Source organism: Lysinibacillus sp. NPDC059133, assembly GCF_042755925.1.
Classification (GTDB): Bacteria; Bacillota; Bacilli; order Bacillales_A; family Planococcaceae; genus Lysinibacillus.
Map to the genome: position 1 here is coordinate 1 of NZ_JBHZDH010000038.1, position 52,287 is coordinate 52,287.

General features: G+C 38.4%; 50 protein-coding genes and 3 tRNA genes. 7 read left to right on the forward strand and 46 right to left on the reverse strand.

What is annotated here, in order from left to right:
• Nucleotides 1-822: 822 nt before the first annotated feature.
• From ACFXN8_RS17920 to ACFXN8_RS17960, 9 genes are all read right to left on the reverse strand, one after another.
• Nucleotides 823-1,095, reverse strand: a complete 273-nt coding sequence (locus ACFXN8_RS17920; protein ID WP_376075956.1) for a hypothetical protein — start codon at nucleotides 1,093-1,095, stop codon at nucleotides 823-825.
• A gap of 337 nt (nucleotides 1,096-1,432) precedes the next feature.
• Nucleotides 1,433-2,935: a lysine--tRNA ligase gene (gene lysS, locus ACFXN8_RS17925; protein ID WP_376075958.1), complete on the reverse strand. Its 1,503-nt coding sequence runs from the start codon at nucleotides 2,933-2,935 to the stop codon at nucleotides 1,433-1,435.
• 528 nt (nucleotides 2,936-3,463) lie between these two features.
• Nucleotides 3,464-4,504: a tRNA dihydrouridine synthase DusB gene (gene dusB, locus ACFXN8_RS17930; protein WP_376075960.1), complete on the reverse strand. Its 1,041-nt coding sequence runs from the start codon at nucleotides 4,502-4,504 to the stop codon at nucleotides 3,464-3,466.
• 109 nt (nucleotides 4,505-4,613) lie between these two features.
• A complete protein-coding gene (folK, locus tag ACFXN8_RS17935; RefSeq protein ID WP_386846989.1) occupies nucleotides 4,614-5,135 on the reverse strand; it encodes a 2-amino-4-hydroxy-6-hydroxymethyldihydropteridine diphosphokinase in 522 nt (173 codons plus the stop codon).
• Complete coding sequence (folB, locus tag ACFXN8_RS17940; protein ID WP_079563711.1) at nucleotides 5,135-5,500, reverse strand: dihydroneopterin aldolase; 366 nt, start codon at nucleotides 5,498-5,500, stop codon at nucleotides 5,135-5,137. The genes folK and folB overlap by 1 nt, the downstream gene beginning before the upstream one ends.
• On the reverse strand, nucleotides 5,500-6,354 hold the full coding sequence (folP, locus tag ACFXN8_RS17945; protein WP_386846991.1) for a dihydropteroate synthase: 855 nt from the start codon (nucleotides 6,352-6,354) through the stop codon (nucleotides 5,500-5,502). The genes folB and folP overlap by 1 nt, the downstream gene beginning before the upstream one ends.
• 13 nt (nucleotides 6,355-6,367) lie before the next feature.
• Complete coding sequence (gene pabC, locus ACFXN8_RS17950) at nucleotides 6,368-7,207, reverse strand: aminodeoxychorismate lyase (RefSeq protein ID WP_386846993.1); 840 nt, start codon at nucleotides 7,205-7,207, stop codon at nucleotides 6,368-6,370.
• The gene (pabA, locus tag ACFXN8_RS17955) at nucleotides 7,208-7,789 is read right to left on the reverse strand and encodes an aminodeoxychorismate/anthranilate synthase component II (RefSeq protein WP_376075965.1); all 582 of its coding nucleotides are present in this window, start codon (nucleotides 7,787-7,789) and stop codon (nucleotides 7,208-7,210) included.
• On the reverse strand, nucleotides 7,786-9,195 hold the full coding sequence (locus tag ACFXN8_RS17960; protein ID WP_386846995.1) for an anthranilate synthase component I family protein: 1,410 nt from the start codon (nucleotides 9,193-9,195) through the stop codon (nucleotides 7,786-7,788). The genes pabA and ACFXN8_RS17960 overlap by 4 nt, the downstream gene beginning before the upstream one ends.
• A 196-nt stretch (nucleotides 9,196-9,391) precedes the next feature.
• Between ACFXN8_RS17960 and ACFXN8_RS17965 the strand changes: the two genes are divergently transcribed.
• On the forward strand, nucleotides 9,392-10,240 hold the full coding sequence (locus tag ACFXN8_RS17965; RefSeq protein ID WP_386846997.1) for a copper amine oxidase N-terminal domain-containing protein: 849 nt from the start codon (nucleotides 9,392-9,394) through the stop codon (nucleotides 10,238-10,240).
• Between the two features lie 155 nt (nucleotides 10,241-10,395).
• Here the strand turns inward: ACFXN8_RS17965 and cysK are convergent, their stop codons facing one another.
• From cysK to ACFXN8_RS18015, 10 genes are all read right to left on the reverse strand, one after another.
• Nucleotides 10,396-11,325, reverse strand: coding sequence for a cysteine synthase A (cysK, locus tag ACFXN8_RS17970; RefSeq protein ID WP_386846999.1), 930 nt, complete (start codon nucleotides 11,323-11,325; stop codon nucleotides 10,396-10,398).
• Between the two features lie 504 nt (nucleotides 11,326-11,829).
• Entirely contained in the window at nucleotides 11,830-12,801 is a 972-nt protein-coding gene (locus ACFXN8_RS17975) for a peptidyl-prolyl cis-trans isomerase (RefSeq protein WP_376075973.1), read from the reverse strand.
• Entirely contained in the window at nucleotides 12,785-13,666 is an 882-nt protein-coding gene (gene hslO / locus ACFXN8_RS17980) for an Hsp33 family molecular chaperone HslO (protein ID WP_376075974.1), read from the reverse strand. The genes ACFXN8_RS17975 and hslO overlap by 17 nt, the downstream gene beginning before the upstream one ends.
• Before the next feature lie 21 nt (nucleotides 13,667-13,687).
• Nucleotides 13,688-14,455 (reverse strand): type III pantothenate kinase, encoded by a 768-nt coding sequence (locus tag ACFXN8_RS17985; RefSeq protein ID WP_376075975.1) that lies wholly within the window; start codon nucleotides 14,453-14,455, stop codon nucleotides 13,688-13,690.
• Nucleotides 14,456-15,312: 857 nt separating this feature from the next.
• A complete protein-coding gene (locus ACFXN8_RS17990) occupies nucleotides 15,313-16,146 on the reverse strand; it encodes an aldo/keto reductase (RefSeq protein WP_386847002.1) in 834 nt (277 codons plus the stop codon).
• A gap of 129 nt (nucleotides 16,147-16,275) precedes the next feature.
• Nucleotides 16,276-18,300, reverse strand: a complete 2,025-nt coding sequence (gene ftsH, locus ACFXN8_RS17995; RefSeq protein WP_386847004.1) for an ATP-dependent zinc metalloprotease FtsH — start codon at nucleotides 18,298-18,300, stop codon at nucleotides 16,276-16,278.
• A 242-nt stretch (nucleotides 18,301-18,542) separates the two neighbouring features.
• Complete coding sequence (hpt, locus tag ACFXN8_RS18000; RefSeq protein ID WP_386847006.1) at nucleotides 18,543-19,085, reverse strand: hypoxanthine phosphoribosyltransferase; 543 nt, start codon at nucleotides 19,083-19,085, stop codon at nucleotides 18,543-18,545.
• Between the two features lie 64 nt (nucleotides 19,086-19,149).
• Nucleotides 19,150-20,556, reverse strand: coding sequence for a tRNA lysidine(34) synthetase TilS (gene tilS, locus ACFXN8_RS18005; RefSeq protein WP_386847008.1), 1,407 nt, complete (start codon nucleotides 20,554-20,556; stop codon nucleotides 19,150-19,152).
• A 28-nt stretch (nucleotides 20,557-20,584) separates the two neighbouring features.
• On the reverse strand, nucleotides 20,585-22,978 hold the full coding sequence (locus ACFXN8_RS18010; RefSeq protein WP_386847010.1) for a SpoIIE family protein phosphatase: 2,394 nt from the start codon (nucleotides 22,976-22,978) through the stop codon (nucleotides 20,585-20,587).
• 269 nt (nucleotides 22,979-23,247) lie between these two features.
• Nucleotides 23,248-23,370, reverse strand: coding sequence for a hypothetical protein (locus tag ACFXN8_RS18015; RefSeq protein WP_386847012.1), 123 nt, complete (start codon nucleotides 23,368-23,370; stop codon nucleotides 23,248-23,250).
• Between the two features lie 481 nt (nucleotides 23,371-23,851).
• Here ACFXN8_RS18015 and ACFXN8_RS18020 point away from each other — a divergent pair.
• From ACFXN8_RS18020 to ACFXN8_RS18030, 3 genes are all read left to right on the forward strand, one after another.
• Nucleotides 23,852-23,926 (forward strand) — tRNA-Gly (locus tag ACFXN8_RS18020).
• A 10-nt stretch (nucleotides 23,927-23,936) separates the two neighbouring features.
• Nucleotides 23,937-24,013, forward strand: a tRNA-Met gene (locus ACFXN8_RS18025).
• A 5-nt stretch (nucleotides 24,014-24,018) separates the two neighbouring features.
• Nucleotides 24,019-24,090: transfer RNA gene (locus ACFXN8_RS18030), tRNA-Glu, on the forward strand.
• A gap of 158 nt (nucleotides 24,091-24,248) precedes the next feature.
• Here ACFXN8_RS18030 and ACFXN8_RS18035 read toward each other — a convergent pair.
• Nucleotides 24,249-24,482, reverse strand: a complete 234-nt coding sequence (locus tag ACFXN8_RS18035) for a hypothetical protein (protein WP_386847014.1) — start codon at nucleotides 24,480-24,482, stop codon at nucleotides 24,249-24,251.
• Between the two features lie 182 nt (nucleotides 24,483-24,664).
• On the opposite strand from ACFXN8_RS18035, the gene ACFXN8_RS18040 reads away from it, so the two are divergent.
• Nucleotides 24,665-24,916: a hypothetical protein gene (locus ACFXN8_RS18040; RefSeq protein WP_386847016.1), complete on the forward strand. Its 252-nt coding sequence runs from the start codon at nucleotides 24,665-24,667 to the stop codon at nucleotides 24,914-24,916.
• 143 nt (nucleotides 24,917-25,059) lie between these two features.
• Here the strand turns inward: ACFXN8_RS18040 and ACFXN8_RS18045 are convergent, their stop codons facing one another.
• The 18 genes from ACFXN8_RS18045 to ispE all read right to left on the reverse strand — a co-directional run bounded on the left by ACFXN8_RS18045 (nucleotide 25,060) and on the right by ispE (nucleotide 43,663).
• Complete coding sequence (locus tag ACFXN8_RS18045; RefSeq protein ID WP_386847018.1) at nucleotides 25,060-25,515, reverse strand: S1 domain-containing RNA-binding protein; 456 nt, start codon at nucleotides 25,513-25,515, stop codon at nucleotides 25,060-25,062.
• 133 nt (nucleotides 25,516-25,648) lie between these two features.
• On the reverse strand, nucleotides 25,649-26,113 hold the full coding sequence (locus ACFXN8_RS18050; RefSeq protein ID WP_386847020.1) for an FtsB family cell division protein: 465 nt from the start codon (nucleotides 26,111-26,113) through the stop codon (nucleotides 25,649-25,651).
• A gap of 17 nt (nucleotides 26,114-26,130) precedes the next feature.
• Nucleotides 26,131-26,622: a spore cortex biosynthesis protein YabQ gene (gene yabQ / locus ACFXN8_RS18055; RefSeq protein ID WP_376075994.1), complete on the reverse strand. Its 492-nt coding sequence runs from the start codon at nucleotides 26,620-26,622 to the stop codon at nucleotides 26,131-26,133.
• A complete protein-coding gene (yabP, locus tag ACFXN8_RS18060; RefSeq protein WP_004229167.1) occupies nucleotides 26,619-26,918 on the reverse strand; it encodes a sporulation protein YabP in 300 nt (99 codons plus the stop codon). Before yabP ends, yabQ begins: the two co-directional genes overlap by 4 nt.
• Nucleotides 26,919-27,076: 158 nt before the next feature.
• A complete protein-coding gene (locus tag ACFXN8_RS18065; RefSeq protein WP_386847022.1) occupies nucleotides 27,077-27,367 on the reverse strand; it encodes an RNA-binding S4 domain-containing protein in 291 nt (96 codons plus the stop codon).
• Between the two features lie 4 nt (nucleotides 27,368-27,371).
• Nucleotides 27,372-28,832 (reverse strand): bifunctional methyltransferase/pyrophosphohydrolase YabN, encoded by a 1,461-nt coding sequence (yabN, locus tag ACFXN8_RS18070; protein WP_386847024.1) that lies wholly within the window; start codon nucleotides 28,830-28,832, stop codon nucleotides 27,372-27,374.
• Nucleotides 28,833-28,841: 9 nt separating this feature from the next.
• Nucleotides 28,842-30,464 carry a putative polysaccharide biosynthesis protein gene (locus ACFXN8_RS18075; RefSeq protein WP_386847026.1) on the reverse strand — a complete coding sequence of 541 codons (1,623 nt, stop codon included), beginning with the start codon at nucleotides 30,462-30,464 and terminating at the stop codon, nucleotides 28,842-28,844.
• Between the two features lie 147 nt (nucleotides 30,465-30,611).
• Complete coding sequence (spoVT, locus tag ACFXN8_RS18080) at nucleotides 30,612-31,148, reverse strand: stage V sporulation protein T (protein ID WP_197142735.1); 537 nt, start codon at nucleotides 31,146-31,148, stop codon at nucleotides 30,612-30,614.
• A gap of 968 nt (nucleotides 31,149-32,116) precedes the next feature.
• Entirely contained in the window at nucleotides 32,117-35,629 is a 3,513-nt protein-coding gene (gene mfd, locus ACFXN8_RS18085) for a transcription-repair coupling factor (protein ID WP_386847029.1), read from the reverse strand.
• 541 nt (nucleotides 35,630-36,170) lie between these two features.
• Nucleotides 36,171-36,398, reverse strand: coding sequence for an anti-sigma-F factor Fin (locus tag ACFXN8_RS18090; RefSeq protein ID WP_004229176.1), 228 nt, complete (start codon nucleotides 36,396-36,398; stop codon nucleotides 36,171-36,173).
• A gap of 223 nt (nucleotides 36,399-36,621) precedes the next feature.
• A complete protein-coding gene (pth, locus tag ACFXN8_RS18095) occupies nucleotides 36,622-37,182 on the reverse strand; it encodes an aminoacyl-tRNA hydrolase (RefSeq protein WP_376076002.1) in 561 nt (186 codons plus the stop codon).
• 268 nt (nucleotides 37,183-37,450) lie between these two features.
• A complete protein-coding gene (locus tag ACFXN8_RS18100; protein ID WP_376076004.1) occupies nucleotides 37,451-38,041 on the reverse strand; it encodes a 50S ribosomal protein L25/general stress protein Ctc in 591 nt (196 codons plus the stop codon).
• Between the two features lie 296 nt (nucleotides 38,042-38,337).
• Complete coding sequence (locus ACFXN8_RS18105; RefSeq protein WP_370047888.1) at nucleotides 38,338-39,297, reverse strand: ribose-phosphate diphosphokinase; 960 nt, start codon at nucleotides 39,295-39,297, stop codon at nucleotides 38,338-38,340.
• A 24-nt stretch (nucleotides 39,298-39,321) separates the two neighbouring features.
• A complete protein-coding gene (glmU, locus tag ACFXN8_RS18110) occupies nucleotides 39,322-40,692 on the reverse strand; it encodes a bifunctional UDP-N-acetylglucosamine diphosphorylase/glucosamine-1-phosphate N-acetyltransferase GlmU (RefSeq protein WP_376076007.1) in 1,371 nt (456 codons plus the stop codon).
• Between the two features lie 265 nt (nucleotides 40,693-40,957).
• Nucleotides 40,958-41,260, reverse strand: a complete 303-nt coding sequence (spoVG, locus tag ACFXN8_RS18115; RefSeq protein ID WP_386847033.1) for a septation regulator SpoVG — start codon at nucleotides 41,258-41,260, stop codon at nucleotides 40,958-40,960.
• A 275-nt stretch (nucleotides 41,261-41,535) separates the two neighbouring features.
• Nucleotides 41,536-41,910 (reverse strand): RidA family protein, encoded by a 375-nt coding sequence (locus tag ACFXN8_RS18120; protein ID WP_376076011.1) that lies wholly within the window; start codon nucleotides 41,908-41,910, stop codon nucleotides 41,536-41,538.
• Nucleotides 41,907-42,740, reverse strand: coding sequence for a pur operon repressor (purR, locus tag ACFXN8_RS18125; RefSeq protein ID WP_079563681.1), 834 nt, complete (start codon nucleotides 42,738-42,740; stop codon nucleotides 41,907-41,909). Before purR ends, ACFXN8_RS18120 begins: the two co-directional genes overlap by 4 nt.
• A 56-nt stretch (nucleotides 42,741-42,796) precedes the next feature.
• Nucleotides 42,797-43,663 (reverse strand): 4-(cytidine 5'-diphospho)-2-C-methyl-D-erythritol kinase, encoded by an 867-nt coding sequence (gene ispE / locus ACFXN8_RS18130; protein ID WP_376076014.1) that lies wholly within the window; start codon nucleotides 43,661-43,663, stop codon nucleotides 42,797-42,799.
• Nucleotides 43,664-44,029: 366 nt separating this feature from the next.
• On the opposite strand from ispE, the gene ACFXN8_RS18135 reads away from it, so the two are divergent.
• Nucleotides 44,030-44,206 (forward strand): hypothetical protein, encoded by a 177-nt coding sequence (locus ACFXN8_RS18135; protein ID WP_386847036.1) that lies wholly within the window; start codon nucleotides 44,030-44,032, stop codon nucleotides 44,204-44,206.
• A 62-nt stretch (nucleotides 44,207-44,268) separates the two neighbouring features.
• Here ACFXN8_RS18135 and ACFXN8_RS18140 read toward each other — a convergent pair whose 3' ends face one another.
• From ACFXN8_RS18140 to metG, 7 genes are all read right to left on the reverse strand, one after another.
• Nucleotides 44,269-44,451, reverse strand: a complete 183-nt coding sequence (locus ACFXN8_RS18140) for a small, acid-soluble spore protein, alpha/beta type (protein WP_323651183.1) — start codon at nucleotides 44,449-44,451, stop codon at nucleotides 44,269-44,271.
• A gap of 113 nt (nucleotides 44,452-44,564) precedes the next feature.
• On the reverse strand, nucleotides 44,565-44,825 hold the full coding sequence (veg, locus tag ACFXN8_RS18145) for a biofilm formation stimulator Veg (protein ID WP_376076016.1): 261 nt from the start codon (nucleotides 44,823-44,825) through the stop codon (nucleotides 44,565-44,567).
• A 157-nt stretch (nucleotides 44,826-44,982) separates the two neighbouring features.
• Nucleotides 44,983-45,864, reverse strand: a complete 882-nt coding sequence (gene rsmA / locus ACFXN8_RS18150) for a 16S rRNA (adenine(1518)-N(6)/adenine(1519)-N(6))-dimethyltransferase RsmA (protein WP_376076047.1) — start codon at nucleotides 45,862-45,864, stop codon at nucleotides 44,983-44,985.
• On the reverse strand, nucleotides 45,857-46,423 hold the full coding sequence (gene rnmV / locus ACFXN8_RS18155; RefSeq protein ID WP_386847039.1) for a ribonuclease M5: 567 nt from the start codon (nucleotides 46,421-46,423) through the stop codon (nucleotides 45,857-45,859). Before rnmV ends, rsmA begins: the two co-directional genes overlap by 8 nt.
• Before the next feature lie 292 nt (nucleotides 46,424-46,715).
• Nucleotides 46,716-47,945: a resuscitation-promoting factor gene (locus ACFXN8_RS18160; RefSeq protein WP_386847041.1), complete on the reverse strand. Its 1,230-nt coding sequence runs from the start codon at nucleotides 47,943-47,945 to the stop codon at nucleotides 46,716-46,718.
• 135 nt (nucleotides 47,946-48,080) lie between these two features.
• A complete protein-coding gene (locus tag ACFXN8_RS18165) occupies nucleotides 48,081-48,851 on the reverse strand; it encodes a TatD family hydrolase (RefSeq protein ID WP_386847043.1) in 771 nt (256 codons plus the stop codon).
• Nucleotides 48,852-49,103: 252 nt separating this feature from the next.
• On the reverse strand, nucleotides 49,104-51,095 hold the full coding sequence (gene metG / locus ACFXN8_RS18170; RefSeq protein WP_386847045.1) for a methionine--tRNA ligase: 1,992 nt from the start codon (nucleotides 51,093-51,095) through the stop codon (nucleotides 49,104-49,106).
• A gap of 508 nt (nucleotides 51,096-51,603) precedes the next feature.
• Between metG and ACFXN8_RS18175 the strand changes: the two genes are divergently transcribed.
• Nucleotides 51,604-51,882 (forward strand): transition state genes transcriptional regulator AbrB, encoded by a 279-nt coding sequence (locus ACFXN8_RS18175; protein WP_079563673.1) that lies wholly within the window; start codon nucleotides 51,604-51,606, stop codon nucleotides 51,880-51,882.
• A gap of 191 nt (nucleotides 51,883-52,073) precedes the next feature.
• Here the strand turns inward: ACFXN8_RS18175 and ACFXN8_RS18180 are convergent.
• Nucleotides 52,074-52,287 (reverse strand): hypothetical protein (locus ACFXN8_RS18180; protein ID WP_386847047.1); only part of this gene is annotated, 214 nt, incomplete at its 5' end.

Genomic DNA, 52,287 nt, shown 5'->3' on the forward strand with positions numbered 1-52,287 from the left:
TGATGTCCAAAATTTTGTTTCGTTCACCAACTCAAGGTTAGCTACTAAAAACTTTATTGATTACGTTTTGCTTGTTCAGTTTTCAAGGTTCATTTCGTCGCCGTTTTGTTTCGACAACTTTTATAGTATAACATTTTCTTGTTTTTGTTGTCAACTCTTTTTTTAGAAGTTTTTCATCTCTTCTTTAAAAGCAGCAACTCTTATATAATACTACTCTCGGTTTTCGATGTCAACATCTTTTTCGATGTTTTTTTCGAATCCGTTTTATTTCTTACGTCGTCTTAACGACAAGTAATAATTTATCACGATTCCAATGCAACCGCAAGTGTTTTTTTGCTATAAAAATATATTTTATATAAATACCGAATTAATAAGCTATTTTACGATTTTTCGAGTATTAAATAAATCTTATAATCTTCTAGCAATCACTTTATTTGTTTTACTATACATCTCTTTCTCATAATTCTCAACAAACTAAATAAAAAGATCCTTACCACTATCAAAATATAGTTCCTTTTAAAGGATACTTTCTCGAGCTCTCCTTGATAATGCATCAAAGACCCTACACATCAGAACGCTCCATCTCCCTCTCGTCTTTTACACATTGCCCTATCAAATACTCAATCACGAAAAAAGGAGCCAAAGTGCTTCTCCTACACCTCGACTCCTACTTATTCATGTTTATTACTTTTTTAACTTTATTGTTCCGCACATAATAACAAAAGAAAGAAGGATACAATAATATGTTCGCTTTTCAAATACGGAATTCAAAATTGAAAGTGTGTTTTTCAAACTAAAATATAAAGAATCTACTAATTCTAATTAATTATTTTGTTTGTCAACTACATCTAAGCACCAAGAGAAATTATCCCATGCCGAATACCAGCCACTGAAAATTTCGGAAGAATCATCCCAACGGACATCGAACTTCTTCTGACCATTTACATCCACTAAATATAAAGCAAGGGTCGGTTCCGACTTAGAAACCGCTAATTTCATACCGTTTTCTAGCTCTTCCTCAGTAAACAGAACATCTGAAACTGAGCGTACTTGCGCCTGTTCAAATACTAGTTTGTTAAAGATTTTATAATTCATTATAAGCCTCCAATAATACTTCTATAATGTCTATTTCTACTTTATCTGCAAATTACAGAACTCTAAAAGTATACCTTATATTTATTCATCATTTAAATACTCTACTTAATTCTTTCTAATTTAAACTTTTCAAACATTAACTAAATAGTCATCGCAGAAGATGCAAAACAGGAGTCTTAGTGCTTCTCCTACACCACGACTCCTGCTTTTTCACGATTACCTCTTAACAAAGCTGTTCTTTTCTAGTTCGATTACCACTTTTTATCCCGGGTAGTAGTCGTGCTATATCCTTTTATCAATTATGCCTCAGCAAAATTGCGTCTGGAAGTTAAAACAACTATTTAGTAGTATGACGCATTGTAGGGAATAATAATACGTCGCGAATTGATGGCGAATTTGTAAGAAGCATGATTAAACGGTCGATACCAATACCCAATCCACCTGTTGGAGGCATACCGTATTCTAACGCTTCAATGAAATCATTGTCCATTTCATGCGCTTCATCATTACCGGCTGCTTTTTCAACTAACTGAGCTTCAAAGCGCTCACGTTGGTCAATAGGATCATTTAGTTCTGTAAAGGCATTTGCATGCTCGCGTCGAACGATAAATAGTTCGAAACGGTCAGTGAAACGCTCGTCCTCTGGATTTTTCTTTGCTAGAGGTGAGATTTCTACTGGGTGACCATAAACAAATGTAGGCTGAACAAGAGTCTCCTCAATCTTTTGCTCGAAGAACTCGTTAATAATATGCCCTACCTCATGTGTTTCTTTAACCTCTACTCCATGTTCTTTAGCAAGCGCTTGAGCTTGTTCCTTAGTCATAGGTTGCCAGAAGTCTACACCTGTAGCCTCTTTTACTGCATCTACCATATGAATTCGTTTCCAGCCTACAGCAAGATTAATGTCATCTTCACCGTATTGAACTGTAGTAGTACCCAAAACTTCTTGCGCTACATGAGCAATAAGGTTTTCTGTTAGAGACATAATATCTTTGTAATCCGCATAAGCTTCATACAGCTCTATCATTGTGAATTCAGGGTTGTGGCGTGTTGAAATCCCCTCATTTCGGAAAACACGACCAATTTCATATACTTTTTCTAGTCCACCAACAATTAGACGTTTCAAATGCAGTTCGATTGCAATACGCATATATAATTCCATATCAAGTGCATTATGGTGTGTAATAAACGGACGAGCCGCTGCACCACCAGCAATTGTATGAAGCATTGGTGTTTCCACTTCTAAATATCCTGCATTATCTAAATGATTGCGAATAGCACGGATAATTTTAGAACGTGTAATGAATGTTGTTTTACTTTCCTCATTCGTCATTAAATCTAAATAACGTTGACGGTAACGTTGTTCAACATCTTGTAAGCCATGGAACTTTTCTGGCATAGGGCGTAACGCTTTTGATAAGAATGTAAATTCTTCAGCCTTTACTGAAAGCTCTCCCACTTGTGTTCGGAATACATTACCACGAATCCCTACGATATCACCTAGGTCAGCTTGTTTAAATAATTCATATGCTTCTTCGCCAACATGATCCTGACGAACGTAAATTTGAATTTGGCCACCTAAATCTTGAATATGTGCAAAGCCAGCTTTTCCTTTACCGCGTTTCGTCATAATACGACCCGCAATAATTACCTCTTGTAGGTTTTCCTCTAGCTGCTCTTTTGTTTGATCTGCAAATTGTTCACGCACTTCCGTTGATAAATGCGTACGTTCAAAACGGCTACCAAATGGATCTTGACCATTTTCTCGAATAGCCGTCATTTTTTGGCGTCTCACCAAAAGCTGATCATTTAATTCTTCTATGTTTGACACTTGATTCACTCCTTATTAAATTGTCCGCGTTGCGTTTACATCCATAATATTTCTATTGTACACAATTTCATTGCTGTAATCATCTGTTTCGTTTTAATTTCCATAGCAGAAAAAATGATTAATAATTCTAAAAATTGATATTGGCAGAAAAATAGACGTCTCAAAACAATGAGACGCCTTTTTAATGTAATCAATTATGCCTCGGCATAATTGCGTCCGGAATCGGCTTTGTGCTTAGGCCTGCAGATGTTTTTTTGTGCGAAAGCAAAGCGACAGCAACAGCACCGATGCAGGTCAGTTAGCCGTTATCGCATGGATGCGATGATTTTAGGCTAACATCCTTTATGAACTCCTTTCCGATTCCGTGATATCCGCCGGAGGCTTTGGGCCAACAAATGTTTATTGCGCGAAAGCGTAGTGCTAACGCAGCGTCAGCAGCACGATGTTGGTTACTCAGTCGTTGCCACAGGACGTGGCGCTCTTAGACTGAGTTCCTCTATTTCAGTGGATGTTTGTTTGGACACGCGCTGAAAGAAGTTAAATAAACAATTCTTTCGCTTCTGGTACTATTAATGTAGATTCAAGCTCTTCATAGTCTTGTACTATTCCATTTAACAGTGCACGAAGCTCTACCGCAGTTTCTGTTTGGTTAATCGCTTTACGCGCTTTACCATTACCGCGAATACCTTTTAAATACCATGAAGCATGTTTACGCATTTCACGTACTGCCACACTCTCTCCTTTTAATTGCATAAGGCGTTCAAAATGAAGCAAACACACATCAATTTTTTCACGTACACTTGGCTCTTCCTTTAGCTCACCCGTTTCAAGGTATTGAACTGTACGATAAATCATCCATGGATTACCTAAAGCAGCGCGTCCAATCATTACTGCATCTACCCCAGTAGTATCAAGCATACGTTTTGCATCTTGAGGAGTTTCTACATCACCATTACCAAGCACAGGAATTTTCACATTTTCCTTTACTTGACGAATGATATCCCAATTTGCTTTTCCTTCGTACATTTGTACACGTGTACGTCCATGAACAGCTATTGCCGAAGCACCAGCACGTTCAGCAGCTTGTGCATTTTCAACAGCAAAGATATGCTCGTCATCCCAACCAATACGCATTTTTACGCTGACAGGTTTTTTTACAGCATCTACAACAGCAGCTACCATTTCATATAATTTATTCGGGTCTAAAAGTAACCGAGCGCCTGCTTCACATTTAATAATTTTATTAACTGGGCAGCCCATATTAATATCGATAATATCGGCAGATGTATTTTCATCTACATACTTGGCCGCTTCCACTAATGTGGCCTTATCACCACCGAAAATTTGCAATGAAAGTGGATTTTCACGCTCATCGATATAAAGCATGCCTAGTGTTTTTTCGTTTTTCTGGACAATTCCTTTATCACTAATCATTTCTGCATATACTAGCCCTGCTCCAAACTCCTTAACAGTTAAACGGAAAGCAGAGTTACAAATTCCAGCCATTGGCGCTAATACGACACGGTTGTCCATAACTATATCGCCAATTTGAAACGGATTCTCAGTTGTCTGACTCAACGATGTTTTTCCCCCTTCTATAGGTTCTCACCTATTCCTATATATATATATATCTATCGTTAATGCTATGCAGCATATCCCAATAACCTTTAACTACTGGATTAGAAGCTTAATTGACGGACTGCAACATTTTCAGCTCTGCCGATGCTCGCCATAAAGTTACGCCTTCCTCTTCACAATCCATCTGTTGCATTATATCATGTACCCTTTGCAGTTGTTCTCCAACTGGCGCAGGGTTAATTTCTATCAGTGGTACTAGTACGAAAGCTCGCTCATACATTCTTGGATGTGGAACAATTAAGCTTTCCGTCTCAATATTTTCGTGATTGTAGAGCAAAATGTCAAGGTCAATGATTCGTGGGCCCCATCGAAATTCACGAACCCGCCCTAGTTCACTTTCAACCCATTGGCAAATTTTCAGCATTTCGGAAGATGAATAACTCGTTTTAATATGAACAGCAATATTTAAAAAGTCTGCTTGGTCCGTGTAGCCTACAGCTGCTGTTTCATAAACTGAAGAAATTTGTACAACTTCAATTTCATCTTTTCCCTCTAAAAGTTTCACAGCATGTTGTAGGTTTTCAAATCGATTTCCCATATTTGTACCGATCGATAAATACACATCATTCATTAGTAATCACCTCTCGTTACCTCTACTGACACCTCTTTATAATAACCATGTATCGGTGGGTCTGGTTTAATAAGCTCCACGCGAACACCCTTAACCTTTTCTGAGTATGTCTCTAAAATACTGTTTGCTATTTTTGAAACAAGTGCTTCAATAAGCTTGAACGGCTCGCCTTCTACGATATCACGGCATAACGCATAAACCTCTGCATAGTTCACCGTATAATCCAAGTCATCTGTCTCTCCAGCCTTTGTCATATCTACAGCAAGTGAAACATTGGCACGGAAGCGTTGACCGAGTGTTGTTTCCGCTGCTAAAACACCGTGATAGCCGTAAAACTGCATATCCTTTAAATGAATATAGTCCATTACGCTTCCTCCTTATAGATACGCTTACCAACTAAAATATCAGCCATATGTGTAGATCGCGCCATTTCCTTTACATCATGCACACGAATCATATGACAGCCCTTTTCAATACCGTAAACAACTGTTGCTCCTGTACCTTCTATACGCTCCTCAACAGGTAGCTTTAAGACATTACCAATCATTGATTTACGTGAAGTCGCTAGCAAAACAGGATAACCCATTGCTACCAAATCCTCTAAATGCTGCATCATTTCTATATTTTGAGCGGTAGTTTTCGCAAAACCTATGCCCGGATCTAAAATAATATGATGATCTGGTACACCTGCATTCCGAGCAATAGCAATACTCTTCTCTAAGTCGGCCTTTGCCGTCATCCAGAAATCAGTACCATAATTAGTATTGTCTCGATTATGCATTAAAATAATCGGTACATTTAAATCTGCAGCAACCTGAGCAATCTCAGGTTCAGCTTGCGCTCCCCAAATGTCATTAATAATATGAGCACCTGCTTCAATGGCTGCACGCGCTACGTTCGCTTTATACGTATCAACCGAAATAATTGCTGGTACTTCAGCTGCTAACGCCTGAATAACCGGTACAATTCGTGCAATTTCATCCTCATCAGAAATACGTTCATAACCTGGCCGCGTTGATTCTCCACCAACATCAATAATTTTCGCACCCTCAGCTACCATTTTTTTCGCTTGTGCAACAGCAGCTTCAACGTTATTAAACATTCCTCCATCTGAAAATGAATCCGGTGTGACATTTAAAATACCCATCACAAAAGTTTCTGCTGTATAGTCTAACGTGATACCGTTAATAGTTAATGTTGTTGTATATTTTTCTAGCATGTAAACTCTCCTTCTATTCTTGTTCCACTTCATTGACAAATGCTTCATGTAAACGCGAATAAACAGGCCCTTTATTGCCTAATAACTGCTTGCTCTCTAAGTTACGAATCGGAACAAGCTCTTGTATAGAGTTAGTAATAAAGCACTCTGAACTTTGCTCTATATCCTCTTTAGTAAAGAAACCTTCTTTTACCTTAATCCCTAGAGATTGTGCTCGCTCAACTACCCACGCTCGGATAATACCAGGTAAAATACCAGTCTCTAAGGAAGGCGTATATAGTATATCATTTTTCATCCAAAAGATATTTGACGTAACACCTTCAGCAACAAAGCCATCTTCCGTTAAAAAGAAGCCCTCTTGTTGCGCCAAAGATGGCATCTCAAAACGCCCAAGAACGTTATTGCCATAATGATGTGATTTTACTCGAAGCCCTTTTTCAGGAGTATTACGTGGTGTTACAAGCCACTGTGCGTTTTTTTCCATACCTCGAGGTGTATCATGTAATTCTTTGCGAAAAACAATAACATTCGGTTGTCTGTATTCAGTAGGCTGTAACCCGATACCATGCTCTCCAGCTGAAACATTTATACGGAAATAACCATCTTGTCCATTGGCCTGTTCATTTAATTGTTGAACAATCTTAAGTAAATCCTCTTCGGTATAGGACATATGAATACGATATTGAGAAAGCGCGTTTTGCAACCTTTCCATATGTGCTTCCCAGCAAAACACCTTTCCTTTATACGTTCGAAACGTTTCAAAAAAGCCTAACCCGTATAAGAATCCATGATCAAATGGTGATATGCGCAAATCCTGCGCCGCTATGTAGTCTCCATTCATCCAGCACAGCATTTACTTCGCTCCCTCAACATACAAATCTATAAACTGGCGTAGAAGCTTTTTACCTTGTTCTGTCATAATCGATTCAGGATGGTATTGCACTCCCTCTATTGGATAATCCTTATGACGAATGCCCATAATTTCGCCTTCTTCTGTCCATGCCGTCACTTCAAAACATGCAGGTAATGTTCCCTTCTCTACAATTAAAGAATGGTAACGAGTAGCTGCAAATGGATTTGGCATCCCTTTATGCAAACCTATTTCAGCATGTAGAACAGGTGATGTTTTACCATGCATCAAACGCTCAGCTCGTATGACATTCCCCCCGAATACTTGAGCAATGGCTTGATGACCAAGACAAACGCCTAAAATCGGAATATTTCCCGCGAAATACTTAATAATGTTCAGGCTTTCACCCGCTTCATTCGGACTACATGGCCCCGGAGAAATGACAATCATATCTGGTGCAAGCTGCTCAATATCTTTCACCGTCAATACATCGTTTCTTTTAACCACTAATTCATGACCAAATTCCCCAAAATACTGTACAAGGTTATACGTAAAAGAATCGTAGTTATCAATCATTAAAATCATTTTGCTCGCTCCTCCGCCATTGCCTTTGCCTGCCACATCGCCTTCGCTTTATTTAAAGATTCTTGGTATTCTCTTTCCGGAACAGAATCAATAACAATGCCTGCTCCTGCCTGAATATGTGCTACTCCATCTTTAACAAATGCTGTACGAATGACAATATTAAATTCCATATCACCTGTGTAGCCTAGCCAGCCAATCGAACCCGTGTATAATCCTCTTCTTACAGGTTCTAATTCTTCAATAATCTGCATCGTACGAATTTTCGGTGCACCTGTTATTGTCCCTCCTGGGAACATGGCACGAATAACGTCTGTATTGGTTTTCCCTTCAGCTATTTCTCCTCGTACATTGGAAACAATGTGCATCACGTGTGAATAGCGTTCAATCACCATGAACTCATCCACTTCAACCGTCCCATACGTAGATACTCTCCCTAAATCATTGCGTTCTAAATCAACAAGCATTACATGTTCAGCACGTTCCTTGTCGTTATCAATCAATTCCTGAGCTAACGCTAAATCCTCCGCCTCGGATTTTCCTCTTGGTCGTGTACCAGCAATCGGTCGGGTAGACAATTCATTGCCGTGACGCTTCACCAAAAGCTCAGGTGAACCAGAAACGACAGCAAAATCCGGTGCCTCTATATAAGCCATGTAAGGTGAAGGATTAAATGCACGTAACGCTTCATATACATCCATTGCAGTTGCGTTTAACTTTTTAGATTGACGTACTGACAAATTCACTTGAAATACATCACCTTGCGCTATATATGTTTGGATTTTACGTACTGCTTCCTCAAAGGCAGTCCCAGCGAATGATACTAATAATTCATTTTCATCATTTACTATTTCTACAGCGCTTGTCTTTTCAAATTTACGTGTAAGCAACCCTTCTTGCGCTGCCCCTTGCCACGTATTAGCCCATTCTTCCAAATCTACATGACAATCAGCTAGCTTCATAAGCGTAACTTTATTTGTTTTCACATCGTGTACTGCCCAACAATCAAATATATAAAAATAGATATCTGGTATATGTAAATCATCTACAGCAGTATTAGGTAACACTTCAATTTTACGAGCATAATCGTATGTAACAAACCCGATAGCTCCACCTTGAAAAACAGGAAGCTCCGCATTATTTGAAATGCGATAGTTCTCCACTAATTTCTCTAACAAGGCAAGAGGTTCACCGATTAAATTTTCAGTCTCACCATTTCTCCAATCTACAAGCAAACCATTTTCGACCGATTGTGCTGTAGCTAGCGGATTCCAAGCAGCTATTGTAAAATGTCCCCCGCGTCCACTTTCTAAAAATACATGCGCTTGTTCTGCTTCTGTTTGCTTCTTATAACTATAAAAAAACGAGTCTGCATCCATCGATATTGTTTTCGTTAGTATTGTCTTCAAGTTGCTATTCCCCTTTAAGTCATATGATGTGATTCCATCTTAACTTGAATATTGCTTTGAAGCGACTATTTTTCAATTGGCACTTAATTCAACTTCTTTATAAATTGTCTAAAGGAAAGGCTTTTGCTATACTAATCGAAAATAGAAATATTTACTAATTATGTATGTTTATTTTACAGAAAAGGAGCTGTTACAAATGAAAAAGGTTTTTTCAGGGATTTTCCTAGCAATGATCCTCATGCTGACTTCTCTACCTGCATATGCAGCACATAGTACTATTAAGATAGATGGTGTTGTCGTTACTACCGATGCGGCACCAGAAGTTAAGAATAATCGAACAATGGTGCCCTTGCGTGTTATCAGTGAAAATTTGGGGGCAACAGTAAATTGGACAGATTCTAAAGTAACACTAACTAATAACAAAATGCAGATCACGTTAAAACCGAATAGCAACACCGTCATAAAAAACGGTAAAACAGAGTTACTTGATGTCAAACCATATTTAAAGAACAATAGACTATTTGTTCCTATTCGATTTATTGCAGAGACTTTTGGTTGTCAGGTCAATTATCAAAATTCAACAGTAACAGTGGATACTGAGCCATTGGTTATGAACAATGTTAAAGTAAAAGCTGTTCAATATGAATACCACATGACAATGGGTGGGGTCATACAGCAGATCCAAGGGAACACCTATAATAAAGCCTTATATAAAGTGTTCGTTGAAAATAAAGGAAACCTAGTCGATGCTCCTGCTAACTATTCATGGCAGTATGATATAGACAATCCAGGTTCCTATTATAAACTTGGACAATATAAATTTATGAGTCATGAAAATAAAAGCATTCAACAGTTTGACCTTTATTCTTTAAATACAGCCTTCCCAGATGAAGAATTGAAAGGGTACCCGGAAATATTAATTCATGATGTCACTGCAGATAAATGGTATTTATTCACTGATAAAGCACTTGAATCTATTAATCAATTAATGAATACTGCCACTAACAATGGCTTCGTAAAAGTCTTAAGCAATACAGTTGTCTAGTGAAGTCTATTCTAATCATTTTTTGAACTGCCCGTAAATGTTAGTTATACCGCTAACATCCATGGGCAGTTTTTTTTATTATCAATTATGTCTCGGCACAATTGATAATAAAAAAAGACTCCTCGTTAAAGGAGCCCTTCATACATATAATTGGATTAGTCTTCAAATTGATATAAAGGTGTTGATAAATAACGTTCCCCATTTGAAGGAACAATCGCAAGAACATTTGAACCCTTACCTAAACGTTTCGCTGCTTCAATAGCAACATGGATAGCTGCGCCTGATGAAATACCACATAAGATGCCTTCTTCACGTGCTACCTTACGAGCTACCTCGAAAGCAATCTCATTTTCAACTGGGAATACAGTAGAGTAAACATCTGTATCCAATACTTCAGGTACGAAGCCAGCTCCGATACCTTGAATTTTATGAGGCCCTGGTTGACCACCAGAAAGTACTGGTGAATCTTTTGGTTCAACAGCAATAATTTCAATATCTGGGTATTTCTCTTTTAGCACAGCACCTGCACCCGTAATTGTACCTCCTGTACCAACACCAGCAACAAATGCATCTAATTTTAAGCCTTCAAATGCTTCTACAATTTCTGGACCAGTTGTTAAACGGTGAACAACAGCATTAGCTGGGTTCGTGAATTGTTGTGGTAAGAAGTAGCCATGCTCAGCAGACAATTCCTCCGCCTTAGAAATTGCACCTTTCATCCCTGCTGGTCCTGGAGTTAATACAAGCTCTGCACCATATGCACGTAATAAGTTACGACGCTCTAAGCTCATTGTTTCTGGCATTACTAAAATTGCTTTATAGCCTTTTGCTGCAGCAATCATTGCAAGACCAATACCTGTATTTCCAGAAGTAGGCTCAATAATTGTACCACCTGGCTTTAATGTACCATCTTTCTCAGCTGCTTCAATCATCGCTAAAGCTAAACGGTCTTTCACTGAGCTGCCCGGATTAAAGTATTCTAATTTTACATAAACAGTACCTTCGTTTTCACCTGTCACATGATTTAATTTAACAATTGGTGTTTTACCAACTAATTCAGCCACCGAGTTTGCTAATCTACTCATTTATCAATCCACTCCTAATCCCTACTAGTTTTATAGGTTTTACTTATTTTTGATTTTATCAATTTTTCCATTCGATTGTCAATAAATATTACTTATATTTTCAGAATATTTATTACAACCGATCCAATCTCAACTTGAAATGGCGTAATTACATCATAAAGCTTTCACCACCATTTGCGAATGAAGAGAAACAAAAATCTGCTCAATATCCTTGGGTGGCCGTTACTCTGTTGACGCTAAACGTCTGCAGGGGTTTCCCTGGCTCACTTTTCCCGCAGATATCTCGCAGATTCTTTAACTTCTTTCAGCAAATGTTTTATGTAGCGAAAGCGAAGCGTCAGCTACAGATGTTTTTGTACCGAAAGCGTAGCGACAGGTACAGATGTTTTTGTACCGAAAGTAAAACGGCAGCTACAGATGTTTTTTGTACCGAAAGCGTAGCGACAGGTACAGATGTTTTATGTAACGTAAGCGAAACGTTGATACTCATTTCAGAGCAATCTGTTATTTACCTTTTTTCGCTTCACCGTAATACCAAGTTGCATTAAATTCAGACCAAAATGCTTCTGGTGTAACAGATTGTGACAACTGTTCTAAGGCAAGCTCACGTTCAATATGTTCTTTCACATCGTCATATGTAAAGGATTGCCCTTCTAATATCTCTTGTACTTGTACAATTCCATAATGACCGTTAGCAAGCTTAAATGCTTTACTAACCTCACCTGCTTTTAAAGCTTTCACTGATTTTAAAATGGCAGCATCGACATTTTCTTGGTTTTCTGTAAGGAAACCGATATCTCCACCTAAGCTAGCCGACGCACTGTCTAAGGATATTTCACGTGCTAGCACCGAAAAATCAGAGGCATTTTTTATTTCACTTAATGCTTCCTCAGCAGCTTTTTTTGAGTCCACCTCTATAAAATTCGTACGATAGCTTGTTTTCGTATTGTATAGCGCTTGGTTTTCCTCATAATATTTCTCAATACTACCTTTTTTTATAACCACATCTTTCGTCAACACCTTATCCAAAATAAGCTGTGAGCGAATTTTTTGTCGTAGTTGCTCTGATGAAAGGTTTTGCATCGCAGTATCAAATTTATCTTGAGCAGAACGCATTAAGGCTAACTCTAAATCAATCTCCTTATCCGTCACTTGAATTTTAAATTTTTTAGCAGCCTTTTCCATCACAGATTCATTCACTAAATTTTGTAGCGTCTCTTTACCATAGCGTTCCTCCATGGCATTCATCCACTCTTGACGTGTAATATTATCCCCGTCAACGGCAGCGACTTGCTCGTCGCTACCAATTTCCTGGTCTTTATTAGGGATTAACCAAGTAATAAACCATAAAATATTTCCTAATAACAAGATTGCAATAACTGTTAAAGCCGGTTTTGTCTTAAGACGTCGTTGCAGTAAGGGCGTTTGGTTAGGTGTTCCAGCGGATAAAGGTCGTCGATTACGCGTTGAGCTCATCAATAAATCCTTCTAACTCTTCTTTTGAGAAACGGTATGTTTCTAAACAGAAGTGACATTGTGCTTCTGCTTCGCCATCCTCTTCAATCATTTCTCGAATTTCCTGTGTCCCTAACCCTAAAATCGCTGCACCAAATCGCTCTTTTGAACATTGACATTTAAATTCTACAGGCATGGAATCTAAAATTTGTAGATGACCTTCTCCTAATACAGCCTCTAAAATTTGCTCAGGTGTAAAACCTTTTTCAATCATTTTTGAAACCGGCTCTAAAGTAGCTAGATGCTGCTCGATTTCATTGATTGTCTCTTCATCACAGCCTGGCATTAATTGAAGGATAAAGCCACCAGCTGCAAGAATTGTATTATCAGGATTTACTAAAACCCCTAACCCAACTGATGAAGGTACCTGCTCTGATGTAGCAAAATAGTAAGTAAAGTCCTCAGCAATTTCACCTGATACAATTGGCGTTTGTCCAGAAAACATGTCTCTCAAGCCAAGATCTTTTACGATTGTTAATGCACCCTCTGTTCCAACACCCGCTCGAACATCAAGCTTACCGTGCTCGTTTAAATCGAAATGAACGTGAGGATTTGTCACAAAGCCACGTACTTCACCATGCGCGTTACTGTCAATTACCATTGGACCGATTGGACCGTTCCCCTCAATTTTAACAGTGATTTTTTCCTCACCTTTTAACATGGCACCCATCATCACCGCAGCAGTCATAGAACGACCAAGGGCCGCCGATACAACTGGCCATGTATTATGACGTCGTTGTGCTTCTCCTACTGTTGCTGTTGTACAAGCCGCAAAAACACGAACTTGCCCATTGAATCCTAAACCTCGTACTAAATAGTCCTTCATAAATGAAATGTCCCTCATTTCTTATTGATTGCGTTTATATAGCTTATATAAGCCTTTTAATGTTAAAAACGGGTCGACTACATCAATAGCTTGTGTCTCCCCAGCAATTAAATTTGCTAATCCTCCAGTAGCAATTACTAAAGGTTCTTCCTTACTTTGTGCTTTCATACGATTGACAATTCCCTCAACTTGCCCAACAAAGCCATAAAAAATTCCGGCCTGCATAGCAGATACGGTTGTCTTTCCAACAATATGTGCAGAGCGCAATATTTCAATACGCGGTAATCTAGCTGCCTGTGTATAAAGCGCCTCTGTTGAAATCGATATACCTGGAGCGATGGCACCGCCCATATAATCGCCCTTTTCGTTTAAGTAACAATATGTCGTGGCAGTACCAAAATCAACAATAATCAGTGGTGCTTTATAATCATCAAGAGCCGCAATAGCGTTCACTATACGGTCTGAGCCAACTTCACGAGGGTTTTCATATTTAATATTCAATCCTGTTTTCACACCTGGTCCTACGACGAGCGGTTTTTTTCGAAAATACTTTTGACACATCGCTTCTAACGAAAACATGATTGGTGGTACAACAGAGGATATAATAATGCCTTTAACCTGTTCAAATGAAAGGCCTGCATGATTAAAGAAAGCTAATACTTGCATCGCGTATTCATCTTCTGTTTTATGAAGGTCTGTCACCATACGCCAATGGAAGGCCAATTGATCGTTGTCATCATAGACACCCAATACGATATTCGAATTTCCTGCATCTAAAACTAAAATCATGGTTGATGCCTCCAATTTATTGCCCCTCATCGTAATTGTACCTGTCACTATGCAATTGATACAACTAAAACAATGCATATTCATGCACAAAAAGTAAAGATCAATTATGCCTCGGCATAATTGCGTCCGGAATCGGAAAGAAGTTAAAACACTTTAGAAAATGATACCACACTTTTATTCCTCTGAAATAGCATTCATGCTCACTGTAAAAAGGAGAAATCCTAGTTGTTAGGTAACTCTTTCAAATTAAATCTAATACTAAAAAGTGCAGTTGATTTCCGTTCCAGGCTACTCGCTTTCCCACGGGAGTCGAGTAGCCTTCCACTCCAATCAGCAATAGTATAGAACTTTTATAAAATTTATTCATTTGTTGTTGCTGTCGCACAGACGAAACCCTTTTGCTATAAAACTACATGTCTAAGGATACTTGCTATGGGAATCAGTTGATTTACTTTGTTAAAACGTATGTCATGTGATTTGGTTGATTGTAGTGGAGACTGGGCGACTCCTTGGGGATTAGCGTCACAGATGAGACCCTGGAGCGAGCAGATAGGGGAACGAAGGCTAAAACCATCACGTCCTGTGATAACGCCTTCGTGACCAACATCGGTGCTGCTGCCGCTTCGTTAGCACTACGCTTTCGCGCAGAAAACATCTGTTGGACCAAGCGGCTCATCGGACGCCCCCAGGAAGCTCTGCTCTGCGCGAAAGCGAAGCGTCAGCGGCAAATGTTTTATCTGTGCGAAAGCGAAGCGTCAGCAACAAAGCGCCCAGTCGGAACGGAAATCAACCCCTCGTTTTGCCGAAGAGCCATACTATGAAAAAGGGGCTACCCCATATTGGTAGCTCCTTTCATATTATTTAAAATTAAATTTTTCTGGGTCTGGTCCGCAACGTAATCCGTCGTTTAGTGCATCTAACTGAGCCATTTCTTCTTCTGTTAATGCAAAGTCAAAGACCGTTAGATTTTCCGTCATGCGTGCAGGAGTCATTGTTTTTGGAATAGTGACTACATCATGCTGCACATCATAACGTAACACGATTTGTGCAGGAGTTTTGCCATATTTAGAAGCTAGCTGCTGAATCAATGATTCTTCCAATAAAGAACCATTCATTAATGGTGACCACGCTTCTACCTGTACTCCTTTCTCCTTACAAAATGCACGTACTTCCTCTTGAATTAAGTGCGGATGAAATTCAATTTGATTAATAACAGGAACAACCGATGTTTCCTTTAATAAATTTTCTAAATGATGAACATGGAAATTACTAACACCAATTGAGCGTACACGTCCATCCTGATAGACTTTTTCAAGCGCTTTATAAACATCAACATAATTTGTATCTATACCTGGCCAGTGAACTAAATATAAATCTAAATAATCTAATCCTAATTTCTCTAAACTACTATCATAAGCTGCCAGTGTTTCTTCATAGGAAAGTCCATCGTTCCAAACCTTTGATGTTACGAATAGTTCTTCACGTGTTACTAAGCCCTCGTCAATCGCTGCACAAATTCCTCGTCCAACACTTTCTTCATTGCGATATACTTGGGCTGTATCAATGCTACGGTAACCTTTTGCAATAGCTGTTTTTACCGCCTCAGCCAGGTCATCCCCTTCAGGTACTCGAAAAACGCCATAGCCGATTAACGGCATTTCTAAACCATTATTCAATGTTACACTTCCCATGTTTCAACACTCCTATCTATTTTGGTCCTAACATATGAAAGAACCTATATAACGTTATCGTAATACCTAATGCCGAAAAAAGGCAAAGAAAAAGACTGCTTACTAAAATCGTAAACAGTCTTTCCCATATTAATCACGCTTTTCATCGATACCTTTTGGTGTATCATTCGACTCTCGGCCTTCTTTAGGTAAATCAGCTGTTGTTGGATCTGGCTCATTGCTAAGCAATTCTTTTTTAACAGCCTGTTCACCAACTACATCTACTATTGGCTGACCTTCAGCATTAGGAGCTTTTTCAACAACCGGTTCTACCTCTGGTTCCGGTAAGACACCGTGATCACGTAAATGCTCGATTTCTTGCGCATTCAATGTTTCTTTTTTCATTAATGTGTTAGCAATTAAATCAAGTAATCCACTTTTTTCAGTTAGGATTCGTTTAGTACGCTCATATTGTGAATCGATAATTTTTTGCATTTCCTTATCAATTTCATAAGCGATTGAATCAGAGTAGTTTTGATCTGAATTAAAGTCACGACCAAGGAATACATTCCCACCCTGACTTGAACCAAACTGCATTGCACCAAGATTTTCACTCATACCATATTCAGTGACCATGGCACGCGCAATACTCGTTACCTTTTGGAAGTCATTATGTGCCCCAGTAGATACTTCACCAAGTACGATCTCCTCTGCCACACGACCACCAAGAAGTCCAGCAATACGGTCTAGTAGTTCTTGTTTTGTTGTGAAGAAACGTTCTTCCTTCGGTAACATAATCGCGTAACCTCCAGCTTGGCCACGAGGGACGATTGTTACTTTGTGTACTGTATCTGCTTCATCTAACTCTAAACCAACAACTACGTGCCCAGCTTCATGGAAGGCTACAAGTTTCTTCTCTTTCGCTGAGTAAACGCGGCTAGCTTTTGCTGGACCAGCAATTACTCGGTCAGATGCCTCATCGATATCTGCCATATTGATTGTACGTTTGCTTTTACGAGCTGCTACAAGTGCAGCTTCATTTAACAAGTTCTCTAAGTCAGCGCCTGAGAAACCTGGTGTACGTTGTGCAACAGCTGCCAAATCCACTGTATCTGATAAAGGCTTGTTACGCGCATGTACTTTTAGAATTGCTTCACGACCTTTTACATCAGGATGTCCTACTGTAATTTGACGGTCAAATCGACCAGGGCGTAATAACGCTTTATCTAAAATATCTGGGCGGTTTGTTGCAGCGATAATAATAATACCTTCGTTTGCTCCGAAACCATCCATTTCAACTAACAATTGGTTTAATGTTTGTTCACGCTCGTCATGGCCACCACCAAGACCTGCGCCACGTTGACGACCTACTGCATCAATCTCATCGATAAAGATGATACAAGGTGCATTTTTCTTTGCATTTTCGAATAAGTCACGCACACGTGATGCACCGACACCGACAAACATTTCTACGAAGTCAGAACCTGAAATCGAGAAGAATGGTACGCCTGCCTCACCTGCTACTGCTCGTGCAAGTAATGTTTTACCTGTACCAGGAGGACCTACAAGTAAGATACCCTTTGGAATACGAGCACCTATTTCAGTAAATTTGCGGTGATCTTTTAAGAAATCAACAACCTCTATAAGCTCAGCTTTCTCTTCATCAGCACCCGCTACATCTGTAAAACGAACTTTTTTCTTCTGATCGTCATAAAGTTTAGCTTTACTTTTACCAAAGCTCATCACTTTATTACCACCACCTTGAGATTGACTCATTAGGAAGAAGAATAAGAAAATGATAATGATGAAAGGAATAATCCCTGTAAAGAACTGAATCCATCCACTTGTTTCTGGTGCTGTTAAATATTTAATATTACTATTCTTATCCTTAGCAGCCTCATCGATGCGTTCCATTAAAGATTGGTTATTGGTAGGGATGTTTGCAGTAAAGCTTTCCCCTTTTTCATACCCCTTCAATGTACCTTCAACGATGTATACTGATTTATCAGGTTGAATTGTAGCACTTGTTATTTCTTTCTTATCTAGAGCTTCTTGAAACTCAGGATAAGTTAACTCTTTCGTCGGTGCCTTTCCACCATTGAAAGTACCAAATATACCGATAATCACTAAGAAAATCAGTAAATAGAATATGGTATATCGAAATATTCGATTCATCTCCAGCCTCCTCATTACAAACAGAAAAATTATAAGTAAAATCTTAACATATCATGATTTCATCATACAACGAAAAGCCCTACATAAAAAAAGTTTCGTCCGATTTTTGTCGAAATCGAAAATATTTATGCAAGTATGTTTCAGCGTAGTTGTATCTAACAGTGTACCCAGATTTTTGAATTATGTTTCGCTGGATGCCCTTACTTTTCATAGCTGGTGTTCTTTCGTTAACTTCTTCCTTGTTAGAAAGAATAAACTTCTGGCTTTAAAATGCCGATGTATGGTAAATTACGGTATTTCTCTGCATAGTCTAAACCATACCCTACAACAAAACCGTCTGGTACTTCAAAACCAACATAATCAGCTGCTAAGTTTACTTTACGACCTGATGGTTTATCTAACAATGTAACGATTTTGATGGATTTTGCTTTACGGTATTTAAATAAGTCTACTAAATAGCTTAACGTTAAGCCACTATCAATGATATCCTCGATGATTACTACGTCACGCCCCTCGACGCTTGTATTTAAATCCTTTAGAATCTTTACTTCACCAGATGAAACTGTAGCATTGCCATAGCTAGAAACATCCATAAAATCTAGCTCAATGAAAGAATCGAAACGTTTCATTAAGTCTGTCATAAAAGGCATCGCTCCTTTTAAAACACCAACAGCTAACGGGAATGAATCTTTGTAATCCTCTGTCAATCGTGCTCCTAATTCAGCGATTCTTTCTTGCAATTGTTCTTCTGTAATCATAACTTTTTCGATGTCATTTTGTAACATATCGATTCCTCCTCATGTGTATAAAAAAATGTTCAACCATTTGCGGTGAAATTTTACAAAGACCTTAGTCTACGATGAGCACTGTATCATCGTTTGGTTGCGGAGAGGTTGAAAACAACGTTCCCATACGCGCACCAATTACCGCTACGACCTCTTCAGATTGAGAAATCAGTAACGGCCAGCTATTCCGCTCATTTAAAGGAATCTTTTCATCTATAAAAAGGCGAGATAAGCGTTTTGGCTGATCCATTCCTTTTAACAGCATTCTATCCCCGTCCTTACGCGCCCTAACATAGAGTGGAAGTTTGAGTTTGCTAGCGTTAAAATAAAAAAGTTGTGCAGTATCCGTCAGCATTTCAGACGATAAATCAGGCAACTCGACTACGCATAAACGTTCACCATTTGTCAGCGTTGTCCACTCATTAGCAGTTGAAATAATTATTTTCTCAGGAGAAGCTTGACCTTCTAATGGCCCTCTCTTCCGAATCGTAAATTTACCGTAACGGCGAACTGCTATAAAATTTTCTGGCAAGTGAACTTCAGCATACCCAGCTGTCGTATCAAAAAGCTTTGTAATTGAAATCAATAAAGCATAACTTTGTATCGTATTTGAATCTTTGTAAAGATAGTTTAATAGTATTAAAATGAGCCTCCTTTGTAAAGCAAGTGGTACCAATTGAAGAGCCTTAATTTCCATGCTATATGTATTTCCGTCTATTCTTTTTACTATTCTAGAAAATACATCCTCCGCTAATGTCATTAAATAGGCATCGTCTTCTTGCAATTGTTTTGTAAAGTGGGTTACTTGCTCTGTTACACGTGGATTTTCCGCCTCCAACAAAGGCACCACATGATGTCTAAAACGATTGCGTACATAAGTGTCCTTAGCATTGCTAGCGTCTTCCCGATAATCTAAACCTTGCTTAAGTAAATATTCCCTTATTTCGGACTTTGTAACCGTTAAAAACGGACGAATTAATGTTTTTCCTTCAAAAACACGCTGTGAACGTATACCTTGCATACCATTTATCGTTGCATTTTTTGTCAGGGCCATTAATACTGACTCCAGTTGGTCGTCCGCATGATGTGCAGTTACAAGCTTGCTAGCATTTGTGTTTTCCATGACCTCTTTGAAATATTGATACCGTTCTCTACGACAAATAAGCTGTGTATTCCCATTTTCTAAAGCCATAATCTCTGGTATAGGAATAGCCTTTGCATATAAGTATACACCATACTCATCACAATATTTTTGGACAAAAGCTCTGTCCTCAGCCGATGCTTCACCCCTTAGCATATGATCAACATGCACGGCTTCTACCGTAATTCCCCACCGCTCTTTTGTTTTGACAAAATAATGGAGCAAAGCCATTGAATCCACTCCACCCGAAACGGCGATGAGAAGATGGTCGTCTTGCTGTAATAATTGCTCTTTTTCGATAAATTTTTTGATCTTTAATTCAAGTGACAAACGCTTCTCCTCCCCTTTTCGTTCTCTATTATGATGAATTGCTCATAGAGTGTTGAACCGGTCTAAACACAGCCCATGTAGGCACAACATGTGTAACCTCTAACATTAATACAGTGCAATCGTCTTCAATGGCATAGTAAGATTGAAAAGATTGCATAATCGTCGTTAGTTTTTCCTGGATGTTTTTAGTAGTGCTTGCTACCTGCTGGGCATACGCTAAAAATGTCTCTTCCTGCTCGTCCCAATCATCAACACTTGAAAATAATCCATCAGAGTGCATCAAAATTACATCGCCCGCCTTAAGCTTTCTTTTTTCCGCCTCTACTGCTGAAATGGATAAAAAACCTACTGGCGCTGCATTACTTTCAACCTTCAGCACCTCTTTCCCACGTAAAATGTACGTAGACATTCCCCCAGCCTTCCACGACCATAAATCACCGTGTTGTAAATCGACAAGTGCAAAATCAAGCGTTGCATACATATCATCTTGTTGCTTTAAGGACATGACATAATGCAACGTATGCATCGCCGTCTCTGGATTCATATTGTAATTTAAACATTCTCGCATTAAATGTATTAACTTTCTACTCTCATGCTGTGCTTCTTTACTCTGACCCATACCATCTGACAATAAAATTGCAAATAGTCCTGGATGTAATTGAAATAATGCATGGGAATCACCGGAATATAACGTCGCATCTTTAGACATGCTATATATATCATACTCTACTTCAAAGCTAATAGCTGATCTAAAGCTTACCTGAATATGACGAAATGGTATATCACTTGCTACTACTTTTTCAATTTCAAATGGTTCTTCAAAAATGTCATATAAAATTGGCAATATCATCCGTTCAGCTAATGTTGTGTCTTCCTCCCAATTGACTCGTGCTGGTGCTAAAGCGCAGACAATTTTTCGCGCTCCCGGCTTATTACTTAGCACATCTAGTTGAAAACATTCAATATGTGCATCCTTTAATCGTTGGGTAATGTCCTTTTCCACACTAACGAATGAAATAGTCTCTTCTTTCATCTCCGCTATTAACTGATTTAGATGATTACTCATATCACGTAGCTGAAGCGCAATCATTTTCTTACCATGAAAATACTGTCCATTAATGCGTTCTCTGTACAGCTCTGTTTCCAATTCTTCGAAAATTTTCGTTGATTTTACGCATTTATAGCGTATTTGTTCTTCGACACGATGAAGAGAAGAATCCTTCCCAACGCCCTTCATATGAAACCAGTCTGTCATAAGCTTGTCCATTCCGTTATTTTGCGCTCCCCAACAGCGATCATAGCGGAAACAGCTTAAGCATGTATTCATCGGTGACACTTCCTTCGCCTCTTCTATTGGGGCTGTCATAAAGCGCTCAAACACAAGCTCCTTCATAAATTGTACAAAATGCTGAAAATGCTCTAATTTAAACGCAACATGCTCTGTTAACCAATTTTGACGGGCGAGTAAGACCTCTTCGCGCTGCGGAAACAGCTTGTCCCGAACCTTATCAGAATATTTTTTCGGGATGGTTAGAAAAACAATACTCCCAACAGCAATCGATGTAAAATGAACGCTATCTAACGGCAATGTTGCATCGTAAAATAAAAAAAACACACTTGGCAATATACTACCAATTGCTACACCAAATCTTCCAACGCGAGCACCCATCCCTGCACATAATCCCGTTAAGGTGGCTACAGACAGCATACCCGTAAATGAAAGTTTTGCAACACCAATAAGAGTTCCGAGCACGGCTCCGATAACCGTCGCTAATGGTACACTTCCTACTAACGCACCGAAGCAAATGAATAGTTGTAATAAAAAAATGGGCAGTGAAAAATAGCTAATGACAACTGCTTGCATCCCTGTAAGCATAGCAGCGAATACAACTAATCCAGAGCCTAGCTTCTCATAAGTCCAATGAGTCGTAAACCACTCATGAGAATTGACAAACAACACTTGTATAAACAGCGTCATAATAAGAGCTAAAGCCGCTTCACAACCTACATAAAATTGCACAAGCACCGGGGGTAAACCTTGATACATAACTCCCTGCCACATTATTTGCACAAATAGTACCGATAAGGAGACTGCTATACTTTGTGGTAGCTGCCAATAGCGGAAGCGCATGATACATTCATACATGACGATTTGTAATGCTAAAATGAAGACTTGTCCAAGACCAAGGAAAAAACATCCTATCAGACCACCAAACAAAACATATTTGGCGTATCCCTTATACTTCGTTCGAATAATTGCCCAAAAAGGAACCGAGAAAGGCACGGCTGCTTCAAATACAACGGACTGAGCTAAAAAGAAGGATGTTAAAAAAAATAAAGAGCCTATTAACAATTGCCTTTTTTTTACTCCTGATTTTTGTTCGTCTACATTTGCCGTGTTATACCATTCAATACTCGTCATTTCACTATCCCCTTTCCGCACTTTGGAGTTATTATAAAAAATTATGTACGGAAAGATTGTCTGACGGTGGCAGAAAAAAATATAAACATTTCGACGAATACATATGCATAAATACGAGAAATGGCAACAATTTCTACATAAACTATTAAGCTGTACAAGATTAGAAACATTTCTTCGTATGGGGCAGGTCTTAAATGACGGAAAATTTAATTAATTTTGTTCTGCTGTCGTTATATAAGATACTTTACAAAATCTATACCCCGAGAGGTCTAATGCCCCTTCATCCATTCTTTTTCATCGATTGATGTTCCTTTATTCGTCATAATTACTATAGTCAACAGTGTCGATGATACTTTTCTACTTAAGAACAAAAAGTTTGATAAATTTCCCATAAAAAGAGCTCATCACCAAAAGTTGCGGATGTCATTTATTATAAAGTTGATCGGAGTGGAGACTAGGAGACTCCTTGGGAATTAGCGTCACAGATGAGATCTTGCAGTGCATATGGGGACGAAGGCTAAAAGCATCCTGTCCTGTGCTAACACCTCCATGACCAACATCTTGCCGCTTCGGTTTCGGACAGAAAACATTTGTTGTTGCCGCTTCGCTTTCGCACAGAAAACATTTGTTGCTGCCGCTTCGCTTTCGCACAGAAAACATTTGTTGCTCCGACGCCCCCAGGAGAGCGCCAAGTGAGGACGGAAATCAACCAGACGTTATGTTGATGAGCCATCAAAAGATAATACTCCCTCTTTTTATTAGCGAATCTTTAATTAATGAATAAAACCATATATTTTTATTAATTTTTTTTAAAAAACTACTTGACGTTAGTAACAAAGGCTTGTATTATATAACTTGTTGTTAAAACAAAACGCGGAAGTAGTTCAGTGGTAGAACACCACCTTGCCAAGGTGGGGGTCGCGAGTTCGAACCTCGTCTTCCGCTCCATAATCTTATTGGCGGCCTAGCTCAGCTGGCTAGAGCGTACGGTTCATACCCGTAAGGTCGGGGGTTCGATCCCCTCGGCCGCCACCATAGTAGGCCCCTTGGTCAAGTGGTTAAGACACCGCCCTTTCACGGCGGTAACACGGGTTCGAATCCCGTAGGGGTCATCTCAAACAGGCGTCTCAGAATTATTTCTGAGACGCCTGTTTTTTTGTAACTTAACAGTGCAACAGCCTTTTAAACTACAAAGTAACATATTAGCAATATCACATTACTTATTTTTTCACTGTATGAGACGCAGGAGCAACAAGTAGAGGAACGAAGGCTAAAAAACATCCTGTCCTATAATAACGGCTTCTCGGCCAACTCTCCGTTGTTGTTGTTGCTGTCGCTTCGCTTTCGCACAGACAAAACCCCGTTGTTGCTGTCGCTTCGCTTTCGCACAGACAAAACCCCGTTGTTGCTGTCGCTTCGCTTTCGCACAGACAATACCCGTTGTTGCTGTCGCTTCGCTTTCGCACAGACAATACCCGTTGTTGCTGTCGCTTCGCTTTCGCACAGACAATACCCGTTGTTGCTGTCGCTACGTTAGCACTTTGCTTTCGCACATAAACATCTGTTGCTGCCGCTCATTGGAAAGCGCCCAGTAGAAACAGAATCAGCCCCACGTTATGGTGATGCGCTGAAAAATATGGCATACTAATAATGAAAAGAACGTGTTAACTAGGAGGTTTATTTCCTTTGAGTTCATTAACTAAAGCTGCTTTAATTTGCGGAAGCGGCTCTATGATTATTCTCGTATCCATTCTTCTTAATTTACCATTTGCTGTACAAATATTTTTACTCCTAACCGGATTAGCGGTTAGTGTATACGGTGTGTTTTTACTCGTCAAAATGGTTGTTAATCCAGCCGAAAAGACTTCAGAAACACTCACTGAACAATCACCCGTACCAGCTCCTAAAAAGAAGAACAGACCGACATCCACGTTGTAGGACGACACGTAGATCCTACTAGAAAAGTTATTATGACTTATAGCTAGATGCGATGGAAAGATTATTAAAAAAGGGATTAGCTTAATACAAGCTAATCCCAACTCTATTTATACACTTTTTCTACGATTAAAACAGTCAGCAAACTACCCTCTTCTAGCTCCGCGACCACCGCGTTTTGACTCTGTAGCACGTTTTAGTGTTGCTAGACGTTCATCACTATCTTTTAAGAAACGTGCCATCTTTTGTTCAAAATTCTCTTTTGGTTGATGGCGATCGTTACGATCATTAGAACGATTATCGCGACGTGGACGTGCTGGACGCTCTGGACGGTCTGGACGCTCTGGACGCTCTGGTCTCTCTGCTTGAGGCTTTGCTTTACGGATTGAAAGACCGATCTTTCCGTCCGCTTCAACATTCATCACTTTTACTTCAACTTCATCTCCAACTTTTAGATGCTCATTGATATCTTTTACATAATTGTCAGCAACTTCACTGATGTGTACTAAGCCTGTTTTGCCATCTGGCAGCTCAACGAATGCTCCAAAATTTGTGATTCCTGTTACTTTACCTTGTACCTTGCTGCCTACTTCAATTGACATAAAAAAAATGCTCCTCCTTAAAAATTAAGCGACTCTTTTGAGTCATGTAATCAATTTATCAAACTTTTTACTACAATAAGTTTCTCTCTTCATTATATATAACAAAAAAAGAGTGTCAACAATACATAGCTTTTCAGTCGTCTTTTTTACCTTTCTTTTCTGATACGGCGTCCTTTTTATCTGGTATATCGCCCTTTTTTTCTTTTTCATCTTTTTCATCCGGCATAATGAAAATTCTTTCACCTTCTTTGGATAGGAAATACTCTTTGCGTAGTAACTTTGCGATATACTCATCATTCTCTAACTGTTTAATTCTAAGATTTAACGATTCTCGCTCTTCTTTCAAATCAGAAAGATGCTCCTTCGCTTCAACCTTTTCCTGCTCTTTTGCAGCTAGCGTTTCATTTTGATTCAAAAGTATATTTCCGAGAACGGCAATAATAACGACTGGTACAATCGCAAAAAAGGCAATACGGCGCATTTTCCGTTTTCGCGCTTCAATTTTACGATTTATAGCTTTATCCGTGTTACGGACATAGTCATTATCAAGTTTAGTATAGTTTTGTTTGCGATCATTTGATGAACGACGTTTAGTCATGCCCGCACCTCCGAAAGTTATTGTTGTCTTTTATTATACTTTATAAATCGAAATTTTTTTAAAAAAGTGTTGGACAAATACGAATAAATTTTGACAAAAGGTCTTAAAACAAATGCTCCAATACTTATTAATATATTAAAAATTTGTCGAATGGTAGCAAATATTAATCGTATGATGAACCACAAAGGTCTCCATGTTATATTCACTAAAACCCTTGCGATGAAACGTAAAAAAGTCTGAAAAAATGTTTGATACAAAAAAATTCCGGCTATTTGCGCTAGCGGGTCATAAGCCCGCCAAGCGCCATCTTTTAGCCAAAATAATAAATAGTATGTCATACCCCCAAGCAGAATCCAGGTAAGTAGTTCAAATACCATCATCCATCTTCGAAGGCTTGACCTTTTTGGAGTTGAAAAAACAATGAGCCTTACACTATCAATAATGAATCCGACTGCTATACCGCTCAAAACCATGACTAATAGTTGAACAAATTGTTCACTAACAATCATCCAAATAACTTATGAAGGAAACCTTTCGAGAAGCCACTTTCCTCCTCGTCATACTGTAAGGTTTTTACAGTTCCTTCAAGCGTCAATAACCCTTTGTCAACATCTAAATGAACGATATGCAGTTCTTCTCCACGGATTAACAAATGCCCTTGGGACGTCTTGATGAAAAACTCTTCCTGATCAAAGCGTTCAATCGATTTTACAGAAGTCATGTCCATTCTTTTACGATTACGAATCGTTAAAATATGCTCTCCAGATGGAATTGTGTAACGGTTACTTTCTTGATGTAGCGTCATTTTCTTCCTCCTTTAGTCGTCCTAGCTTCTGTTCACTTTATGCGGACAACCTTAAAAGCATGACAACTTTATTAAAGTTGCTACACTTTTATCCCCACTAAGCACATTTACGGCAAAAGCCAAGCGACAACTTCAGAAGACTCCTACACTATTATTAATTAGTCCTCGTCATCAATAAATTCAGGATCAATTTTTTCAAGACGCTCTTCCTTCAGAATCGTAAACATTTTTGCGGCATCTTCTTTTTTCACAGTATCACGTAATTCTTCTATACGCGCTGTCACGATCTTTTGCCCAAAACGAATGGCTAGCTCGTCACCAGCTTTAACAGCACTACTAGCCTTTGCGATCTTACCATTGATCGTAATACGGCCTTGATCTGCTACTTCTTTCGCTAATGTACGACGTTTAATTAAACGTGATACCTTTAAAAATTTATCTAATCGCATATTTTTACTCCTTTTCTAGCTGCTTCGCTTCATTCCAGAAAGCATCTAATTGTTCTAATGTATAATCAGAAAATGGCTTTCCACTTTCCTTTACCTTTGCTTCCACATAACCAAAGCGGCTCGCAAACTTCTCATTCGCATGTAACATAGCCTCTTCCGGAGATAGCTTGTAGAAACGCGCTAAATTCACAAGTGTGAACAAGACATCTCCAAATTCATCAAGACGTGACGCATTAGTACCTTTCGTCACCTCATTACGAAATTCCTGCCATTCCTCCGCAAACTTATCCCATGCGCCCTCTACATCAGGCCAATCAAATCCTACCTTCGCAGCTCTTTTTTGATAATTATACGCTGTTTGTAGAGCAGAGGATGCCCGGTATTCCTCTTTTAATAGCGGCTTATCACTTATACCCTTTTCTTCCGCTTTTATAACTTCCCAATTTGCTACAACACCTTCTGCATCTTCCACCGATACATCTCCAAATACATGCGGGTGTCGACGAATCATTTTTTCACTTATTGAAGATAATACATCTTCCAATGTAAAATAACCTTGATCTTCTCCGATTTGTGCATGAAGGAATACTTGTAATAGTACATCTCCAAGCTCCTCGATCATCGCAAAGTCATCCTCTGCATCTACCGCTGCCAAATATTCGTGTGCTTCTTCTAGTAAATATTTTTTCAGTGATTCATGTGTTTGCTTTTGATCCCACGGACAGCCATTCGGACCTCGTAAAACAGCAATAATTTGACGGAAAGTTGTCCAGTCTCGTAAAGCGTCCTCTTTTGATTTCACAGGCGGCACATATACCGTTGTTAAATTGTCCACCTCAACGCTTTGGTCGAGCTCATAAAGTGGTACTGTCACTATTTTTTCCTGTGACGAGCCCGCTGCTGTAACGACTGTAACAGGATATTCGTCATCGTATTTCTCCATTAACGTTAGCTTTACTTCCGATGCACTGAATGTATCATACACTTGAGCTATTAAAATATGTTGACGCATGTTAATATCATGCATAGAAAAGCTAGTGCCATCCAGCAATTGAAAACCCTCAATCGGGTCGATTTTTAACGCGCCAAATATTGGATCTAAGAAGCTTTGCCCACCTTCAATGACTAAGTTTACTTTTCCTGCATCCGCGGCAGCAATAAGCAATTGTACAGTTTGCTCCGCAACTAGTGGATGTCCTGGTACAGCGTACATTACATCTTCAATCGCTGCAGCAGCCACAAGTTTTTCAGCAATTTCTTCATACACGGGCTGGAACGAATTATGTTTTTCATAGATTTTGTCAAAGCTTTCAAATTGTAAGCCCTCAGCTGATAATTCTTCTAATACTGGATGATCAACTGTACGAACATATAATTTTCTAGCAGCTTTTAATTTTTTATAGACACCCATTTGCAGCTGATTTAAATCACCCGCGCCTAGACCAATAACTGTTAAAGTATTCAATAATTCCACCTACTTCTTCCGATTTAACCATAATTGATAAACTGCCATCTTGCGCCCAAACGGTAGTAAGTACCACTCTTTTTCGGCTAGCACTCGTAACTTGGCAATTATTGTCATCATTACAAATGCACCTAAACTCACGGCTGTTAAACCTGCTACCACTGCGACAAATCGAGGTGATAAGGATTGATTTAACAACGATGGTATAAACCGCAACCAAACTAGTACTACAGCTGCCATGCTGAGTGATGCTATTCCAACTTTCTTGTAAAAATTGGCTGGTGCTAATTGAATGGCAGTTATTTTCTTTAAATAGAAAACAAGCATTAGAGCAGTAAACAACAGACCCACATTGTTAGCAATTGCCGCACCTAATACACCAAACAAACTAATTGTCAGCACATTCAATATTATTTTTAACATAAAGCCTACAAGCAAAAATAAAGCCGGCTTTTTTAATTTACCATACCCTTGCAGAATAGCTGTAAATGTCAAAATAATCGACAAAGGCACAATTTGTAACACATATACCATAAGTACTTCCGACAGCGCATCTGTCTTAAAGAGCATTGCATTTATATAAGGCATAACTAGTATTAAACCTAAAGATGCTGCCCACCCAAATAATACAGACGCTCTATACGTTAATTGTATAAACGGAATCGCACTACGGCCTCCTTGTCTTTTGGACATATGTGCGACAAGGGGTACAATAGCAAGCGAAAGTGAAGAAGCAATAACAACTCCGAGCTGCACCAATGGCTGCCCACGATCATAAACGCCTTTTGTTGCCTTAGCTACCTTCTGATCCATACCACTTTCTACTAATAGTGAATAAATTGTAAAGGAATCAACTAGCTGATAGCCAAGCAACAATAGACCACTCATGCTTACACTTAAACTTAGCAATGTGACCTCTTTAATAATGGGGAAACTTTCGATACGTCGCCGCTGTTTCTTATCATTAAATAGACCAAAACGTTTTTTAAAGATAAACGCAAGTAATATAAAGCCTACAATTTCTCCAATAACTGTACCTATTATAGCCATTTGTCCAGCACTATATAGTGATTCTGTCGTCTTCATAATGATAAATGTACCTACTAAAATGACGGATACCCTCACAGCTTGTTCAAGGACTTGTGCATAAGCAACTGGCTCCATAATACCTCTTGATTGGAAGCCGCCCTTTAAAATAGCAAGTGCTGGCATAACAAGTGCTATAAATGAACCCGTCCGTATTAAAGGAGCAAGCTGAGTATCGCCCATGAGCCGTGCAATTATTTCAGCTCCACCAAATAAAACACCAAAAAACAACAACGATAGTACTGTTAAATAACGAAAAACAATACGCATAATACCGCTTCGTTTCTGATTTCGCTCTAGCGGGTCTAAAACACAATCATTATCTGCAAGCATTTTAGAAATAGCTACTGCAAATCCACTAGATGTCCATACGACAAAAATAGATATAACTGGATACACTTGCTGATAAATATAAAATCCTTCATCACCAACAAGGTTTTGAAAAGGCACACGATAAATTGCACTAAGAACCTTCACAATAAGGGCAGCAATTGTAAGTAAGGCCGCGCCCTTCATGTAGCTTTTCATGCCAAAACGTTCCGACATAAATTGCCCTCTTTCCTTCTTTAACAATGCCAATAGTATAGCATATCTCAAAAGTTTGACGCGCTCGATAGGGTTACCATAAAACTATGTACGAAAAAAAGTTATTGTTCAGCCTAAAAAGGTCCGCGCAATAACTTTCAATTCTCATCAACTATTCATTTGTTTAGCTAAGAAGTTAGCAGCTGTTTCTGCAACTTTCACTTCAACCTCACCGACAAAATGTACCTTAGATAAAACAATAATACAACCGATTGGATCACCATTTACCATAATAGGTGTTGCACAATAAGACTTCACTTGCTCATATTGTCCAGGAACAATCTCGATAGTTGTTTCCATTTTTTCTATTTTTGTTGAACGCTCTTCCATAAAACTTTCCGCAAAGGATGTAATACGACGATTAATATACTCTTTCTTACCGATTCCTGCGACAGCAATTACTTCATCACGGTCGGTTACAAATGCTGGAGTACCTAACGTTTCATATAACGTTTCTACATATTCCCTTGCAAATTCTCCTAAATCATTAATTGGAGAATATTTCTTTAAAATGACTTCGCCTTCACGGTCTGTATAAATTTCTAGTGGGTCACCCTCGCGAATACGTAGCGTCCTACGAATTTCTTTTGGAATAACCACACGCCCTAAATCATCAATACGACGAACAATTCCTGTTGCCTTCATTCTTAATCCTCGCTTTCGCTACAATAAAAATTTTTTTCAACTTTAGTATGGTTTTTTATGAAGCAATCTATGCAAAAACTGAAGAAATAGGATTTCACACCCAACAATATTTTTCAAAAAGGCCTTAAAACCTAAACAATTGTACTTCAAATACATTTAGCATTTAGCATGTAGAATTTTTAACTTCAATCAACTTATCTTAGATTAACCACAAAAACAAATTTTTATAAATAATTTATAAAAAAATTTTAACAAGAAATAATAATAATTCAACTTTTGTTATTGCGTCAATGAGCCAAAAGGATTCTTATGATAAAGACATTTTCACAGGATTTAATTCTTTTAACCTCCTCCCTCCTATTGGCTAGCTCCACGGTCTTATTTGCGAAATCGATATCCAAGAAGCCACTCCATCTACAGTCCATTCAAATTTTCAATTGGCATGCATCTTTTGGCACGTCACGCAAAGTTAATAATGGTAAAACAAAACTTCAGCAATGTATCTGTACGAAAGCAAGGAGCAGCATCAGCTGTTTTTTGTGTGTATGCGTAGTGCTAACGTTGCGTCTGTAACAAGGGTTTTCTGTGAGCGAGCGCAGTGCTAACGTTACGTCTGCAACAAGAGTTTTTGTGCGTAAGCGCAGCGCTAACGTTACGTCTGCAACAAGGGTTTTTGTGCGTAAGCGCAGCGCTAACGTTACGTCTGCAACAAGGGTTTTTGTGCGTAAGCGCAGCGCTAACGTTACGTCTGCAACAAGGGCTTTTGTGCGTAAGCGCAGTGCTAACGTTACGTCTGCAACAAGAGTTTTTGTGCGTAAGCGTAGTGCTAACGTTGCGTCTGCAACAAGAGTTTTCTATGCATAAGCCCTGCAACAGCGTCAACATTCACTAAGATCTCCTTAACGATTTTGTTTTTTCTATAATAAAAAGCTGACCATTATCCTAGAGAGATAAGATCAGCTTTTCATCTATTGTTGTTTTTTTGCGTTAGCAATAATATGCATCATTTCTTCTAAAATATCAAAGGGTTGATATTTCCCACATTTTCGTTCATCAATCGTTAATTTCAATTGCATACCATCCATACCAAAACCGACAGCTCGTTCAAATTTCATGGATTCTTCAACTACTTTACTGCCATCAACTTGTACTGTCCCCTCTTCAGACAACAATATTGTGATAATTTTTTGCTTTTCTTTTACTGACAATACACCCGCACCTAAGCCCCATACCTTCATACGCGCAATTCGCAGTAAGCGCTCTGTTTCAATTGGAAGATCTCCGAAGCGATCCTCTAATTCCTCCGTGATTTCGCCATATTCCTCCACTTGATCCATTGCTTTAATACGTTTATACATTTGTATTTTTTGATAGCCGTCAGGAATGTATACATCTGGAATATACGCATCAATGCTCAATAAAATTTCAATGTCAGGCTTCTCTTCTTTTTTCACACCTGTTTGGCGCTCAGCAATCGCCTCTTCCAGCATTTGTGAATACAAGTCAAAACCAACAGAATCAATAAAGCCATGCTGCTGCGCTCCAAGCAGGTTACCAGCACCTCGAATAGATAAGTCACGCATAGCAATTTTGAATCCTGAACCTAACTCTGTAAATTCTTTAATCGCCTGTAATCGTTGCTCAGCTACATCTGTAAGAACTTTATCGCGTTGATACATAAAGTAAGCATATGCTACCCTATTAGAACGCCCAACACGCCCACGCAATTGATAAAGCTGTGCTAAGCCCATTCGATCAGCATCGTGAACAATCAATGTATTAACGTTCGGTATATCTACGCCGGTCTCAATAATGGTTGTTGTTACAAGCACATCATAGGCACCTTCTAAAAATGCTAATATGACAGATTCTAATTCTGACTCCGTCATTTTGCCATGTGCATGCCCAATACGCGCTTCGGGGACAAGCGTTTGAATTTCATCGACCTTACGAGCCATATCCTCTACACGGTTGTATAAGTAGAATACTTGCCCACCACGCGCCATTTCTCTCTCAATAGCTTCCCGCACTAATGCACCACTATGCTCCATTACATAGGTTTGTACAGGGAAACGGTTTGCTGGTGGCGTTTCAATTACTGATAAATCACGAACACCTACCATCGACATATGAAGTGTTCTCGGAATCGGAGTTGCCGTTAGCGTTAATACATCGACATTCGTCTTAAGTTGTTTAATTTTTTCCTTATGCGTTACACCAAAACGTTGCTCCTCATCAACAATCAGTAGTCCAAGGTCTTGGAATAATAAATCTTTAGATAAAATTCGATGCGTTCCAACGACAATATCAACTTGCCCTTCTTTTAAGCCCTTTAACGTCGCTGTTTGCTCTTTTTTCGAACGGAAACGAGACAAGAGACCTACATTCATAGCAAAGTCTTGGAATCTCTCACGAATCGTTTCGTAATGCTGCTGCGCTAAAATTGTTGTCGGTACAAGGAAAGCTACCTGCTTACCATCCTGAATTGCTTTAAATGCGGCACGAATCGCTACCTCTGTTTTACCATACCCTACGTCCCCACACACAAGACGATCCATAGGACGCTCACGCTCCATATCGCGTTTTACTTCGATAATTGAACGTAGCTGATCCTCTGTTTCTTCATAAGGGAATGAAGCTTCAAAATTGCGTTGATCGTCGTTGTCAATCGCAAATGCATGACCCTTCTCAGCTTCACGTCTCGCATACAGCTTAATTAAATCATCAGCAATATCTTGGACAGCAGAGGATACCTTTGCTTTGGCTTTTTTCCACTCTGCTCCACCTAATTTATGTAGCTTCGGTTCACGGTCTTCAGATGCTACATATTTTTGGATTAAATCTATTTGCTCTACTGGAACATACAACTTATCATCTGCGCGGTATCGAATGTGTAGATAATCTTTATGTGTACCATTTACCTCTAGTGTTTCTAAACCAATATATTTCCCAATCCCGTGATGTACATGTACAACATAGTCGCCAGGTTTAATTTCTGTATAGCTTTTGATACGTTCCGCGTTCGTCATTTTTTGAGAACGTGCTTTTTTCTTCGCCTGTTGTTTAAACAGCTCATCCTCTGTAACAATTACCAAGCGTTGTAATGGTAATTCAAAGCCACTAGATAGTGAGCCATCTACAATATAAATACCCGCTTCTGTCGGATTACCAATTGTCGTATGAATATCATATTCCTCAAGCATTTGCTGCACACGTTTAACACGTTCTTTATCTCTCGCAACAATTAATACTGTAAATTTACCAAGCAGCCAGCGTTCAATCTCACTTTGTAATAATGACATTTGACCATGAAATTGCTGCATTGGTTTACAAGAAAAGTTCGTCGTCTTATTAAAGGATACACCTGCAAAAGTTCGCGAAAATAATGAGAAATATAGTTTTTGTTGAGACAGCATTGCTAGAATTTCTTTTAAAGAGAATGCTGGCTTTACATCGTGCACCATTTTCCCTTCTTCAATTAGTGATAAAAACCACTCATCCTCTTCGCGCTCCCAGGCATCCATAACCTCCTGGATACGCCCGAGCTCATCAAACAGCACAATGCCATCATGTGCAAAATAATCTCCTAAATAGGCTGTTTTCTCATACAATAACGAACCATATTTATTTACGTAGTCCGGTAAATTCCCTTGCTGTAACAATTCAATATCATATTGAATATGCTGATACAGTAACTCTTTCGTCTCCTGCTTTTTAACTTTCTTTAAGCTTGTTGCTAATGCCGTTTCTAAACGACCTGCCAATGCCACTCGTTCTTCCTTTGTCAAAATAACTTCTGCCGCAGGGAGGATACGAATCTTCTGCAATTTATCAATGGAACGTTGATCATCGGCAGAAAATGTTCGAATCGAGTCCACTTCCGTATCAAATAATTCTATACGAATCGGTGACTCTAAATATGGTGGATAAATATCTAATATGCCACCACGTAGCGCAAACTCTCCAGGTGTTGTCACCATCGAATTACGTACGTACCCCATCTCTACTAATGTTTGGAGCCACTCATCAATCTGAATATCCTCACCTACTGCTATTTGTAAAAAATACTGTAGCCAATGCCCTTTAGGCTGCACCATTTTACGTAAGCCCGCAACTGGTATCACATAAACAGCTTTTTCACCTCTAGCAAGACGATCGAGTGTTGCGATACGCTCAGCACGTAGCTCTGGGGAGGCAACAGACAAATCCGCAGCAATAAACTCATCGGCAGGATAATAATGAACATGCTCCTCACCTAAAAGTCCCGCCAGCTCGTCAGCCATTTTCTGAGCCTGCAATAGATTAGGAGATATAATATAAATAGGTTTTTGTACATATTCAAATAACGCATCGACCATTATCGGGCGCGCGCTTCCAGTTAATCCTGTAATAAGCTGTGTTGCAGAGTGACCGCTCTGAATCTCCTGTAAAAATGATGCGATATGTTTGTCCTGCATCACAAGCTGTCGTAAAACTTCCAATGTCAAAAGCCCCTTTCAGCGCATAATTCTCTTCGCCATTTCTAGTAATCTAGTACCATAATACGCATTTTTATTGTTTATTTTATAAATTATGCCTTGGCATAATTTCGTTCGGAATATGCTTTAGCATAGGCCTGTAGATGTTTTTTGTGCGAAAGCGCCGTGTTAACGTAGCAGCAACAGGGTTTTATCTACGCGAAAGCGAAGCGGCAGCGGCAACAACATGAGGGCCGACACGATGTCAGCCGTTTCAGTAGTGCCACAGAACGTGGTGTTCTTAGACTGAGTTCCTCCATTTCAGTAGATGTTTGAACACCTGCTGAAAAGCAACTTATACTTTCATTCATCTCACAACCTATAAAGGTGGAAGACTCCTGTCAATTCGCTGTCGTTACAAAGAACATCTGTAACTGCCGCTTTGCTTTCGCTCAAGAGACATCTGTAACTACCAATTCACTTTCGTTACAAAAAACATTTGTAGCAAGAAGTTAAACGGAAAAAGCTTTGAACGCACATGATGTGCGCCAAAGCATCCTTCCAATTATTGAATCCATTTATTGAGTGCGTGATAATCTGGATATTGTTTCAGCGAATCCTCACATTGCTCACAAATGCAGTGCACCGTCGTTTGTCCATGTTGATCTTTCTCAACATAATCATCCGCTTCACCCAATTCGAAAATATGTAGTTTTCGAATTGTATCATCTGCATCAAATGGTAGCGTCCCTATTTCTACTTCACAATGCCGACATCGGTATCGAACTGACATCTCCAAATCATCCTCCTTTAAGCAACTTTCTACTTAAAGTATAGACATTTCTAAAACAGATTATGCACTTCCAATTTTGCCTTAGCGCCATTTAGAATAGAGAATAGTTTTTGCATTGTGTTTAAGACTATACTATATATTTAATTAGCTGTAGTCGCAGAAAAAAACATTTTAATCGTCATCCTAAACAACTGTAATATCCATGCTACACTTTAACTTATTGTTACCCGTTAAAGTGATTCATCACATCAAGAAATGGCTTTGAAAGAGATGCTTCTACAGCATTTACACACTTTTCAATAGCTTCGCCAACGACAGCCTGATCTTCTTTTGAAAATTTCGATAACACGTAATCTGCTACCTTCATGCCAGCTGGTGGGCGATTAACCCCAACTCGTATGCGATTAAATTCTTGTGTGCCTAAATGCTGAATTAATGATTTAATACCATTATGTCCTCCTGCACTACCTTTTTGACGCAAGCGTAATTTACCTGTTTCTAAATCTAAATCGTCATAAATAACAATTAAATCTTCCACATCAATATCAAAATAGTTCATTAGGGGACCAACACATTCCCCTGATAAATTCATATATGTTAAAGGTTTAACAAGTAGAACCTTTCCTTCAGGACGATGTACCATTGCATACATACCATTAAACTTTGAATTAGTTAAAGGTGCACCCCATTTTTCAGCTAATGCATCAATAACATCGAAGCCAATATTATGTCTTGTATGCTCATAAGGTTTACCTGGATTTCCTAAACCAACGATAATTTTCATAAGTACCCCTCTTCTTTCAAATCTAATAGTCATTATTTTACCATATCATGCACTCAGAAAGCAGTTTGTACAATTTTTGAAAGTAAAAGTTCAATAACAGCTTGATATTATTTAAAATCATCACTTCAACCATACCTATCGCAAAATGGTTAGGGCTTAAACTGGAAGCATACGCACGAATAACGTCGCCAATGCCCTTACTAAATAAAATACAAAAGGCTACAGAGGTAGCTTAGCTTCCTCTGTAGCCTTTCCTTAACAAATATTTTTACTCTTGTACCTGTTCACTATCTACTGTCGATTCTTCAACGACTGTTGGAGCCATAATTGATACCAATGTATGACCATTTTCACTGATAATATCAAAGTCAATCATATCTCGAATATCTGCTACCGTAATTGTTTCGCCAATTTTAAGTTCAGTAATATCAACTTCAATAGCTTCTGGTATATCTGCTGGTTTTACATTAATTTTCACATCTAGGTTAGGCTGCATTAATATGCCACCCACACTAACTCCAACTGACTCTCCAACAAGTTTAATAGGCACTTCAGCTTCTATTGCTTCGGACATATCAATTGCTAAAAAGTCGATATGATTTACTTCATCTTTCATAGAGCATTGTTGGATTTCTGATACAACAACATTCACTTTTTTACCATCTAACTCCATCGAAAACACACCATTTTGCCCATTCTTTTGAATGGATTTTCTGAATTCTTTCGCTGAAATAGAAATTGGGGTCGAATCTAATTTATAGCCGTAAATAACTGCAGGAATGGCTCCCCCTTTTCTAAGTTGGGTTAATGTCGAACGGTACCCAACTTCGCGCTTTTTAACACTTAATACTGTACTCATATCTTACTTCCCCTTCCAAGAAAAATTATTTACGCCTTATTATAAATGTCACTACTAGCTATGCTTTCGGAACAAAAAACATTTGCTTAAAGAAGTTAAAACAATGACATTTGATAAGGCTATAATAATATTTACCTCTATTTTTTATAAAGTAGTGTAAATATTATTAAGTCACAATTACTATTATACCCTTTTATAAGAAAATTCAAACAAAAGAAACTTATAAAAAGGACAAATCTACCTGCAAACGTAGATTTGTCCTTAATAAGCCACATATTGGGGCTCGTTTATATATATTAATCAAATAGAGTACTTACAGATTTATTTTCATAGACACGAGAGATTGCATCTGCCATCAATTTAGCTACTGAAAGCTCTGTAATTTTTGGAGATTTTTTCTCTTCTGGAAGCTGGATTGTATTTGTTACAACTAATTCTTTAATCGAAGAGTTTTCGATACGCTCGATTGCTGGGCCTGATAGTACTGGGTGAGAGCAACAAGCATAAACTTCTTTCGCGCCAGCAGCACGTAATGCATCCGCGCCGATTGTAATTGTACCTGCAGTGTCAATAATATCATCAATCAAGATTGCCACTTTACCATCAACATTACCAACAATGTTCATTACTTCTGCAACGTTTGGTTTTGGACGGCGTTTGTCAATAATTGCAATAGGTGCTTTTAAACGTTCTGCCATTTTACGAGCACGTGTTACACCACCATGGTCTGGGGAAACAACAACGATTTCTTCTTCTGGGATACCTTTTGATTTGAAGTGATCAGATAATAAAGGCACTGCCATCAAGTGATCGATTAAAATATCGAAGAAACCTTGGATTTGTGGTGCATGTAAATCTAAAACGATAACACGTGTTGCACCAGCTGTTTCAAGTAAGTTTGCTACTAATTTAGCTGTAATTGGCTCGCGTGCTTTTGCTTTACGGTCCTGACGAGCATATCCATAATAAGGCATTACAACGTTTACTGTACGAGCAGATGCGCGTTTCACAGCATCTACCATAATTAAAAGCTCCATTAAATGTTCGTTTACAGGCGCAGAAGTAGACTGCACGATAAACACATCACAACCACGAATACTTTCTTCAATGCTAATTTGAACCTCTCCATCGCTGAAGTGTTTAACAGAAGATTTACCTAATTCAACACCCATTTCTTGCGCAATTTCTTGAGCAAGCGGATTGTTAGAGTTAAGTGAAAATATTTTTAATTGTGAGTTTGCATAATGATACGGCATGATGGCCTCCTGTTTAGTTGATAATTATTTTGAATTTAATTTGCTTACATAATTCGGCTTGTTTTCTTGTCTTGCACGAGCAATTGCTAGCGCATCCTCAGGAACTTCTTTTGTAATTGTAGATCCTGCTGCAATAAATGAACCTTTTCCAACTTTCACTGGCGCTACTAAGTTAGTATTACATCCTACAAATACATCATCTTCAATAATTGTTTGGAACTTGTTTTTCCCATCATAGTTTACTGTAATGGAACCACAGCCAATATTGACATTGCTTCCTATTTCAGCATCTCCAATATAGCTTAAGTGGGATACTTTCGTGTCATTACCTAGTTTACTTTTCTTCACTTCTACAAAGTTACCAATTTTCACATGGCTACCTATATCAGAAAGTGGTCGAATATTTGCAAACGGTCCTATAGCTGTGTCTTCTGCTACAGCGCTTTCACGTACAACAGAAGAATGTACAGTTGTTCGGTCACCGATACGGCTATCAATGATTTGTGTGTTTGGCCCGATTATACAATCTTCACCAATAACAGTTGTACCTTCAATTATAGAACCTGGTTGGATGACAGTATCACGACCAATCATTGCCTCAGCGCTGATGTATGTTGCTTCTGAATTAATAATTGTGACACCGTTACGCATATGCTTTTCATTAATTCTTGTACGCATTAGCGCCTCTGCTTGAGACAGAGCAACACGATCATTAACACCCAGTGTTTCTTCGAAATCTCCAGTTACATATGCTTCAACGATTTCGCCTTGTTTTTGTAAAATTTCAATGACATCCGGCAAATAATATTCACCCTGTGCATTGTCATTTTTCACAAGCTTTAACGTCTCAAATAAGGCCTTATTATCGAAGCAGTATGTGCCCGTATTAATCTCTTTCACTAATTGCTGTTCTGCCGAAGCGTCCTTTTGCTCAACGATTTGCTCCACTTGTCCATTGTCGCCACGTAAAATACGACCGTAGCCTGTTGGATTTTCAGCAATGGCTGTTAAAATTGTTGCCTTGGCATTCTTTGCTTGATGGTGCTCGAACAAAGCTTGCATCGTTTCAGGGCGGATAAGTGGTGTATCACCACAAACAACTAATGTTGTCCCTTCTTCGCTACTTAAAATTGTCTCAGCCTGTTGTACAGCATGAGCTGTCCCTAACTGTTCAGCCTGTAAAACATACTCGCTTTTATCGCCAAGCTGTTGTTTCACCATTTCTGCACCGTGTCCTACAACCGTTACAATGCGCTTCACATCTAACGTTTGAATGTGATCCACCACATGTTGTACCATTGGCTTCCCACATACTGGATGGAGCACTTTATATAATTTGGACTTCATACGTGTACCTTGACCTGCAGCCAAAATGACAGCAAAAATGTTGCTCATCTGTAAGTCCTCCAATACGCTCATTTTCTCTTATGACTATATAGCAAAATCCATCTATTTTCAAGGCATGTTGACTTGACAAAAAAGGTGAATTTCCAAATCAAATGCACCTTATGCTCGAATGTTAATATGTATGTCCTAAAAACTGCTCGTTTTCTCTTATTCTCAAAATGAAAAGAACTCTCCAATTAAGAAGAGTTCTTTTTATTTACTTTCACCATAAGTATAAATCACCGTAGTTAAATTTACACTTATTCCCTTTTAACTATACGCCAATTCCTTCTAATTCTTCTGTTTTTTCTATTGCTTCTGCATCGCTTGAATTATGATACTCGTTTAAAATAATCTCTTGAATTTTATTACGAGTAGTAGAATTAATAGGATGCGCAATATCTCTAAATTCACCGTCTGGCGTCCGTTTACTTGGCATAGCAACGAACAAACCTGTATTGCCATCGATCACACGAATATCATGAACTACGAACTCATTGTCGAGTGTAATGGAAGCAATCGCACGCATGCGACCATCCGTCTGTACACGACGTAACCTTACATCAGTAACTTCCATTTTCTCACCACCTCTCTTCTTAGATGCCTAAATGTAAATATAATATTCATTATTACCGAATATTTTCCTTTTTATAGTCTATCAAATTTTCTAAAAAATTTGAATACTTATTAGTATAATATTTCCTTTAATTTGCTTAATTTTTGACAATTCATTGACAGTTTAATCAATTTCTCCTTGGCGTAATTGTAGCTGTCGCTTCGCTTTCGCTACAGAAAACAAGGATAAAAAAAGCCCACTAAAAGAGATTCTCTTCTAGTGAGCTAAAAAATTTCTTATTTAACGATTGCAATAACTTCAATTTCTACTCTAACATCTTTCGGTAGACGTGCAACTTCTACTGCTGAACGAGCAGGTTTATGATCACCAAAGTGGCTAGCATATACTTCATTCATCGCAACAAAGTCGTTCATATCCTTCATAAAAACAGTCGTTTTAACAACACTGTCTAAAGATGTTCCGGCAGCTTCTAAAACGGCTTTTAGATTTGCAAATACTTGGTTTGTTTGAACAGTGATATCACCTTCCACTAATTCACCTGTTGCTGTTAGTGGAATCTGGCCTGAGCTATAAAACATGCCATTTACAATAATTCCTTGTGAATATGGTCCAATTGCTGCTGGTGCATTTGTTGTTGCTACTACTTTCATTTGTCATTTCCCCTTTTAGAAAAATAGTTACCTTCACTTAATGCAATTGTACGGTCTTTTTCATTGACCTCATGAAGCTTCACTAGTGAGTAATAATCATCTACTAAAGTTTCGTCTGCATGCTCAGCTTCTACAAGCACTGCAATACCAGCTAGTTGGCAGTCAAACTCCTCTAATAGATTTTTCATGCCATTCATTGTACCACCGACCTTCATAAAGTCGTCAGTAATTAGCACTCGTTGCCCACTCTTCATGCTTCTTTTTGATAATACCATTGTCTGAATTCTTCTGGAAGAACCAGATACATAGTTGATGCTAACAGTAGAGCCTTCAGTTACCTTACTATCTCTTCTGACAACAACAACCGGTACATTTAAATGTCTTGCTATCGCGTGAGCAATAGAAATTCCCTTTGTAGCGACAGTCATTATGACATCGATTTGTTGATCAGCAAATGCGGATGCAAATACCTTACCAACTCGATTAATTAAATCTGGATTGCCGAGTAAATCCGTCATAAATAAATAACCGCCTGGTAACAAACGATCTGAATGCTCAAGCTCCGCCTTTAAATCATGAATAACTAAACGGACCTCGGCTTCGGACATTTTAGGAATATACTTAACTCCTCCTGCAGCGCCCGGTACTGTCATCAATAACCCGATTCCTTTTTCTTCGAAAGTTTCTTTTACAATCGTCAAATCTTCACTAATGGAAGACTTTGCAGATTGATATAGTTCAGAAAAATAAGTTAGCGGGATCAGCTGATGTGGATGTTCTAGTAAATAGTACGTCATATCAACTAGTCGTTCACTACGTTTCCATTTCATGCGACCCTCTCCTAAACACGAATATTTATAGGTAAAATTAACATAAATTTGCGGTTTTAAGCAAGCGTATTTCGCTCACCTAAAATCCGAACTGCATATACTTCTTCGCAAAAACCACGTAAACCATTATAAATGCGGCTTACTCGAGCTTCACTATCCACTAAACCGAACACCGTCGGACCGCTTCCGCTCATTAATGTCGCATCTGCTCCAAAACGCTTCATCTGTTCCTTTAACATTACTACCTCTGGATGTAGTTTAAATGTTACAGTTTCCAAAACATTTCCTAATGATGCACATAGTAGCTCATAATCTTCTGTTTCAATAGCACGAATCATTTGCTTCGTATTTGGATGCTCTAACCCTTCAACCTTTAATCCTCCATACACTTCAGCAGTAGAGACGCCTATTTTAGGCTTAGCTAAGACTACCCAACAGTTTGGTGGTGCAGGCAATTCCTGAATTTTTTCTCCACGCCCCGTTGCTAATGCCGTGCCTCCATAGACACAAAACGAAACATCTGAACCAATTTTCGCACCTAATTCAGCTAACTCATCTATAGATAACCCTAAATTCCACAGCTCATTTAAACCCTTCAATGTAGCAGCCGCATCGCTACTGCCACCCGCTAATCCCGCTGCGATTGGTATTTCCTTTTCTATAGTAATGGATACACCTTGTCCAATGCCGTATGTATCTTTAACTAGACGCGCTGCCTGATAAGCAAAATTTCGGTGATCATTTGGTACGAAATTATCAGTCGAAATTATTTCTATTACACCATCTTCTCGAGATTCTAAACAAATACGATCAGCTAAATCCACAGTTGTCATGATCATCTCTACTTCATGATAATTATCTGGTCTTTTATAAAGCACATCTAATGTTAAATTTATTTTTGCAGGCGCCTTTACATAAAGCATCTTTCTTCCTCCTTATAGCTACACTTATCAATTACCGCCAGATCATTCAGTCGATATTCGAACCTCTCACTACCTTTACATGTAGGTGTCTTCTGTAACTGTTACAAAATATCAGTAGCTGGCGTTTATTTTCGCTATATTAAAGATTTCCTGAATGAAGATAAATCTGTCGTTCATCTTTTAATTCATTTTATTTTACCATAATGGGAAAGCGAAAATGGAAAAAAAGAACCGTATACCCCTATTTGGTGTAACGGTTCTCTTTCGTCAGTTGCGTTGTTGTGTCTACAGGAAGCTTTCATCCCTGCTAATAAAGATCAATTATGCCTCGGCATAATTGCGTCCGCCGGAGGCTTAATCCAACAGATGGCTTTTGCGCGAAAGCGTAGTGCTAACGCAGCGGCAGCAAGGTGTTTTGTCTGTGCGAAAGCGAAGCAACAGCAACAGCACGATGTTGGACCTCAGGCGTTTTCACAAGGATGTGAAGTTCTTAGCTTGAGTTCCTCTATTTCAGCAGATGTTTGGACACCCGCTGAAAAGTGACTCCTCTCACCACTTATAGTGGTTTGCAGAAAGAAGTTATAATAAGTAGTCTAGTTCACAGGCTACTTATTATTCTCTTGCTCACTACTTGCTCTCTCAGCCATTTCGATGGCACGTTTGACCATATTACCGGCGTCTCGAGCTTTAATGCCGCCCCAGCCTTCTCGTTGCACAACATCATAAAATCCAAGCTCTTTAGCGATCTCTTCTTTTAAACGAGGTGACATGATACCTTTTCTAGGCATACTAAACTCCTCCTTTTACAACTGACGAATTTAGTATGCCCCAGAAAACGCAAAACACTCATGTAGTTTTAACATACATGAGTGTTTCGAAATATAGAAATAAGTACTAGAAACTATTTTGCGATAGCAGTCTTTGCCTCGTCTAAAAATGTAATCTCTACTGCTTCAGTTAAAATATCTGTGTAGCTATACGATACGCGCTTGCACGTATTGTCTTCTTGATCAAGCTCAACCACAAAGATAGCGCGATATGTCTCACGCAATACCCCTGCACACTCGATCGTTTTCTTGCGACCTCCGTTTGCTTTTAACTGCAAACGTTTACCCAAATGACAATCCAACGACTTTTTAATGTCCGCTAAAGTTTTTGGCATTTTCGCTTACACCTCACTATTTAATAGTATAAGCGACCCGCCCAAAAATGTCAATAAAATATAATATTTTATCAGCCTATTATAAATGTTGTCAACTTATTTTTCATAAAAAGACCATTTTTTTTTACATATACTCAAAAAAGTTAACAAAAATTTTTTACTTTGCAAACGTAGGGTGTAGTACATCGGCTAATTTTCCAAACTCTTGAATGGTTAGGGTCTCTCCTCGACGTGTTGGTTCAATATTTACTGCTTGTAAAGCATCCATTATTTTTTCTTTGTGTACCTTACCATTTGGTAAACCCGATTGTAAATTATTGAAGATTGTTTTTCGTCTTTGTACAAACGACGCGCGAGTAACAACAAATAAAAAATCCTCATCAATTACTTTTACTGGAGGTTCATCATGTTTAATAAGACGGATCACTGCAGAATCCACATTCGGCTGGGGCATAAACACAGTTTTCGGCACTGTCATGGCAATATCAGCTTTCACATAATATTGAATCGCAATTGATAAAGAACCGTACTCCTTCGTTCCAGGTTTAGCCGTAATACGCTCTGCTACCTCCTTTTGCATCATGACAACAAATCCGCGAATTGGCAAACGATCATTAAGTAATTTCATTAAAATCGGAGTCGTCACATAATAAGGTAAATTCGCTACAACCATAATATCCTCAATACCTGGCATCTCTTCCTGAATTACCTTAGCAACATCCGCCTTTAAAATGTCTGAATGTACAATCGTAACATTATTATATGGACTAAGCGTGTCTTCTAATACAGGTAATAATCGCTGATCAATTTCAAAAGATACAACTTTTTTTGCACTTCTCGCTAAATGCTCTGTTAATGCTCCAATGCCAGGACCAACTTCGATTGCACCACTATTTTCAGTTAAATTTGCGTGACTAACAATATTTCGCAAAATGTTCGGATCTACTAAAAAATTTTGACCTAAGCTTTTTTTGAATGAAAATCCATATTTTTTTAAAATTTCTTGTGTTCTAATGGGTGTTGCAATATCCTTATGCATCATTTTCCTCCTGATCTACCTGTGCGATTGCCGCACCAAATTGCTTTTCTGTAATTTGAAACATTTTTAATCTTTTATGAAGTTGTTTACCGTTTGTTGCACCAATATTCAAAATTTCTCCAAGACGATCACGACGAATTTTTGCCTGTGGATGACCAATTAAACGTGCCATCATTAAATCTTCGAGCGTAATGTTATCAGTGGTTGGCTCAACATCATTAGGGGTATAGACATGCCGTAGTGCCTCGCGTATATCTTCATCTGCTGCATGCTCTATTCCAAGTCCTTTACCGTTTTTCGCAATTGTTTTTGCTTTTGGTAAAAAAGCGTGTGTTACACCTTTTACATGCTCCTCGATAATGGCACGAATTCGACGTCCTGGATAATCTGGATCAGTTAAAACAATAACACCTCTTTTATCCTGTGCATGTTGAATTCTCTTCAGTGTTTCCTCTGAAATCGCCGATCCATTTGTTTCTATTGTATCTGCTTGTACAGCTCGCTTAATAGCTGTTGTATCATCTTTTCCTTCAACAACAATGATTTCTTTTATTTGCAAAAAGGCTCCTCTTTTCTACCTTATCTTCAGACCATTTTACAACTGCACTGTATGATTGTACAGAAATACACGGCTACTCATCTTCTTATAATTTTCTCCCTCGACTATGCTATTGCTGGTACTTTCTCTTTCAAATAGACCGTGCAGTTGATGTTACAGCTTACTTTATGTAGATATGACTATATTTTATCCTCCAGTACAAATTACTGAAAAAAGATAAAAAAGCTTTCCCGCCAGTCAAAACAGGAAAGCCAATAAGTGAAAAACATTTTTGATTAATTTTACAATTTTTTTAATTTAATACTTTTATACGAACTTTTCTTACTCCCCAAGTACTAGCTTGAGATTCCGTTTGTACAAGTATGTCGATCTTATTACCCTTAATTGCACCGCCAGTATCCCCTGCTATAGCTGTTCCGTAGCCTTCAACCCAAACTTTTGAGCCAAGCTTAATAACAGAAGGGTCTACTGCAATTACTTTCAATCCAGAGCTTGATCGTAAATCAATGCCAGTGGCAGATGTCCCTGAGCAGCCATTACAATAAGGTGTATAGGCTGTTGCCGTTACATAAAATTCTTTACCGCTAGCTGGCTCTGTTGAACCACGTGATACAGTCGATGCAGTCGATGCACTAGCTACAGTTGCGACTACAGCTTTAGTACCTACTGCAACCACTTGCGTCTGCGGTTCTTTTACAACATTTTTAGATTGTAGATTTTTAGCTACAACTTGGCCGTTCTCTTTAACGATTTCATACGTTTTAGTCATTAAACCTTTTTGGCCTGCTGTTACAACTTTTTGTTTTCCTTTTTGCAATGAAGCATCCTGCTTCTTTTCAATTGCGAAATCTAAAGAGTCTTCCACTACATCGATAACCTTTTCTACGCGAACTACTGTGATTTTACTCTGTGGAGTGATTACGTCCTTCAGGTTATTCTCGACACGATCGAATTCGTTTAACTGAATTCCTTGTTGTTTTAAAAAGTTAGCGACCGTAGTCGAAGTGGACCATACTTGTCTTTTGTTTACGCCATCGACAAGTGATACTTGAAACGCTTTTTGAATATCGATCTTGTTGTCTGCTCCTATCTCTGTATCTACGCCTTGTTTTAAAGAATCATGCTCTGATACTTCAATATTCGCTTCTTTCAAAATGTCTTTCACTTGTGTTTCAGTTGTCCAAACTTTTGACTGATTTCCATCAACTGAAATAGTTACTTTTTTTGCCTGTTCCCATGAAATTGCTAATCCATTAACAATTTTGGTGTTCAGAGAGGGTGATATTTTGTCATGCTCTGCTACGTCTATATTTTGACCTTGTAATAATTGTTCTACAGTTTTGGCATGTGTTGTTACTTCGATTGCTTCTCCGTTCGCATCAAGCGTTACGGTTTTTTTTGTACCTTGATAAAGTACGAATGAAATTACAGATACAAACAGAACAAGTGAAATAATACTTATTACTGTTTGCTTACTCCTCAATGATCCTAAGAACAAGTTTTTCATGGAATTATTTGACATGAAAAAACGCCTCCTTAATACAAAGTTGGATTATACGTACTAGATTTGGCACTGTCAACCCGAATGTATTTCTAAGAAAATTGACATCGCTATTTTGGCCAACCACAAACCTAGTATTGGAGGCGTCTCAGCTAGTTAATTGTCAATCTTAAAAAAATTTTTCGCATTGGCCGTCGTTACCTGTGCAATTTCCTCAATCGTCAATCCTTTTAAACGTGCAATTTCTTCTGCAACTAACGGTACTAAAGCTGGCTCATTACGTTTTCCTCGATATGGATGTGGCGCTAAATACGGTGCATCTGTTTCGATCATTAAATGCTCTAATGGTATTTCTGTCGCCACTTCCTTCGGCATTCGTGCGTTTTTAAATGTCACCGGTCCACCAAGACTAATCATAAAATTCATAGCAATACATTCATGTGCGGTTTCCACACTGCCACTAAAGCAATGCATAACGCCTCCCACGGAAGCTGCATTTTCTTCACGTAAAATTTGTACAACATCTCCAGTTGCATCCCTGTTATGGATAATGATTGGTAAATTCAGTTTTTGCGCCAAATGAATTTGCTTGCGGAAAAGTGTTTGTTGAACATCTTTCGGTGATTTATCCCAATAGTAGTCCAACCCAGTTTCACCAATACCCACTATTTTTGGATGTGCTGCTAATTCCTCAATCCAATTTAAATCCTCTTGTCTACAATCAATGGCGTCAACCGGGTGCCAGCCTATAACACCATAAACAAAATCATATTGTTCAACCAGTTGCATTGTTTTTTCAATGGTTTTGCGATCGAAACCAACAACAACCATCGTTTCTACTTTGGCCTCAAGAGCTCTATCTATAACCTCTTGTAAGTCTTCTTCATACTGATCTGCATTTAAGTGTACATGTGTATCAATGAACATCGTCATTCTCCTAACATAGATTTTATTAAAAATTATTATTTCATATTTTGCATAAGTGTTACAAATTTGTTACAAACAATTTAGTATTATGACATTACACATAACCCTAGACCCCTCGTCTATTACTATATACCTAAAAATATCTATTATTTACTGTGCATAAATTATTTCAAGATAATAAATCACCCATTTTTCTAACGGATTTTAAAAGCCTGCTGAATTTTTTCATTCAGCAGGCCTTCCTAAAATTTTTTACTTTACTTTTGCACCATTCTCTAGTTTTGAATCGACCGATGCTAATTTTAAAATTCCATCTTTTTCACCAGCTAGAATCATTCCTTGCGATAATTGACCGCGTAATTTAACTGGCTTTAAGTTAGCGACTACAATTACTTTTTGACCAATTAATTCATCTGGAGAATAGAACTTTGCAATACCTGAAACTACTTGTCGTTGTTCATATCCTAGATCCACTTGAAGCTTTAATAATTTGTCTGCTTTCGGAATGGTTTCACATGCAGTTACAGTGGCTACACGTAAATCTACTTTCATAAAATCATCAATAGTAATTTCAGGAATTTCTGGAATATCCGCAGCTTTTTGCTCATCTTTTGCTTCTTCCACTTGCGGAGTTTTCACTGAACCACGCATTTCCTCACGAATATACGTAATTTCAACTTCACTTTCTAGACGAGGGAAAATCGGAATCCCTTTTTCTACCACTTTAATGTTTGCTGGAATAGTATTGCCGAATGTTTCAATTGTTTCCCATGCTAAGAATTTGTCATCTAACCCCAATTGTTCAATAATTCGCTTAGGAGTAGATGTCATAAATGGTTGTAACATGACAGCCATTTGGTGTAAACTTTCCGCCAAATTTCGCATAACAGCGCCTAATTTTGGCTTATCTGTTTCCTCTTTTGCTAGCACCCATGGTTGAGTTTCATCTATATATTTATTCGTTCTCGAAACTAGCGTCCATAAGTCGGCTAATACGACACTAAATTGCATTTTTTCCATACTTTCTTCATATTTAATACGTACCGATTCAGCCTGTCCTTTTAAAGCTGCATCAAACTCTGTCGACTGAAGATTTTCAGTTGGAATAATACCATCGAAATATTTATTAATCATTGAAATAGTACGATTCAATAAATTGCCTAAATCATTTGCTAAGTCGAAGTTTGTACGTTCAACAAAAGATTCTGGCGAAAATACACCATCAGAGCCGAATGGTAACTCACGCAATAGGAAGTATCGTGTCGCATCTAAACCATAACGCTCTATTAACATTTCAGGATAAATAACATTGCCCTTTGATTTAGACATTTTACCGTCTTTCATCATGATAAAACCATGGGCAAATATTTTTTTCGGAAGTGGTAAATCTAGTGCCATTAAGAAAATTGGCCAATAAATAGTATGGAATCGAACAATATCTTTACCAACTACATGTACATCTGCCGGCCAATATTTATTGAATAGTGTTTCATCCTCTGAAAGATAACCTAATGACGTTATATAGTTAGTTAAGGCATCTACCCATACATAAATTACATGTTTAGGATCTCCAGGAACTTTGATGCCCCAATCAAATGAAGTTCTTGAAACAGATAAATCTTCTAACCCTGGTTTAATGAAGTTATTAATCATTTCATTTTTTCGAGATTCAGGCTCAATGAAATCAAGGTTTTCTTCATAATAAGCTAATAGACGATCTGCGTATTTCTTCATATTAAAGAAGTAAGATTCCTCTTTAACCTTGTGTACTGGACGACCACAGTCTGGGCAGTTACCATCTACTAATTGTGTCTCAGTAAAGAATGATTCACATGGTGTACAGTACGAACCTTCATACTCACCTTTATAAATATCACCATTATCTAAAAACTTTTGGAATATCTTTTCGGCAGTTTTCGTATGACGCTCTTGCGTTGTTTGAATAAAGTCATCGTATGAAATGTCCATTAATGCCCAAAGTTTTTTCGCAGCATCTGCAATTTCATTCACGTATTCTTGAGGATGTTTGCCCGCTTCTGCAGCTTTTTCTTGAATTTTTTGCCCATGCTCATCCATTCCAGTTAAAAAACGTACATCATAACCACGTAAACGTTTATAACGTGCAATTGTATCTGATGCTACAGTTGTATACGCAGTACCAATATGGAATTTCCCACTTGGGTAATAAATAGGGGTTGTTATATAGAATGTTTTATTTTTTTCGCTCACTAGAACTGCCTCCATTGTTTCACAGTATACTATCTATTCTAACTAAGTACGAAATTCGTTTCAACTTCTTTCAGCAGGTGTCCAAACACCCCGCTGAAATAGAGGAACCTTCACATCCTGTGAAAACGCCTGAGTGACCAACATCGGTGCTGTTGCTGTCACTTCGCTTTCGCACAAAAAACATCTGCAGGCCTAAGCACAAAGCAGATTCCAGACGCAATTATGCCGAGGCATAATTGATTGAAAGTTTATCGTACGCGAAAAATGTCGAATAATATAATCAATCCATTTAATGTCTTTAATAAGAAGCTTTTTTACTATAAATAAAAATATATAATAAAAACCTTTTAAAAAAACCAAAATATCTGTTTTCTCCTCAAAAAATTTTTTCAAAACAATATTATTAGTGTATTAATTAATTGACGTTTATGGCATTACTTGGTATGATAACTATCAGACAAGGAATTATGTCGAAATTTGACGAAATACCAATATAACTTTTAACATTAGGAGGAAAAATATTATGAAATCAACAGGAATCGTTCGTAAAGTCGATGAATTAGGTCGTGTAGTAATTCCAATCGAACTACGTCGTACATTAGGTATTGCAGAAAAAGACGCTTTAGAAATCTATGTGGATGATGACAAAATCATCTTAAAAAAATATATGCCTAACATGACATGTGCTGTAACTGGTGAAGTTTCTGATGATAACTTCCGTCTAGTTGGAGGCAAATTAATTTTAAGCCCTGAAGGCGCAGAAATGTTAGTGAATGAAATCCAATCTAACTTAAAAAAATAATTTGATATACACCTAAATCAAACACAGTGATTTGGGTGTTTTATTTTTTGTCAATCTCCTTGGCTTAATTGCGTCCGGAGTCGTTATCTTCATTTAATAGAAGATAACTATAATATACCCAATTCTTGAGTCCCTTATATTGTCCAGGTCAGACCTTTTATGATTAAGGATACTATTTTTTACAATTATTATCAATTCATATGATTTATAAGCTCCTCACCATAATGTGGGGTTGATTTCCGTTCCGGCTGGGCGCTTTGTAGCTGACGCTTTGCTTTCGCTACAGAAAACATTTGTTGCTGCCGCTTCGCTTTCGCACAGTTAAAACATTTGTTGCTGACGCTTCGCTTTCGCACAGAGCAAAGCTTCCTGGGGGCGTCCGATGAGCCGCTTGGGCCAACAGAT

What these genes read in the sequence shown, in the direction of transcription:
- pabC (WP_386846993.1), bottom strand. Translation starts at nt 7,207, where the DNA reads ATGCTGTGCTGGATGAATGGAGACTACATAGCGGCGCAGGATTTGCGC.
- ACFXN8_RS17975 (WP_376075973.1), bottom strand. Translation starts at nt 12,801, where the DNA reads ATGAGCTCAACGCGTAATCGACGACCTTTATCCGCTGGAACACCTAAC.
- ACFXN8_RS18120 (WP_376076011.1), bottom strand. Translation starts at nt 41,910, where the DNA reads ATGAAAGTAGTAGCAACAACAAATGCACCAGCAGCAATTGGACCATAT.
- ACFXN8_RS18075 (WP_386847026.1), bottom strand. Translation starts at nt 30,464, where the DNA reads ATGTCGGAACGTTTTGGCATGAAAAGCTACATGAAGGGCGCGGCCTTA.
- yabQ (WP_376075994.1), bottom strand. Translation starts at nt 26,622, where the DNA reads ATGATTGTTAGTGAACAATTTGTTCAACTATTAGTCATGGTTTTGAGC.
- ACFXN8_RS18050 (WP_386847020.1), bottom strand. Translation starts at nt 26,113, where the DNA reads ATGACTAAACGTCGTTCATCAAATGATCGCAAACAAAACTATACTAAA.
- cysK (WP_386846999.1), bottom strand. Translation starts at nt 11,325, where the DNA reads ATGAGTAGATTAGCAAACTCGGTGGCTGAATTAGTTGGTAAAACACCA.
- folK (WP_386846989.1), bottom strand. Translation starts at nt 5,135, where the DNA reads ATGAATGATGTGTATTTATCGATCGGTACAAATATGGGAAATCGATTT.
- ACFXN8_RS18015 (WP_386847012.1), bottom strand. Translation starts at nt 23,370, where the DNA reads ATGGGAAATTTATCAAACTTTTTGTTCTTAAGTAGAAAAGTATCATCG.
- pth (WP_376076002.1), bottom strand. Translation starts at nt 37,182, where the DNA reads ATGAAAATTATCGTTGGTTTAGGAAATCCAGGTAAACCTTATGAGCAT.
- ACFXN8_RS18105 (WP_370047888.1), bottom strand. Translation starts at nt 39,297, where the DNA reads ATGCCGTATCATTATGCAAACTCACAATTAAAAATATTTTCACTTAAC.
- spoVG (WP_386847033.1), bottom strand. Translation starts at nt 41,260, where the DNA reads ATGGAAGTTACTGATGTAAGGTTACGTCGTGTACAGACGGATGGTCGC.
- pabA (WP_376075965.1), bottom strand. Translation starts at nt 7,789, where the DNA reads ATGATTTTAATGATTGATAACTACGATTCTTTTACGTATAACCTTGTA.
- ACFXN8_RS18135 (WP_386847036.1), top strand. Translation starts at nt 44,030, where the DNA reads ATGGCTTTTGCGCGAAAGCGTAGTGCTAACGCAGCGGCAGCAAGGTGT.
- ACFXN8_RS18175 (WP_079563673.1), top strand. Translation starts at nt 51,604, where the DNA reads ATGAAATCAACAGGAATCGTTCGTAAAGTCGATGAATTAGGTCGTGTA.
- ACFXN8_RS18045 (WP_386847018.1), bottom strand. Translation starts at nt 25,515, where the DNA reads ATGTCAATTGAAGTAGGCAGCAAGGTACAAGGTAAAGTAACAGGAATC.
- ACFXN8_RS17965 (WP_386846997.1), top strand. Translation starts at nt 9,392, where the DNA reads ATGAAAAAGGTTTTTTCAGGGATTTTCCTAGCAATGATCCTCATGCTG.
- hslO (WP_376075974.1), bottom strand. Translation starts at nt 13,666, where the DNA reads ATGAAGGACTATTTAGTACGAGGTTTAGGATTCAATGGGCAAGTTCGT.
- ftsH (WP_386847004.1), bottom strand. Translation starts at nt 18,300, where the DNA reads ATGAATCGAATATTTCGATATACCATATTCTATTTACTGATTTTCTTA.
- ACFXN8_RS18100 (WP_376076004.1), bottom strand. Translation starts at nt 38,041, where the DNA reads ATGAGTACAGTATTAAGTGTTAAAAAGCGCGAAGTTGGGTACCGTTCG.
- ACFXN8_RS17985 (WP_376075975.1), bottom strand. Translation starts at nt 14,455, where the DNA reads ATGATTTTAGTTTTAGATGCAGGAAATTCGAATATCGTATTGGGTGTC.
- ACFXN8_RS18090 (WP_004229176.1), bottom strand. Translation starts at nt 36,398, where the DNA reads ATGTCAGTTCGATACCGATGTCGGCATTGTGAAGTAGAAATAGGGACG.
- folP (WP_386846991.1), bottom strand. Translation starts at nt 6,354, where the DNA reads ATGCTAGAAAAATATACAACAACATTAACTATTAACGGTATCACGTTA.
- ACFXN8_RS18160 (WP_386847041.1), bottom strand. Translation starts at nt 47,945, where the DNA reads ATGTCAAATAATTCCATGAAAAACTTGTTCTTAGGATCATTGAGGAGT.
- yabP (WP_004229167.1), bottom strand. Translation starts at nt 26,918, where the DNA reads ATGACGCTACATCAAGAAAGTAACCGTTACACAATTCCATCTGGAGAG.
- veg (WP_376076016.1), bottom strand. Translation starts at nt 44,825, where the DNA reads ATGCCAAAAACTTTAGCGGACATTAAAAAGTCGTTGGATTGTCATTTG.
- folB (WP_079563711.1), bottom strand. Translation starts at nt 5,500, where the DNA reads ATGGACTATATTCATTTAAAGGATATGCAGTTTTACGGCTATCACGGT.
- ACFXN8_RS18140 (WP_323651183.1), bottom strand. Translation starts at nt 44,451, where the DNA reads ATGCCTAGAAAAGGTATCATGTCACCTCGTTTAAAAGAAGAGATCGCT.
- ACFXN8_RS17920 (WP_376075956.1), bottom strand. Translation starts at nt 1,095, where the DNA reads ATGAATTATAAAATCTTTAACAAACTAGTATTTGAACAGGCGCAAGTA.
- spoVT (WP_197142735.1), bottom strand. Translation starts at nt 31,148, where the DNA reads ATGAAGGCAACAGGAATTGTTCGTCGTATTGATGATTTAGGGCGTGTG.
- ACFXN8_RS18010 (WP_386847010.1), bottom strand. Translation starts at nt 22,978, where the DNA reads ATGACGAGTATTGAATGGTATAACACGGCAAATGTAGACGAACAAAAA.
- rsmA (WP_376076047.1), bottom strand. Translation starts at nt 45,864, where the DNA reads ATGCATAAGGATATTGCAACACCCATTAGAACACAAGAAATTTTAAAA.
- ACFXN8_RS17990 (WP_386847002.1), bottom strand. Translation starts at nt 16,146, where the DNA reads ATGGGAAGTGTAACATTGAATAATGGTTTAGAAATGCCGTTAATCGGC.
- purR (WP_079563681.1), bottom strand. Translation starts at nt 42,740, where the DNA reads ATGAAATGGAAACGTAGTGAACGACTAGTTGATATGACGTACTATTTA.
- ACFXN8_RS18165 (WP_386847043.1), bottom strand. Translation starts at nt 48,851, where the DNA reads ATGTTCATTGATACACATGTACACTTAAATGCAGATCAGTATGAAGAA.
- ACFXN8_RS18065 (WP_386847022.1), bottom strand. Translation starts at nt 27,367, where the DNA reads ATGCGATTAGATAAATTTTTAAAGGTATCACGTTTAATTAAACGTCGT.
- metG (WP_386847045.1), bottom strand. Translation starts at nt 51,095, where the DNA reads ATGGAGGCAGTTCTAGTGAGCGAAAAAAATAAAACATTCTATATAACA.
- hpt (WP_386847006.1), bottom strand. Translation starts at nt 19,085, where the DNA reads ATGTTACAAAATGACATCGAAAAAGTTATGATTACAGAAGAACAATTG.
- ispE (WP_376076014.1), bottom strand. Translation starts at nt 43,663, where the DNA reads ATGCTTTATGTAAAGGCGCCTGCAAAAATAAATTTAACATTAGATGTG.
- glmU (WP_376076007.1), bottom strand. Translation starts at nt 40,692, where the DNA reads ATGAGCAACATTTTTGCTGTCATTTTGGCTGCAGGTCAAGGTACACGT.